Consider the following 57,671-nt stretch of genomic DNA (forward strand, 5'->3'; position numbering starts at 1 on the left):
CTTGCCGGCGATGGCGTCAGCTCAGTCACTGATAGGTCGCTTCAGAAAAACATCGCCGGCAAGCCGCCTCCCACAGTCCGTTGGTTGCAGCAAGAATTGTGTATACCGCTGAACGCGGAGCGATGGGCTCGAGCAGTGTCGAGCCAGGCATAACAACGGTAGGGAAAGCGATCAGGTTTCACCGCACTGCTGTTCCCGCAAGCGCTTGTACAGCGTGTTGCGGCTCACCCCGAGTCGCTTCGCCAATTGCGAGATATTCCCTCCGGCGGCCTGAAGCAGATTGTTCAGGTCATCGGTGGGTTGCAACGGCTCCTGCTGGTTTGATGGCATCTGCCGATCGCAACGTTCACTCATGCCCGCATCCAGAAAAAAATCCTCCGGCAAATGCTCGGTGCCAATCGGCTGATCGTCAGCCAGCGCCAGCGCTACCTGAATCACGCTGTTGAGCTGGCGAATGTTGCCTGGCCACGGGTGATGTTCGAACAGCTCAAGCACTTCCCGTGAAAATCCTGCGCGCTGGTGCGGATCCCGATGCCGCTCCCAGATGCGCTGGACCAGCACGTGTTTGTCGGTTCGCTCGCGCAGCGGCGGCAACTCGATGTTCAGACCGCTGATTCTGTAATACAGGTCCTGACGAAAATGCCCGGCCTGCACCTGATCACGCAGTGTGAGGTTGGTAGCCGACACCAGGCGGATATCCACCGGATACAACTCGCCGCCGCCCAGCGGCTGGACGCAACGCTCCTGCAAGACCCTAAGCAGACGCGCTTGTACGGACATTGGCATGTCGCCAATTTCGTCCAGAAACAGCGTGCCTTTGTCGGCCTTGCGTATCAGCCCGATACTGCCTTTCTGGCTTGCGCCGGTAAATGCACCTTTGGTGTAGCCGAACAGCTCTGCTTCAACCAGATCGGCCGGGATCGCTGCGCAGTTTACGGCGATCAACGGTTGACTCGCCCGCGAACTGGCCTGATGCAGCGCCTTGACGAACACCTCCTTGCCAACCCCGGTCTCTCCGTGGATCAGCAGCGGGATGTCCTTTTCCAGCAAGCGCTGAGCCTGAAGCACGGCTTTCTCGACCCGTGCATCGCCCAGGCTGATAGCGTGCAGGTCCAGGTTGCGAGCGGCAACCGGCGCAGGCGTGGTCGTCACAGCATGCAGTTTTAGTGGCTTGCGCCTTGGGCGTTTGATCAGGCATTGAAAGCGGTTGTTGCCGAACGCGTGCAAGGCGAACGGCCGGGCTTCGGTTTCGCTGAGCAATTGCAGAATCGGGCATTTGAACAATGTCTCGATGCTCACACCCGAAAGCCTGACACCCAGCAGGTTGTCGGCTCGGCGATTGGCACAGAGGATCTGGCCACTTTCGTCGAAAATCAGCAGGCCGGCCCATTGGCTGTCCAGGTTGTTCAGGCCGGTATTGAAGATCAGTTGAAAATGGGTGTCGCGAAACTGGTCGAGGATCAGCCGGTTTTCCACCGACTGGCTCATCATTTTGACCATGCCCAGGGTGTGCGAGGGCGGCAGGAAGCTGTCGCTGGACACATCCAGGACCGCAATGATGCGCCGGTCAGCGTCGAAGATCGGCGAGGCAGAGCCGGTCATGAAGCGATTGGCCTTGAGAAAGTGCTCGTCCGGTTCGATATGGATGGCCTGTTCACAGGCCAGTGCCGTGCCGATGGCATTGGTGCCGGTGCCTCGCTCGCTCCAGCTGGCCCCCGCCAGAAAACCCTGGTGTGACGAGTCGCCAAACCGCTGAGTGCCCCATGACTTGAGCAATTGGCCTTGAGGGTCGGCCAGCAGGATCAGGCAGTTCGAGTTACTCAGAATGTTCTCGTAGACCGGCAGCACTTCCTGATGGGTGGTCTGCACCAGCGCGTTGTGGCGCTCCAGCAATTGTGAGACCTCTGATCCGGGCAACTGGCCGAACGATGGACGTGTCTGGTGGCTGAGACCGAAGTCCCGGCAACGTGTCCATGAATCGCGAATGATGATGTCGTGAGCGAGCGAGGTGCTGGATTGAGCCATGGCAAGGCCTGCAAGGATGACGTGTTGTTTTTATTTTCAGGTCTCGTCGCGTGTCCATCCTGGCGTGCAACGTCCTTCCAGTGTCGTTCAGATGTGTTCAAAGTCAACGTTCATTTTGTTCAGTTGTTCAGCGTTTACTGTTCATTTTTGTTCAGCTGCGAAGCCGCTTTTAGCCAGTGAATGCGGGGGAACGCTCTGGAACGGGCATTGGCGAGGTAGTGACAGAATTGGCACGAATGTCGCTATCTGCACTTCCATCACGCATTACCCTTAAAAAAACAACAAAGGGCACGCCATGTCTCTCACGCTGGAGCACGTCAGCCGCGCAGTCGATGGCCAAATATGGATCGACGACGCATCCCTGAGCTTTGAGCCGGGGTCCTTCAACGTTCTGCTGGGGCGCACCCTGTCAGGCAAAACCAGTCTCATGCGCCTGATCGCCGGGCTGGACAAACCCGACAGCGGGCGAGTGCTGATGAACGGGGTCGATGTCACGCAGCGGCCGGTTCGTCTGCGCAATGTCTCGATGGTCTATCAGCAGTTCATCAATTACCCGAGCATGACGGTATTCGAGAATATCGCCTCACCGCTGCGTCAGGCGGGCATGTCGAAGGACATGATCCACAGCCGCGTCAACGACACGGCCAAGATGCTGCGCATCGAGAAGTTTCTGCAACGCTACCCGCTTGAGCTGTCCGGCGGTCAGCAGCAACGCACTGCCATGGCCAGGGCGCTGGTCAAGGACGCGGAGCTGATCCTGTTCGACGAGCCGCTGGTCAACCTGGACTACAAGTTGCGCGAGGAGCTGCGCCAGGAAATGCGCGAGCTGTTCGCCGCTCGCCACACGATCGCCATCTACGCCACCACTGAACCGAACGAGGCGCTGGCCCTGGGCGGTACGACCACCATCCTGCATGAAGGCCGGGTGGTACAGAGTGGCAAGACACCTGAGGTCTATCACAAGCCCGCGACCGTTCTGGCCGCCGAGCTGTTCTCGGAACCGCCCATCAATCTCATGGACGGACGTATCGACGGCAACGAGGTGAGCTTTGCCAATTTCGTGCACTTCCCGCTCAACGCGGATCTGCGAGCCATCGGTGACGGCGAATACCGTTTTGGGGTGCGGCCAAGTCATCTGAGCCTGGTGCCTTCCAACGATGACGATCTGGAGCTGGCGGTCACGGTGGAACTGGCCGAGATCAGCGGCTCGGAAACCTTTCTGCATGTGCGTAACGAGCTGTTTTCGCTGGTTTTGCACTTGCCGGGCGTGCATGCCTACGACGTTGACGCGTCGATCCGGGTGTACATCCCGACCCACAAACTATTCGTGTTCGATCAGCAGGGCGGCCTTATTCAGGCGCCGGGCCTGCGTCTGTCGAGGGTTGCCTGATGGCTGAGATACGCTTGCAGAACCTGGCTCACAGCTACAGTGCCAACCCCGGGCCGGACGATTACGCCATTCGCGAGATGAGCCATATATGGGAGCAGGGCGGCGCTTATGCATTGCTGGGGCCTTCGGGCTGCGGCAAGTCGACCCTGCTCAATATCATCTCCGGCCTGTTGAGTCCTTCGCAGGGGCAGGTCCTGTTTGATTCCAAAGTGGTCAACGATCTGCCACCCGAGCGCCGCAACATCGCCCAGGTTTTTCAGTTTCCGGTGATTTACGACACCATGACGGTGTTCGATAACCTGGCGTTTCCTCTGCGCAACCAAGGCATGGACGAGGCGCGCATTCTCACCAAGGTCCACGAAATCGCTGATGTACTGGATCTGCAACTGCTGCTGAAAAAGAAGGCCCGCAACCTGACAGCCGATGAAAAGCAGAAGGTGTCCATGGGCCGTGGCCTGGTGCGTGATGATGTTTCGGCGATTCTGTTCGACGAGCCGCTGACGGTTATCGACCCTCACCTGAAGTGGAAACTGCGTCGCAAGCTCAAGCAGATTCACGAGCAGTTCAACATCACCATGGTCTACGTCACTCATGACCAGCTTGAGGCGTCGACCTTTGCCGACAAGATCGCAGTGATGTATGGCGGTCAGATCGTGCAGTTCGGCACGCCTCGCGAGCTGTTCGAAAAACCGCGTCACACCTTCGTCGGCTACTTCATCGGCAGCCCAGGCATGAACCTCATCGAGGTGAAGCCGCAAGGCGATGGCGTCGGTTTCGGTGACGTTCATGTGCCGTTGTCCAGCCTGTTGCAGCAGCTGATCGCGCGGACCTCGTTCAGCAGCCTGAAGATCGGTATTCGTCCCGAGTTCGTCCACGTCTGGGATGGGCCCTACGAAGAGGCGATGTGCGCCGATGTGGTGTACGTCGAAGACCTGGGCACCTACAAGATTTTGACGCTGTCGCTGGCCGGGCAGAAGCTCAAGGTGCGCATGCCCGAAGACAAACCGGTGCCCCAGGGCCAGGCGTGGATCAGTTTTCCTGCGCAATGGCTGATGGTCTATGCCGATGACTTCCTGCTTGAGTCCACTCCTGAGCGAGACATGCCATGAACAAGGTCCAGAACAACAAGGCCTGGTGGCTGGTGCTGCCGGTGTTTCTGCTGGTGGCATTCAGCGCCATCGTGCCGATGATGACCGTGGTCAACTATTCGGTGCAGGACATTTTCGACCAGTCCAGCCGCTATTTCGTGGGTGCCGACTGGTTCAGGCAGGTCCTGCAGGACCCGCGTCTGCATGACTCGCTGCTGCGCCAGTTCATTTACTCGGCTTGCGTGCTGCTGATTGAAATTCCGCTGGGCATCGCCGTGGCGCTGTGCATGCCGACCAAAGGGCGCTGGTCGACGGTCTGTCTGATCCTGATGACCATCCCGCTGCTGATTCCCTGGAACGTGGTGGGCACCATCTGGCAGATCTTCGGCCGTGGTGACATCGGCCTGCTGGGCTGGAGCCTCAATGCCATGGGCATCAGTTACAACTATGCCGGCAATACCATGGACGCCTGGGTCACGGTGCTGGTGATGGATGTGTGGCACTGGACGTCGCTGGTCGCGCTGCTGAGTTATTCAGGTTTGCGTGCGATTCCGGATGTGTATTACCAGGCGGCGCGTATCGACCGAGCCTCTGGCTGGGCAATCTTCCGCCATATCCAGTTGCCGAAAATGAAGAGTGTGTTGCTGATCGCAGTGATGCTGCGCTTCATGGACAGCTTCATGATCTACACCGAGCCCTTCGTGCTCACAGGCGGCGGGCCGGGCAATGCGACCACATTCCTGAGCCAGACCCTGACGCAAATGGCGATCGGTCAGTTCGACCTGGGGCCGGCGGCGGCATTCTCGCTGGTGTATTTCCTGATCATCCTGCTTGTGTCCTGGCTGTTTTACACCGCCATGACCCATAGCGACAAGAACTGAGGAACGGCCATGAACGCACGCAAGATGGTGCCGTTGTTGCTGTACATCCTGTTTCTGCTGGTGCCGATCTACTGGCTGTTGAACATGTCGTTCAAGAGCAATACCGAGATTCTCGGCGGTCTGACGCTCTGGCCACAGGATTTCACCCTGGCCAACTACAAGGTGATCTTTACCGATCCAAGCTGGTACAGCGGCTACATCAACTCGCTGTATTACGTCTGCCTGAACATGGTGATTTCCCTGACGGTGGCCTTGCCGGCAGCCTACGCGTTCTCGCGCTACCGGTTTCTGGGTGACAAGCATCTGTTCTTCTGGTTGCTCACCAACCGCATGGCGCCGCCCGCCGTGTTCCTGCTGCCATTTTTCCAGCTGTACTCGTCGATCGGTCTGTTTGACACCCACATTGCTGTGGCGCTGGCGCACTGCCTGTTCAACGTGCCGCTGGCAGTGTGGATTCTGGAAGGCTTCATGTCAGGCGTTCCGAAGGAAATTGACGAAACGGCCTACATTGATGGCTACAGTTTTCCGCGTTTCTTCGTGAAGATCTTCATCCCGTTGATCGGCTCGGGTATCGGGGTGACCGCGTTTTTCTGCTTCATGTTTTCCTGGGTCGAGCTGTTGCTGGCGCGCACCCTGACCTCTGTCAATGCCAAGCCTATCGCGGCAGTCATGACGCGAACGGTGTCGGCATCGGGTATTGATTGGGGGGTACTGGCGGCGGCGGGAGTTCTGACTATTCTGCCTGGCATGCTGGTGATCTGGTTCGTTCGCAATCACGTGGTCAAGGGCTTTGCCCTTGGCCGTGTCTGAGGAGTCGGGATATGGATTGGATGGCCTGGACACCCTTGACGGCGTCCTTCTTCGGCGGCATCGCACTGCTGCTCGCTGGCATGACAGTCTGGGAACTGCGTTCCCCTGGCGTCGAACAACGCGGCTTTCTGCCGATCGCTACCAGTCGCGGCGATCGTCTTTTCATCGGGCTGCTGGGAAGTGCTTACCTGCATCTGCTGGTCATCGGCTTGACGGACTGGAGCGTCTGGATCGCCTCGCTGATATCGCTGGTGTGGTTGTTGGTCGTAATGCGGTGGGGTTAGCGGTCGGTCGGGTGCAGATATCCGGGCGATCCGGCTGGCGGTATTCGAAAAGCGGGACTACATAAGAAGCAACTCTGGAGGTGTCTATGTTCAATAAGAAAAACAAGCTACGACATAGCGTGACGTTGGCGACCATGGTAATGCTCAGCGGGTTGAGTGTTTCAGCCTGGGCGGATCAGTACGAAGAAGCGGCGAAGAAGTGGGCGGCCAGCGAGTTCAAGCCGACCACGCTGTCCGATGCCGAGCAGTTGAAGGAGCTTGAGTGGTTCATCAAGGCTGCCGAACCATTCCGTGGCATGGACATCAAGGTGGTTTCCGAAACCTTGACGACCCATGAATACGAATCCAAGACACTGGCCAAGGCGTTTACTGAAATCACCGGGATCAAGGTCACTCACGACCTGCTTCAGGAAGGTGACGTCATCGAGAAACTGCAGACGGCCATGCAGTCGGACAAAAGTATCTATGACGGCTGGGTCAACGACTCGGACCTGATCGGTACTCACATGCGCTACGGCAAAGCGATGTCGCTGACTGACCTGATGGCCAGTGCCGAGGGTGCGAAGGTCACGTCTCCTACGCTGGACCTGAAGGATTTCATCGGCACCTCCTTCACGACTTCGCCTGAAGTCAAAGATGCATCCGGCAAGGTCATTGTCGAATCCAAACTCTATCAGTTGCCTGATCAGCAATTCGCCAACCTGTACTGGTTTCGTGCCGACTGGTTCGAGCGCGCTGACCTGAAAAAGCAATTCAAGGACAAGTACGGCTATGAGCTGGGCGTGCCGGTCAACTGGTCGGCCTATGAAGACATCGCCAAGTTCTTCAGCGAAGACGTCAAGACCATCGACGGCAAGAAAGTCTTTGGTCACATGGACTACGGCAAAAAGGATCCCTCGCTGGGTTGGCGTTTCACCGACGCCTGGTTCTCCATGGCAGGCAGTGGTGACAAGGGCCTGCCCAATGGCTTGCCTGTGGATGAGTGGGGCATCCGTGTGGAGGCCTGCCATCCGGTGGGTTCCAGCATCACCCGTGGCGGCGACACCAATGGCCCGGCGGCCGTCTTCGCGACCCAGAAATACATCGACTGGCTGAAAGCCTACGCACCGCCGGAAGCGGCGGGCATGACCTTCTCCGAATCGGGGCCGGTGCCGTCGCAGGGTAACGTTGCGCAGCAAATTTTCTGGTACACCGCGTTTACCGCTGACATGACCAAGCCTGGCCTGCCCGTGATGAATGCCGATGGCACGCCGAAATGGCGCATGGCACCGTCGCCTAAAGGTCCGTACTGGAAAGAAGGCATGAAGCTGGGCTATCAGGACGTGGGTTCATGGACGTTCCTCAAATCTTCCGACGAGAAAAAGCGTCTGGCAGCCTGGCTGTATGCGCAATTCGTGACGTCCAAATCGGTATCGCTGAAGAAAACCATCGTGGGGCTGACTCCGATTCGTGAGTCGGACATCAACTCCAAGGAAATGACTGCGCTGGCGCCGAAGCTTGGCGGTCTGGTCGAGTTCTATCGCAGCCCGGCCCGAGTGCAATGGTCGCCAACCGGCACCAACGTGCCGGATTATCCGAAGCTGGCGCAGTTGTGGTGGAGTCATGTGGCTGAAGCAGTCACTGGCGAGAAAACCGCTCAGGCCGCACTGGACGGGCTGGCCAAGGATCAGGATGCGATCATGACGCGCATCGAGCGCTCCAAGGTCCAGGACGCCAGCGGTTGTGCACCCAGGATGAACCCGGAAACCTCGGCTGAAGAGTGGTACTCCAAGGCCGAGAACAGTGGTGGCAAGTTCCTCGCACCACAGCGCAAGCTGGCCAATGAAAAGCCAAAAGGCGAAACCATTGCCTATGCCGACCTGCTGAAAAGCTGGGAAGCGGCCAAGAAATAAGCCTGAGTGAAATGCAAAAACGGCACCCTCGGGTGCCGTTTTTTGTTGAGCGCCGACAGGCTTTATTCGCTGTGCAGCGTCTCTGCCGCGTACAAGGTGTTCTCCAGCAGGCAGGCGCGCGTCATGGGGCCAACGCCGCCAGGTACAGGCGTGATCCAGCCTGCGCGGGGCAGGGCGGTCTCATAGACAACGTCACCCACCAGCTTGCCATCGTCCTGACGGTTGATGCCGACATCGATCACGATGGCGCCGGGCTTGATCCATTCGCCTTTCACAAGGCCGGGCTTGCCAGCGGCAACCACCACCAGATCGGCGCGGCCCACATGGCCTGCCAGATCCTTGGTGAAACGATGGGTGACGGTCACAGTGCAGCCGGCCAGCAGCAGTTCCATGGCCATCGGACGACCGACGATGTTGGACGCACCGACGACCACGGCATCCATTCCATACAGGTCCACGCCAGTGCTTTCCAACAGGGTCATGATCCCTTTTGGCGTGCAGGGGCGCAGCAGCGGAATGCGCTGGGCAAGGCGGCCGACGTTATAAGGGTGGAAACCGTCCACGTCCTTGTCGGGGCGTATGCGCTCCAGCAGCAGCGAGGCGTCGAGATGCTCCGGCAAAGGCAATTGCAGAAGAATGCCGTCGACAGCGGCATCTTCATTGAGGCGGTCGATCAGCTCGGTCAATGCAGCCTGAGTGGTGTCCGCAGGCAAGTCGTAGGCCCGGGAAACAAAGCCGACTTCCTCGCAGTCCTTGCGCTTGTGAGAGACATACACCTGGGAGGCGGGGTCGCTGCCCACCAGAATCACCGCGAGGCCCGGCGTGCGCAGGCCTTGCTGGCTACGTTCGGCGACACGTTTGGCGATCTGCTGGCGCAGGCTGGCGGCGATCGCTTTGCCGTCGATTAGTTTTGCAGTCATGACGCGTGATTAACCATCGAGAGGAAATAAAATGAGCGCGCATTCTCGCATGACATGACGCGAGGGCAAAGGCGCTTGGTCAGCATATTCCGCTAACTCCTTTATCTAACTGAATTTTTTTCAAAAAAGAGTTGACGACCTCAGGGGGCGTCTATAAGATTCGTCGCACTTGCCGGGCAGAGCCCAGCACTGGTTAAGCTAGCACTGGTTGATTAGGTCAGGCAGAGTTGCAAATCGGCTCGGTGTGATTGAAAGCCTTTTAATTTGTGATCGTCAAAGAATACAGATTATATAAGTGCCCGTAGCTCAGCTGGATAGAGCATCCGCCTTCTAAGCGGATGGTCGCAGGTTCGAGTCCTGCCGGGTGCGCCATTCAAGGCAGCTTTGGCACAGCAAGTAAAGTTGTACTGGTCACACGCAATATGGTGGGCGTAGCTCAGTTGGTAGAGCACAGGATTGTGACTCCTGTTGTCGAGGGTTCGATCCCCTTCGTCCACCCCATATTAAGAAAGGCGCCAGATTCATAGTCTGGCGCCTTTGCTTTAAAAGCTTGCAGCGCGGATGTGGTGGAATTGGTAGACACACTGGATTTAGGTTCCAGCGCCGAAAGGTGTGAGAGTTCGAGTCTCTCCGTCCGCACCAAGATACAAATAGCCTGAGTGATGACACTTTGGTTATAAGAAAAAAGCCGCCTCGTGCGGCTTTTTTTGTTTCAACGTATTGGTTTTACCGCTTCGCTGGTCCGAAAGCTGCTGCCGTCGGTCCAGTGAGGCGTGCTACGTGGAAGGAGTCGGCAGTGGTCGGGTATGGATGCTTCCTTATAGAGAGGCCGTGCCAGACGCATCGCTGGCGGCGCGAGGCGCTTGTTGTCCGCGTTCGGCAGGGGGCCGGTTCCTTCCTCTTAATCTGCCCTTTTTCAGTAGGGTGACTTCTTGAGTTTGACCCACTAGAATGCATGCCCTTGATTCTGGGGTCGGAAACGGCCGGCTAACGTCTGTGCAACGAGGAATATCCATGCAAGTTTCTGTTGAAAATACTTCCGCTCTTGAGCGCCGCATGACCATCGGCGTGCCTGCCGAACGCATCGAGACCGAAGTCAACAAGCGTCTGCAACAGACCGCACGTAAAGCCAAGATCCCGGGCTTCCGCCCTGGCAAGGTGCCTATGAGCGTGATCCGTCAGCGTTACGAAGACGGCGCGCGTCAGGAAGCGCTGGGCGATCTGATTCAGGCTACTTTCTACGAAGCCGTTGTCGAGCAGAAGCTCAACCCGGCTGGCGCACCTGCTGTAGAGCCGAAATCCTTCGAAAAAGGCAAGGATCTGGAATACGTGGCGACTTTCGAAGTCTTCCCGGAATTCACCGTTGCCGGTTTCGATACCATCGCTGTAGAGCGTCTGTCTGCCGATGTGGCTGACAGCGATCTGGACAACATGCTGGAAGTGCTGCGCAAGCAGAACGTTCGTTTTGAAGAGACCGATCGTGCCGCTCAGAACGAAGACCAGCTGAACATCGATTTCGTCGGCAAGGTCGACGGCGAAGCATTCGCGGGTGGCTCTGCCAGCGGTACTCAGCTGGTTCTGGGTTCAGGCCGCATGATTCCTGGCTTTGAAGACGGCCTGGTCGGCGCCAAGGCTGGCGAAGAGCGCGTTCTGAACGTGACCTTCCCTGAGGACTATCAGAACCTGGAGCTGGCCGGCAAGGCAGCCGAGTTCACCGTGACTGTCAACGGCGTTTCCGAGCCAAAACTGCCTGAGCTGAACGAAGAGTTCTTCAAGCAGTTCGGCATCAAGGAAACCGGTATCGACGGTTTCCGCGCCGAAGTTCGCAAGAACATGGAGCGCGAGCTGCGTCAGGCCATCAAGTCCAAGGTGAAGAACCAGGTGATGGACGGTCTGCTGGCTGCCAACCCGATCGAAGTGCCTAAGGCGCTGCTGGAAAACGAAGTCAACCGTCTGCGCGTGCAGGCCGTTCAGCAATTCGGCGGCAACATCAAGCCGGATCAGCTGCCTGCAGAGCTGTTCGAAGAGCAGGCCAAGCGCCGCGTCGAGCTGGGTCTGATCGTTGCTGAAGTCGTGAAGCAGTTCGACCTCAAGCCTGACGACGCTCGCGTCCGTGACCTGATCCAGGAAATGGCGTCGGCTTATCAGGAGCCTGAGCAGGTTGTGGCCTGGTACTACAAGAACGAGCAGCAGATGAACGAAGTACGTTCTGTTGTGCTTGAAGAGCAAGTTGTAGATACTGTTTTGCAGAAAGCTAGCGTGACCGACAAATCGGTCTCCTACGAAGAAGCTGTCAAGCCGGTGGAAGCTCCAAAAGCCGACTGATTTCTCTTTTCGTTCGAAAACACCCACAAGCCAGCCTTCGCGCTGGCTTGTGCGTATTCAAGACTCGACTATTTGGGAGTGAATGCAGGACATGTCCCGCAATTCTTATATTCAGCAGAACTCTGACATCCAGGCCGCTGGCGGCCTGGTCCCGATGGTTATCGAGCAGTCCGCCCGTGGCGAGCGTGCCTATGACATCTATTCGCGCCTTCTCAAGGAGCGAGTGATCTTTATGGTTGGTCCGGTAGAGGACTACATGGCCAACCTTATCGCGGCGCAACTGCTCTTCCTTGAAGCGGAAAACCCGGACAAGGATATCCATCTCTACATCAACTCACCGGGCGGTTCGGTGACTGCGGGCATGTCGATCTACGACACCATGCAGTTCATCAAGCCGGACGTGTCGACTATCTGCATCGGTCAGGCCTGCAGCATGGGTGCATTCCTGCTGGCTGGCGGTGCCGAGGGCAAGCGTCACTGCCTGCCGAACTCGCGCATGATGATTCACCAGCCGTTGGGCGGTTTTCAGGGGCAGGCGTCGGACATCGACATTCATGCCAAGGAAATCCTGCATATTCGTCACCGTCTGAACTCGTTGCTGGCGCATCACACCGGCCAGAGCCTCGAAACCATCGAGCGCGACACCGAGCGTGACAATTTCATGAGCGCAGAGCGTGCGGCTGAATATGGCCTGATCGACTCGGTGATCAACAAGCGTCAAATGCCTGCCTAAGCAGCTCAAAATGTAGGGGGTCGGCGCAACCGACCGCCTGCGGACTTGAAAAAGCCCGCAATAGCCTTCATCTTGTGTTGCAAGCCTACCGGATTGGATCGATCGAATGACTGACACCCGCAACGGCGAGGACAACGGCAAACTGCTCTATTGCTCCTTCTGTGGCAAAAGCCAGCATGAAGTGCGCAAATTGATTGCCGGCCCCTCGGTCTTTATCTGCGACGAGTGCGTCGACCTGTGCAACGACATCATCCGCGAGGAGGTGCAGGAAGCACAGGCCGAAAGCAGCGCGCATAAATTGCCTTCGCCTAAAGAAATCAGCGGCATCCTTGATCAGTATGTGATAGGTCAGGAGCGTGCCAAAAAGGTTCTCGCAGTAGCGGTTTATAACCACTACAAGCGACTGAACCAGCGCGACAAGAAAAATGACGACGTTGAACTTGGCAAGAGCAACATCCTGCTGATCGGCCCTACGGGCTCCGGCAAGACGCTGCTGGCCGAAACACTGGCCCGCCTGCTCAATGTGCCGTTCACCATTGCCGACGCCACCACCCTGACCGAAGCCGGTTATGTCGGTGAGGACGTGGAAAACATTATTCAGAAGCTGTTGCAGAAATGTGATTACGACGTAGAGAAGGCCCAGATGGGCATTGTCTACATCGACGAAATCGACAAGATTTCGCGCAAATCCGACAACCCTTCGATTACACGTGACGTTTCCGGCGAGGGCGTGCAACAAGCCCTTCTGAAGCTGATCGAGGGAACCGTGGCTTCCGTTCCGCCTCAGGGTGGCCGCAAGCACCCACAGCAGGAATTCCTGCAAGTGGACACGCGCAACATCCTGTTCATCTGCGGTGGCGCCTTCTCGGGCCTGGAAAAGGTCATTCAGAACCGCTCCACGCGTGGCGGCATCGGCTTCAATGCCGAAGTTCGCAGCAAGGAAGAGGGCAAGAAGGTTGGCGAATCCCTGCGTGAAGTCGAGCCTGACGATCTGGTCAAGTTCGGTCTGATCCCGGAATTCGTGGGTCGTCTGCCGGTTCTGGCAACGCTTGACGAGCTGGATGAGGCTGCACTGATGCAGATCCTTACCGAGCCGAAGAATGCGCTGACCAAGCAGTATGCCAAGCTGTTCGAAATGGAAGGTGTGGACCTCGAGTTCCGTACCGATGCGTTGAAATCGGTTGCCCGTCGCGCGCTGGAGCGCAAGACCGGTGCCCGTGGCCTGCGCTCCATTCTTGAGGGCGTGCTGCTCGACACCATGTACGAAATCCCGTCGCAGAGTGACGTGAGCAAGGTGGTGATCGACGAAAGCGTGATCGATGGCTCGTCCAAGCCGTTGTTGATCTATGAGAACAGCGAGCCGCCTGCCAAGGTTGCTCCAGACGCGTAACACCTCGTGTGATCGCGTAGAAAGACACGGAAGGGGGCCCTCAGGGTCCCCTTTTGCATTTTTGTCCCGCTCATTCGTCCTTTAGATGATGTGAAGCAGGTCGGCCGTGCAACCCTCGGGGCTTGTTTTTTTCGAGTACTACCCCCATCTTGGCTTCAAGCTAATTCCATCTGTCCCGGCCGTTTGGCCGCTGTAGAGGCGAAATCATGAAGACCACCATCGAATTGCCTCTTTTGCCATTGCGTGATGTCGTGGTTTATCCGCACATGGTTATCCCGCTGTTCGTGGGGCGCGAGAAGTCTATCGAAGCCCTTGAGGCGGCGATGACGGGTGACAAGCAAATCCTGTTGCTCGCGCAAAGAAATCCCGCTGACGACGATCCTGATGAGCAGGCTCTTTATAACGTCGGCACCATTGCAACCGTATTGCAGCTGCTGAAACTGCCTGATGGTACCGTCAAGGTGCTGGTCGAAGGCGAGCAGCGCGGGTCGGTCGAGCGTTTCATCGAGGCTGACGGTCATTACCGCGCCGACGTTGCGCTGATCGATGAAGTGGATGCGCCTGACCGCGAGTCTGAAGTGTTCGTGCGCAGCCTTTTGGCTCAGTTCGAGCAATATGTACAGCTGGGCAAGAAAGTCCCGGCAGAGGTCCTGTCTTCGCTCAACAGCATCGATGAGCCTGGCCGCCTGGTCGACACCATGGCAGCGCACATGGCGCTCAAGATCGAGCAGAAGCAGGAGATCCTCGAGATTATCGATCTGTCCGCGCGTGTGGAGCATGTGCTTGCCCTGCTGGACGGTGAAATCGACCTGTTGCAGGTCGAGAAGCGCATTCGCGGTCGCGTCAAGAAACAAATGGAGCGCAGCCAGCGCGAGTACTACCTGAATGAGCAGATGAAGGCCATTCAGAAAGAGCTGGGCGATGGCGACGAAGGCCATAACGAAATCGAAGAGCTGAAGAAGCGCATCGATGCCGCGGGTCTGCCCAAGGATGCATTGGCCAAGGCGACTGCCGAGTTGAACAAGCTCAAGCAGATGTCGCCGATGTCGGCCGAGGCCACTGTGGTGCGTTCCTACATCGACTGGCTGGTTCAGGTGCCATGGAAAGCGCAGAGCAAGGTGCGTCTGGACCTGGCGCGTGCTGAAGCCATTCTGGACGCCGATCACTACGGGCTGGACGAGGTCAAGGAGCGCATCCTTGAGTACCTCGCCGTGCAGAAGCGTGTGAAAAAGATCCGCGGTCCTGTGCTGTGCCTGGTAGGTCCTCCTGGCGTGGGTAAAACCTCGCTTGCGGAGTCGATTGCGAATGCGACAAATCGCAAATTCGTGCGCATGGCCCTGGGCGGTGTGCGTGACGAGGCGGAAATTCGTGGCCATCGCCGGACATACATCGGTTCGATGCCAGGAAGATTGATACAAAAGATGACGAAGGTGGGTGTGCGCAACCCGTTGTTCCTGCTCGATGAAATCGACAAGATGGGCAGCGACATGCGTGGCGATCCGGCCTCGGCATTGCTTGAGGTGCTGGACCCCGAGCAGAACCACAATTTCAACGATCACTACCTCGAAGTCGACTACGACCTGTCCGACGTCATGTTCCTGTGCACCTCGAACTCGATGAACATTCCGCCAGCCTTGCTGGACCGGATGGAAGTCATTCGCCTGCCGGGCTACACCGAAGACGAGAAAATCAACATTGCCGTCAAATACCTTTCGCCCAAGCAGATTCAGGCCAACGGTCTGAAGAAGGGCGAAATCGAGTTCGACGCCGATGCGATCCGCGACATCATTCGTTACTACACCCGCGAAGCGGGCGTGCGCGGGCTTGAGCGCCAGATTGCCAAGGTCTGCCGCAAGGCGGTCAAAGAGCATGCGCTGGAAAAACGCTTCGCTGTCCATGTGACTGCTGACATGCTCGAGCACTTCCTGGGCGTGCGCAAATTCCGCTATGGTCTGGCCGAGCAGCAGGACCAGATCGGGCAGGTCACGGGGCTTGCGTGGACTCAGGTGGGCGGCGAATTGCTGACCATCGAAGCCGCCGTCGTACCGGGCAAGGGCCAGTTGATCAAGACCGGTTCTCTGGGCGACGTCATGGTCGAGTCCATCACTGCCGCGCAAACCGTGGTTCGCAGCCGGGCCCGCAGCCTGGGTATTTCTGCCGACTTCCACGAGAAACATGACACGCACATCCACATGCCTGAAGGCGCTACGCCCAAAGACGGTCCGAGTGCTGGCGTAGGCATGTGCACGGCGCTGGTGTCGGCCCTGACCCAGATTCCTGTGCGGGCGGATGTCGCGATGACCGGCGAGATCACCTTGCGTGGTCAGGTGCTGGCGATTGGTGGTCTGAAGGAAAAACTTCTGGCAGCTCATCGTGGCGGAATCAAGACAGTCATCATTCCAGAAGAAAACGTACGTGATTTGAAGGAAATTCCTGACAACATCAAGCAGGATCTTCAGATAAAGCCCGTTAAATGGATTGACGAAGTCCTGCAAATTGCGCTGCAATACGCGCCGGAGCCCTTGCCGGATGTGGCTCCTGATCTGGTCGCCAAGGATGAGAAACGCGAGTCTGACTCTAAGGAAAGAATTAGCACGCATTAAGACTGAGCAGGCTTCCTTGACAGCTTTTTAGAGCCCTTGTTATAAAGCGGCTCTTTAAAGCAAGTCCGGCAAGCCTTCCAGCGCTCGTTTTGCTTAACACCTAAAACTTAGAAACATACTCAATATAGAGATAAGGGGACTTAGAGTGAACAAGTCGGAACTGATTGATGCTATCGCTGCATCTGCTGATATCCCGAAAGCTGCTGCTGGCCGTGCGCTGGACGCAGTGATCGAATCCGTCACTGGCGCTCTGAAGGCTGGCGACTCGGTTGTTTTGGTTGGCTTTGGTACGTTCTCCGTTACAGATCGTCCTGCGCGCACCGGTCGCAATCCTCAGACTGGCGAGACGCTGGAAATTGCTGCTGCTAAAAAACCAGGTTTCAAAGCCGGTAAAGCCCTGAAAGAAGCTGTTAACTAAGCCTCCTCAAGCCTTACCCGCTCGGCCGGATTCATTCGGTCCAGATGCGGAGCGGTGGTGCAATCGGTTGCAACGCCGAAGGGTTCGAGCCCTTCCGCTCCGTCAGTTACGAGAAGGCGCATCCTCGGATGCGCCTTTCTTCTATCCGCTTTCTACCCACGCTCCGCGGTTGGTTAGTCAGTTCAACCGTTTTGGGGGACGCAATGCTGCAGAACATCAGGGACAATTCACAGGGCTGGATTGCCAAGACAATCATCGGAATCATCATCGCTCTGATGGCTTTCACAGGCATCGAGGCGCTGTTTACCGCTACCAGCAACAAGCAGAACGCTGCCGAGGTCAACGGAGAGGATATCTCTCAGAACGAGTTGAGCCAGGCCGTGGACATGCAACGCCGTCAGTTGGCTCAGCAGCTCTCCCAGCAGTTGGGCAAGGATTTCGATCCTGCAATGCTCGACGAAAAGTTGCTGCGTGAGTCGGCTCTCAAAGGTCTGATCGACCGCAAGCTGCTGCTGCAGGGCGCAGCTGATTCGAAGTTCTCCTTTTCCGATGCAGCGCTGGACCAGCAACTGTTGCAGACGCCTGAGTTTCAGGTGGATGGCAAATTCAGTGCTGACCGCTTCGATCAGGTGATCCGCCAGTTGGGTTACAGCCGTATGCAGTTCCGCCAGATGCTGGGTCAGGAAATGCTTATCGGCCAGGTGCGTGCCGGTGTCGCAGGCAGTGCTTTCGTGACCGATGCTCAGGTCGAGGCGTTCGCCCGCTTGGAAAAACAGACGCGCGACTTCGCGTCGTTGACGCTGCCGGCTGACACGTCTTCGGTGAAAGTCACCGACGATGAGGTCAAAGCGCACTACGACGAGCACGCGAAGGAGTTCATGAGTCCTGAGCAGGTGGTGCTGGATTACATCGAATTGAAGAAGTCCGCCTTCTTCGACAAGGTGAAGGTCAAGGACGAGGACTTGCAGGCGGCCTACCAGAAAGAGATCGCCAACCTGTCCGAGCAGCGTCGCGCTGCGCATATCCTGATCGAAGTGAACGACAAGCTCAGCGATGAGCAGGCCAAGGCGAAGATTGAAGAGATTCAACAGCGTCTGGCCAAGGGTGAGGACTTTGCCGCGCTGGCCAAGGAGTTCTCGCAGGACCCGGGTTCGTCGAACAAGGGGGGGGATCTGGGTTACGCGGGCAAGGGTGTTTACGACCCTGCGTTCGAAGATGCGCTCTACAGCCTGAACAAGGACCAGGTTTCGCAACCTGTGCGCACCGACTTCGGCTGGCACCTTATCAAGCTGCTGGGTGTGGAAGCGCCGTCGGTTCCGACGTTTGCCAGCCTCAAGGACAAGCTGACCAGCGATCTGAAGTCGCAGCAGGTCGAGCAGAAGTTCGTTGAAGTGACCAAGCAACTGGAAGATTCGGCCTTCGAATCGTCTGACCTGGCTCAACCGGCTCAGGATCTGGGCCTCAAGGTTCAGACCACAGCGCCGTTCGGCCGTGAAGGTGGTGAAGGCCTGACAGCCAACCGTGCGGTTATCCAGGCGGCGTTCAGCCCTGAAGTGCTGGAAGAGGGTTCCAACAGCAACACGCTGGAACTGGACCCGGAAACCGTCGTGGTCGTGCGTGCCAAAGAGCACTTGAAGCCGCAACAGCTGCCGCTTGAGAGCGTTGCCGGTGCGATTCGTGCGCAACTGGTGAAGGATCACGCGAGCGCCGCAGCCAAGGCCCGTGGCGAAGCACTGCTGGCGGGTTTGCGTGATGGCAAGATTCCGCTGGCGGCCAAGCAGGACGGTCATGAGTGGAAAGTGATGGAAGCTGTCACTCGCAGTCAGGAAGGGGTCGATCCTGCTGTTCTGCAAGCGTTGTTCCGTATGCCCAAGCCAACAGGCAAGGACAAGCCGGAGTACACCAGCCAGACAGCAGCCGACGGCAGCTTTGTGATCGTGCGTCTCAACGGCGTGAATCAGGCGGCTGCACCGACTGATGCGGAAAAGGCGCAATACCGCCGCTTCCTGTCATCGCGTGCCGGTCAGCAGGATTTCGCAGCCTTCCGTGCTGAGCTGGAGAGCAAGGCGAAGATCGAGAAGTTCTAAGCCCGGCTGAATGCAAAGGTCCGGTTGGAATGACCTGACCTTTGCAGACGCCAAAAAGAAGGCCGCTCACTGAGCGGCCTTCTTTTTTGTCTCCCGGAAAGTGCCGCTCGCGATGAGCGGCACTGGCCGTATCACTCTTCGATGTTGCCCATCGCGGTGGTGTTGAAGCCGCCGTCGACGTACATGATCTCACCGCTGATGCCCGAGGCCAGGTCGGAGCACAGGAACGCGCCTGCGTTGCCGACTTCGTCGATGGTCACGTTGCGACGCAACGGGGTCTGGGCTTCGTTGGCGGCCAGCATCTTGCGGAAGTTCTTGATGCCCGAGGCTGCCAGGGTGCGGATCGGACCTGCCGATACGGCGTTGACGCGCGTGCCTTCAGGACCGAGGCTGCCTGCCAGATAACGCACGCCGGCTTCCAGGCTGGCCTTGGCCATGCCCATCACGTTGTAGTTCGGCATGGTGCGCTCGGCACCCAGGTACGACAGGGTCAGCAGGCTGCCATTGCGGCCTTTCATCATTTCGCGGCCAGCCTTGGCCAGGGCCACGAAGCTGTAGGCGCTGATGTCGTGGGCAATGCGGAAGCCTTCACGGGTGGTGGCTTCGGTGAAGTCACCATCGAGCTGGTCGCCCGGCGCGAAGCCGACCGAGTGAACGATCACGTCCAGGCCGTCCCACTTCTTGCTCAGTTCTTCGAAGACCTTGTTGATCTCTTCGTCGCTGGCCACGTCGCAAGGGAAGCACAGTTCAGGGCCCGAGCCCCAGCCTGCGGCGAACTCTTCGACACGACCCTTGAGTTTGTCGTTCTGGTAGGTGAAAGCAAGCTCTGCACCTTCACGATGCATGGCGGCAGCAATGCCGGATGCGATGGACAGTTTACTGGCGACACCGACGATCAGGACGCGCTTACCGGCGAGAAAACCCATGTGTTGTTCCTCTTCAGGTTAATCGACAGCGACTGGTGCCAAAAAGGCGGCTTCCAGAAGCTGCTGTGTATAAGGATGTTGCGGTGCGGCAAAAACAGCCTGCGCCGCACCCTGTTCGACCACTTGGCCTTGCTTGACCACCATCAACTGGTGGCTCAGCGCTTTGACGACAGCCAGGTCATGGCTGATGAACAAATACGTCAGGTTGTACTTGGTTTGCAGCGAGCGAAGCAGTTCGACCACCTGGCGCTGCACTGTCCGGTCGAGTGCCGAAGTCGGCTCGTCCAGCAGAATCAGCGCCGGTTTTAGCACCAGTGCCCTTGCAATGGCGATCCTCTGGCGTTGGCCACCGGAGAACTCGTGGGGGTAGCGGTGCCGGGTTTCCGGATCCAGACCTACCTCTCTGAGTGCTTCGATGATCGCCGTCTCCTGTTCGGCAGCTGTCCCCATCTGGTGAATGCGCAGGCCCTCGCCAACGATATCACTCACCGACATTCGCGGGCTAAGGCTGCCAAACGGGTCCTGGAACACCACCTGCATCTGCCGGCGCAGCGGACGTATCTGCTGCTGAGACAGTGAGTCTAGCGCGTTGCCCTTGAACCGTATGGTGCCCTGGCTTGCGATCAGCCGAAGAATCGCCAGGCCCAGCGTCGACTTACCCGATCCACTTTCGCCCACGATCCCAAGCGTTTGCCCTTCCGGCAGGCTGAAGCGGATACCGTCGACTGCTTTGACGTGATCGACGGTGCGCTTGAGCAGGCCTTTCTTGATCGGGAACCAGACTTTCAGGTCCTCGACTTCAAGCAGTGGAGCGCCAGCGGGATTGGTCGAAGGACCGCCGCTGGGCTCGGCGCTGAGCAAAACTTTGGTGTACGGATGCTGTGGCGAGCGGAACAGTTCTTCGCACGATGCCTGTTCGACGATGCAACCGCGCTGCATGACACATACACGATTGGCTATTTGCCGAACAACGTTCAAATCGTGACTGATCAGCAGCAGCGCCATGCCCAGACGCGCCTGTAAATGCTTGAGCAATTCAAGGATTTTCAACTGCACGGTCACGTCAAGCGCAGTGGTCGGCTCATCGGCGATCAACAGCTCCGGCTCATTGGCCAGGGCCATGGCGATCATCACACGCTGGCGCTGGCCGCCTGACAGCTCGTGTGGCAGCGCCTTGAGGCGTTTGTGCGGCTCGGGTATGCCGACGAGTTCCAGCAGCTCCAGCGTGCGCTCAGTGGCCGCCTTGCCGGTCAGCCCCTTGTGCAGGCCGAGGACTTCGTTGATCTGTTTTTCTACCGAATGCAGCGGGTTCAGCGAGGTCATCGGCTCCTGAAAGATCATGGCGATGCGGTTGCCACGGATCGCGCGCAGCTTTTTTTCTTCGACCTTCAGCAGGTCGTCGCCCGCATAGCGGATGGTACCGCTGGGGTGGCTGGCGATAGGGTAGGGCAGCAGGCGCAGTATCGAGTGCGCGGTGACGGATTTGCCCGAGCCGCTTTCACCGACCAGCGCCAGGGTTTCGCCTCGGCGGATGTCGAAGCTGATGTTCTCGACCACCCGTTGACGCGAGTCGCCCGTCACGAACTCGACCGCCAGATCGCGGATTTCGATCAGATTGTCAGTGTTCATCTTATTTCCTTGGGTCGAAAGCATCGCGGGCGGACTCGCCGATAAACACCAGCAGGCTCAACATCAGGGCCAGCACCGCAAAGGCGCTGATGCCCAGCCAGGGTGCCTGCAGGTTGGATTTGCCCTGCGCCACCAGCTCGCCCAGCGAGGGCGACCCGGCAGGCAGGCCGAAGCCCAGGAAATCCAGCGCGGTCAGGGTGCCGATCGCGCCGGTGAGAATGAACGGCATGAACGTCATGGTCGACACCATGGCGTTGGGCAGGATGTGACGGAACATGATTGCGCCGTTCTCCATGCCCAGCGCCCGGGCCGCACGTACGTATTCCAGGTTGCGGCCCCGCAGAAACTCCGCGCGCACCACGTCCACCAGGCTCATCCAGGAAAACAGCAGCATGATGCCCAGCAGCCACCAGAAGTTGGGCTGCACGAAGCTGGCCAGAATGATCAGCAGGTACAGCACCGGGAGCCCCGACCAGACTTCCAGAAACCGCTGGCCCAGCAAATCGACCCAGCCGCCGTAGAAGCCCTGCAGCGCACCGGCTACCACGCCAATGATCGAGCTGAGGATTGTCAGGGTCAGGGCGAACAGCACCGAGATCCTGAAGCCGTAAATCACCCGCGCCAGCACATCGCGGCCCTGATCGTCCGTGCCCAGAAGGTTCTCCCGCGAAGGCGGGGCAGGGGCCGGGACTTTCAGGTCGTAGTTGATGCTCTGGTAGCTGAATGGGATCGGTGCCCACAAGGTCCAGCCATCTTTGGCAGCCAGCAGCTCCTTGATGTAGGGGCTCTTGTAATTGGCTTCCAGCGGGAATTCACCGCCGAACGTGGTTTCCGGATAGCGCTCGAACACCGGGAAGTACCATTGTCCGTCGTAACGCACAGCCAGCGGTTTGTCATTGGCGATGAGCTCGGCGCCCAGGCTCAGGCCGAACAGCAGCAGAAATAGCCACAGTGACCACCAGCCGCGCTTGTTGGCCTTGAAACGTTCGAAGCGGCGGCGATTGAGAGGAGACAGCTTCATATCAATGCTTCCTGCTTTCAAAGTCGATGCGCGGGTCTACCAGCGTGTAGGTGATGTCGCCGATCAGCTTCACCACCAGACCCAGCAGGGTAAATATGAACAGCGTGCCGAACACCACGGGGTAATCGCGGTTGATGGCCGCTTCAAAGCTCATCAGGCCCAGGCCGTCCAGAGAAAAGATCACTTCCACCAACAGTGAACCGGTGAAGAAGATACCCATGAAAGCGGCCGGGAAACCGGCAATCACCAGCAGCATCGCGTTGCGGAACACATGGCCGTACAGCACCTTGTGATTGCTCAGGCCTTTGGCTTTGGCGGTGGTGACGTACTGTTTGCTGATTTCGTCGAGAAAGCTGTTTTTGGTCAGCAGGGTCATGGTCGCGAAGTTACCGATCACCAGTGCTGTGACCGGCAGGACCAGGTGCCAGAAGTAGTCGAGTATCTTGCCCGCGGTGCTCAGTTCCTCGAAGTTGTTCGAGGTCAGCCCGCGTAGCGGGAACCAGTTGAAGTAGCTGCCGCCGGAAAACACCACGATCAGCAGGATCGCGAACAGAAACGCAGGTATTGCATAGCCGACGATGATGGCCGAACTGGTCCAGACGTCGAAGTGGCTACCGTGGCGGGTGGCCTTGGCGATGCCCAGCGGGATCGACACCAGGTACATGATCAGGGTGCTCCACAGCCCGAGGGAAATGGACACCGGCATCTTTTCGACGATCAGGTCGATGACCTTGGCATCACGGAAGAAGCTGTCGCCGAAGTCCAGCGTGGCGTAATTCTTGATCATGATCCACAGGCGTTCGGGTGCTGATTTGTCGAAGCCGTACATGCGCTCGATTTCCTTGACCAGCGCAGGGTCCAGTCCTTGAGCGCCCCGGTAGTTGGAGCCTGCCACCGAGACCTCCGCACCACCGCCGGCAATGCGGCTGGTAGCACCGTCGAAGCCTTCGATCTTGGCGATCATCTGCTCCACAGGCCCACCGGGGGCCGCCTGGATGATGATGAAGTTGATGATCAGGATGCCGAACAGGGTCGGAATGATCAGCAGCAGCCGTCGCAGAATATAAGCCAGCATCTTATTGCTCCGTGCTCGCCGGGGCGGCCTGGTCAGGGGCGGGTTGGCCTGGCACCACGGGTTTGGCGTCGGGCTTTACCCACCAGGTCATCAGGCCGACATCCGACAGCGCCTTGGCTTGCGGGTGGCCGAGGTGGTTCCAGTACGCGACGCGCCAGGTCTTGATGTGCCAGTTGGGAACGACATAGAAACCCCACAGCAACACGCGGTCCAGCGCCTTGGTGTAGGTGATCAGGTTTTGCCGGGAGTCGGCGTTGATCAGGCCGCTCACCAGCGCATCGATTGCCGGATCCTTGAGGCCGATGACATTTCGGCTGCCGGGGTTGTCGGCGCTGGACGAGTCGAAGTACACACGCTGCTCGTTACCGGGCGAGCTGGACTGCGGAAAGCTGCTCACGATCATGTCGTAGTCACGCGAACGCAGGCGGTTGATGTATTGCGACACGTCGGCGCGGCGGATGACCAGCTCGATGCCCAGATCGCTCAAGTTGCGCTTGTACGGCAGCAGGATACGTTCGAACTCGGTCTGGGCGATCAGGAACTCCAGTTTGACCGGCTTGCCCTGAGTGTCGACCATCTTGTCATCGACGATTTTCCAGCCGGCCTCCTGCAACAGCTGAAACGCACGGCGCTGCTGTGGACGAATCATGCCACTGCCATCGGTGACCGGCAGCGTGAAGGCTTCGGTGAACACCCGGTCCGGAATTTTGCCGCGCAGAGGCTCCAGAATTTTCAGTTCTTCTGGCGAAGGCAGGCCGCTGGAAGCCATTTCCGAATTGTCGAAGTAACTTTTCGTGCGGCTGTAGGAGCCGTTGAACAACTGTTTGTTGGTCCACTCGAAATCCAGCAGCAGGGTCAGTGCCTCGCGTACGCGAGCGTCCTGGAACACCGGTTTGCGCAGGTTGAGGATAAAGCCCTGCATGCCGGTGGGGTTGCCGTTCGGAAGTTCTTCCTGGATGAGTCGTCCGGCCTTGACCGCAGGTGTGTTGTACGCCGTGGCCCAGTTCTTGGCGCTGGTTTCCAGCCAGTAATCGAATTGCCCGGCTTTCACAGCTTCCAGTGCCACGGTGTTGTCGCGGTAGTAATCGGTGGTCAGCACGTCGAAGTTGTAAAAGCCTTTGTTGATCGGTAGGTCCTTGGCCCAGTAGTCCTTGACCCGTTCGTAGCGCACCGAGCGTCCGGCTTTTACGTCAACGACCTTGTAGGGACCACTGCCCAGCGGGAAATCCAGATTACCCTTGTCGAATTCGCGAGTGGCCCAGAAATGCTTGGGCAATACCGGCAATTGTCCGAGGATCAGGGGCATCTCGCGGCTGCCCTTGTGTTTGAACCTGAACAGCACGCGCAACGGATCTTCGACCACAACCTGATCGACATCAGCGTAGTAGCCTTTATACATAGGCGAGCCGTACTCCATCAGCGTCTTGAAGCTGAACTCCACGTCTTCGGCGCGAATAGGGTGACCGTCGTGGAAGCGCGCCTCGGGGCGCAGGTAAAAGCGCACCCAGCTGTTATCGGGGGCTTTTTCGATCTTGCCTGCGACCAGTCCGTACTCACTGAACGGTTCGTCGAGGCTGGCACGGGCAAGGGTGTCATAGATCAGGCCGATGTCATCTGCCGGCACGCCTTTGTTGATGAACGGGTTAAGGCTGTCAAATCCACCGAAACCGGCCTGGCGCAGCGTGCCACCTTTAGGGGCGTCCGGATTCACGTAGTCGAAATGTTTGAAATCAGCCGGGTATTTGGGCGCTTCGTCGTACAGCGTCACGGCATGCTGAGGCGCAGCCTGTACCGAGCAGGCCAGGCTTGCCAACAGCAGGGCGGCTGTTCGCAGGCGCAGGGAGTGCAGAGGATTCATCGGGACTTCTCCAGAGACTTGAGCCACCACGCGCGCAGCCCCAGGGTGTAGGGCGGGGTGGTGACCATGGCGAATCGATTGCGATACGCAAGGCGATGATTGTTCAGGTACCAGTTGGGAATGCTGTAATGCTGTGACAGCAGGACGCGGTCCAGTGCCCTGGCAGTGGCAACTTGTTCGTCGCGGGTCTGGGCGGCCAGCAGTTTGTTGAGCAGGCCGTCGACCACCGGGTTGGCGACACCGGCGTAATTCTTGCTGCCGTTGATCGCGGCCTGGCTCGAATGAAAATACTGCCACTGCTCAAGACCGGGGCTGAGTGTCTGTTGCAGGGTCATGAGAATCATGTCGAAGTCGAAGCGGTCCAGACGCTGCTTGTATTGCGCCCGGTCCACGGTGCGCAGGCCTGCGTTGATGCCCAGGCGTCGCAGGTCCTCGATATAGGGCAACAGGATGCGTTCCAGACCGGGATTGACCAGCAGGATCTCGAAGCGCAGCGGCTGATTGTCGGCATTGAGCAGGCCTCTGTCGGTCAGCTTCCAGCCCGCACTGCCCAGCAGCGACAACGCCCTGCGCAGGGTTTCGCGCGGTATGCCGCCACCATCGGTCTTCGACGTGGTGAACGGCTGAGTAAACAGGCTGGGCGGCAGTTGGTCGCGGTAGGGTGCCAGCGCCAGCCATTCCCCTCCGGTCGGTAGCCCGGTCGCGGAAAATTCACTGTTCGGGTAGTAACTGGTCGAGCGTGCGTAGGCGTCGCTGAACAGCGTACGGTTGGTCCATTCAAAGTTGAACAGCAGCCCCAGTGCTTCGCGTACCCGGACGTCTGAAAAGGCCGCGCGTCGGGTGTTCATGAACAACCCCTGGGTCTGGGTCGGAATCCGGTGAGGTATCTGCGCCTTGATCACCGTGCCGTTGGCGACGGCGGGAAAGTTGTAGCCATTGGCCCAGTTCTTGGCCTGATGCTCGATGTAGATATCGAATTCACCGGCCTTGAACGCTTCGAACGCCACGTCGCTGTCGCGATAGAACTCCACGTCGACACGGTCGAAATTGTATTTGCCGCGGTTGACCGGCAGGTCCTTGCCCCAGTAATCCTTGACCCGTTCGAACACCAGTTGGCGTCCGGGCTGAACCCGGGTGATGCGATACGGACCACTGCCCAGTGGCGGTTCGAAGGTCGTGGCCTTGAAGTCGCGGTCTTTCCAGTAATGCTGCGGCAGCACGGGCAGTTCGCCCAGGCGCAAAATCAGCAGTGGATTGCCGGCCCGTTTGAACACGAAACGAATGCGGTGCCGGTCGAGAATGTCGACACGCTGCACTTCCTGCAGAGCGGTGCGGTACTGCGGGTGCCCGTCCTTGAGCAGCGTGCGATAGGAGAATGCCACGTCATAGGCAGTGATCGGCTTGCCATCATGAAAGCGTGCCTGAGGCCTGATGTTGAACACCACCCAGCTGCGGTCTTCGCTGTACTCCACCGACTGGGCGATCAGGCCGTAACTGGAGGTCGGCTCATCACCGGACGGGTCGTACTGCCCTGTTCCGACCATGAGTGGTTCGTTCAGCTCGTTGACGCCGTATTGCAGGAAATTTCCGGTCGATACCGGGCTTGTACCTTTAAAGGTGTAGGGGTTGAGCGTGTCGAACGTGCCAAACGCCATCATTCTCAAGGTGCCACCTTTCGGCGCCTCGGGATTGACCCAGTCGAAGTGAGTGAAGCTGGCCGGGTACTTGAGGACACCAAACTGCGCATAACCATGACTTTCGGTGATGGCTGCGTTGGCGTAGAAGCTCAAGGCCAGACTGACGGTTAGCAGGAAGGGACGTATCACGATCCAGGCGACTTGGGCTTTCGGGTCGCTAACAGTAACAGCTTGTCCCGACAGGAAAAAGACTGGAGAGGGATGCCTGCCAATGCAGTGCATGGGCAGGCTCAATGTGGCGTTCGCCGGGCACGCAGCCGGCTTTTGTCAATGCGGCAGATAGACCGTCAGGGTCTGGCCCGGCTTGAGTGCCTGGCCCGAGCGTGGATTCCAGCGCTTGAGATGTTGCATCTCGACGTTAAAGCGCTTGGCGACCAGATACATCGAGTCACCTTTCTGAATCTTGTACTGCATGGGCTTCTTGTCGCCATCCTTGTTGCTTGCACTGGCGACGGTCTTGCTGGCGGCTTTGCTGTTGTCCTGCATGACCAGGGTCTGGCCGATCTTGAGCTTCTTGCCGGACAGCTTGTTCCAGCGCTGCAGGTCCTCCACATCGACCTTGTTGGCCTGGGCGATGGTGGTGAGGTTATCGCCGTTTCTTACTTTATAAGTGCGGCTGCGGGCTGGCTTCTCGTTGCTGGCCAGTGATTCGAACACCGGCTGGGACGTGTTCAGCCCCGGCTTGACCGGAATGCTCAACGACTGACCGACTTTCAAGCGATTGCCAGCCAGCTTGTTGTTGCCCTTGAGCGAGCTGACGGTGACCTGGTAGCGGCTTGCGAGGCTTTCGAGGGTGTCGCCACGCCGAACACGATAAGGCTGCCAGGCGACCAGCTCTTCCTGCTTCATGGTCGACAGGCTGGCGGTCAGCAACTGAGCCTTGGATGTGGGTACCAGCAAATGCTGGGGTCCGTCGATGGTCAGGCGTTTCTTGAAGGCCGGATTGAGCTGGATCAGCTCGTCTTCGTCGATGTCGGCGGCGCTGGCCACTTTGGACAGATCGACACGCTTGTTGAGCTCGACGACTTCGAAATAGGGTTCGTTGGCGATCGGGTTCAGGTTGACGCCGTAGGCTTCCGGCGATAGAACCACCTGCGACAGCGCCAGCAGTTTAGGCACGTAGTCACGGGTTTCCTGCGGCAATGGCAGGTTCCAGTAATCGGTAGGCAGGTTGAGCTTGTCGTTGCGCTCGATGGCGCGGCTGACCGTGCCTTCACCTGCGTTGTATGCCGCCAGTGCCAGCAGCCAGTCGCCGTTGAACATGTCGTGCAGGCGTGTCAGGTAATCCAGCGCGGCCACGGTCGACGCCTGGATATCACGACGCCCGTCATAGAAATTGGTCTGGCGCAGATTGAAATAGCGGCCGGTCGAGGGAATGAACTGCCAGAGGCCAACAGCCTGGCTGCGCGAGACGGCCATCGGGTTGTAGGCGCTTTCGATCACCGGGAGCAGGGCCAGCTCCAGCGGCATGTTACGTTCTTCGAGGCGCTCGACAATGTAGTGCATGTAGAGACTGCCGCGCTCGCCAGCGTTTTCCAGAAAGGAAGGGTTGTTGGCGAACCACAGGCGCTGCTGGTCGATACGAGGGTTTTGATCATTGCCCTGTTGCAGTTGAAAGCCCTGGCGCATGCGCTCCCAGACGTCCTGCGGCGGTGCCAGCGGCGTCACGGACTTGTGAGTCAGGAAAATGGGTTTCTGCTTGATGCCGGCCGCCAGGTTTGGCGCGCGGTGACTGCTGGCCGGCTCGATCTGGGCGGAAGTCTGGCAACCTGCCAGTATCGCGCTCGCGGCTACGGCGATGGCTTGGGCCAACCGAGTCAATGCGTCCGAATTTACAGGCTTGCTTATAGATGACGACATTGTTCGGGGGGTACATCCAGGCGAAAATGTCGGGCGATTCTAGAAAGCAGCCTGCCGCTGGTCAACCTTTCAGAATTTTATTGCGATTTGATGGTCGCCTCAGAACCTGTCTTTCCACGCCCTCAGGCTGGCAAAAACCTCACTCTGCGAGGTGTTTTGCTGTTCGCTCCGTTCGTCCGCTTTTTCTTTAACGGATGTTTCATGGGTGCGAAGGAACGGGTTGGTGCGTTTTTCCAGCGCCAGATTGGAAGGCAAGGTGATGCGATTTTCGTCTCGCAGTTGAATCACTTGAGCCAGTCGTTCGGCAATGTCCTGATTGTCCGGCTCGACGGCCTGGGCAAACCGCAGATTGCTCAGGGTGTATTCATGGGCGCAATAGACCAGCGTACTGTCCGGCAGCGCCGCCAGGCGACTGAGAGAGGCGTACATCTGGTCAGGTGTACCTTCGAACAGTCTGCCGCAGCCCGCCGCGAACAGGGTGTCGCCACTGAACAGCAATGGAGCGCGGGCGTCATCATGGTAGAAGGCGATATGGCCCAGCGTGTGGCCGGGAACTTCGTGAACCGAAAAATCCAGTCCCAGAACCGTTAACCGGTCGTGATCGACCAGTGCTACGTCGCGGGCAGGGATGTTTTCCGCTTTCGGGCCCAGAACCCGTGCTCCGCTGACCTGCTTGAGTTCGACGACACCGCCCACATGATCATTGTGATGGTGAGTGATCAAAATGTCGGTGAGGCGATAATCGGGGTGACGGGCCAGCCAGCCCAGCACGGGCGCTGCGTCTCCCGGATCGACCACGGCGCAGCATTGGGTCGAAAGGTCTTGTAACAACCAGATGTAGTTGTCATTGAAAGCGGGCAGGGCGTGGATCTGTATCATGGCGCAGTTCGCATCGCGGAGAACAATGGTGCATCTTAGAGTCTGTTGCCGTGGTATGCGAGCACCTCTGGAGGAGAACTCATGACCGATGAAGCGTTCGCTCAGGCCGATCCTGAGTGGCTTGCGTTGATCCGCGCCGCTCGCCAATGGCTGTCCGGCCCGCTGGGCCAGCTTCTGCTCGATGAGGAACGCCGTGTTCTGGAAGACGAGCTCGGCCGGTATTTTGGTGGCTATCTGGTGCATTACGGGCCGTCGGCAGAAAGCCCTCCCGTGGCTCAGCAGGTGCAGCGCAACGTCCGGTTGGGGGCGCCATTGCCCGGTGTGGAAATCGTCTGTGAAGAACAGGCCTGGCCATTGAGTGAACACGCCGCTGACGTGGTGGTACTGCAACATGGCCTGGATTTCTGCCTTTCGCCCCATGGCCTGCTGCGTGAAGCGGCCAGCAGCGTGCGGCCGGGCGGGCACTTGCTGATCATCGGCATCAATCCCTGGAGCGCCTGGGGCGTGCGCCACGTCTTCGCCCGCGATGCCTTGCGCAAGGCGCGCTGTATCTCGCCTTCGCGGGTCGCCGACTGGCTCAACCTGCTGGGCTTCGCGCTGGAGAAACGCCGCTTCGGGTGCTATCGTCCGCCCCTTGCTTCGGCGGCATGGCAGTCACGGCTGATAGGGCTGGAAAGCCTGGGTGAGGGGCGTCAGAGTCCCGGTGGCGGCTTTTATCTTCTGGTGGCGCGCAAGCTGGTGGTTGGCCTCAGGCCATTGCGCCAGGTGCGTCGCGAACCGATGGGCAAGCTGATTCCGCTGCCCATGGCCAAGGTCAGTCGTACCTCTCAGGACACCTGACGTGTGCTCATGCCAAACAAGCCCATCATTCTGGAAAGGTTGTAATGAGCGATAGCGTTGAACTCTTCACTGACGGCGCCTGCAAGGGCAACCCGGGCCCCGGCGGCTGGGGCGCGTTGCTGGTCTGCAAGGGCGTCGAAAAAGAGCTGTGGGGCGGCGAAGCCAATACCACCAATAACCGTATGGAGCTGACCGGCGCCATACGCGGCCTGGAAGAACTCAAGCGCCCGTGTGAAGTGACATTGGTCACCGACTCGCAATATGTGATGAAAGGCATCACCGAGTGGATGGTCAACTGGAAAAAGCGCGGCTGGAAGACGGCGGCCAAGGAACCGGTCAAAAATGCCGACCTCTGGCAGCAACTGGACGAGCAGGTCAGCCGACACACCGTAAAGTGGCAGTGGGTACGCGGTCATATCGGCCATCCCGGCAACGAGCGTGCCGACCAGTTGGCCAATCGGGGCGTCGATGAGGTTCGCGGTATCAAGCACGGCTAGCCTGTCGGCAGGCTGGCAGCGGCCGCGACATGGTAGTATCGCGGCCTGTAAATGAGGCAGCAGTTCATGGCATTGCAAAACACAGACAACAGATCGATCGTACTCGATACCGAAACCACGGGCATGCCGGTGACCGACGGGCACCGCATCATCGAGATCGGTTGTGTCGAGCTGATCGGTCGTCGCCTGACCGGGCGGCATTTTCACGTTTACCTGCAACCCGACCGCGAGAGCGACGAAGGCGCGATCGGCGTGCACGGTATCACCAACGAGTTTCTGGTCGGCAAACCGCGCTTTGCCGAAGTCGCCGATGAATTTTTCGAGTTCATCAAGGGTGCTCAGCTGATCATCCATAACGCGGCGTTCGACGTTGGTTTCATCAACAACGAATTTGCCTTGATGGGTGCCCAGGACAAGGCCGACATCACGCAGCACTGTTCGGTGCTCGACACCCTGATGATGGCCCGCGAGCGGCATCCGGGGCAGCGCAACAGCCTTGATGCACTCTGCAAGCGCTATGGCGTAGACAACTCAGGTCGTGAGTTGCACGGTGCCTTGCTCGACTCCGAGATTCTGGCTGACGTCTATCTGGCGATGACCGGCGGGCAGACCAGTCTGTCGCTGGCGGGCAATGCCTCCGACGGCAACGGTTCGGAGGGCGGTTCGAACAATCGTGGCAGTGAAATTCGCCGTCTGCCTGCTGATCGCACCCCTTGCCGCGTCATTCATGCCAGTGAAAGTGAACTGGCCGAGCACGAAGTACGTATGTCTACAATCGCCAAGGCATCCGGCGCGCCTGCGCTGTGGGTGCAATTGCTGGAGGCTCAGGCCCAGGCTTCTTCCTGACAGAAACCCGCAAAGTGGTGACATGACTGTGGCAAATCCGGCTGTGAGCATCCGCGTCGCGGACGAGTGCTTCGAAGACTACATCCTCAATAGCGAATTCACATTTACCGTTCGTGGTTACGCAACGCCGAAGGTGGGTGAGAGTGTGGAGTCGTGGCAGGTTGATCCGGTCGAACCCTACCGCAAGAATTACGGTATCGATTCACAGGAGTTCAGTCATTACCGCGATTCCCCCGGCAGCTCGGTGCTGGTCGCCTGGCTGGACGGGCGTGCAGTCGGTCATATGGTGCTCAGTACCCACTGGAGCGGCTATGCCTATGTGGACGAACTGGCGGTGGATGAGTCTGCACGCCGCCACGGCGTCGCGCGTTCGCTGCTCGACGTTGCCGGGTTCTGGAGTCGCAAGCGCAACCTGCCCGGCATCATGCTGGAAACCCAGAACAACAATCTTGCGGCCTGCAGGTTGTATGAGCGCTGTGGGTTCGTGGTGGGCGGGGTGGATCACATGCGTTATCGAGGCATTGACCCGCAGACCCGCGAATCGGCGATCTTCTGGTACCTGATCTTTCCCAAGCCCTGATTCAGGGCCAGGAACCAGGCATGGGGCTATCGGTTACTTACTTCGCCAGGCGGGTCATCTTCACGCCGGACTGCACCAGCTCGAAATCGTCTCCGCCCAAATGCTTGACCCGGTCGCCGATAGCCAGTCGATAAGTGACCACAGGCTGATTGCCCTGCGCCTCATCGGGCTGTGATTCATGGAATTCATGCACTGGGTAGATACGACCTTCCGCATCTCTGGCATGAAATTGTCCGACGAGAACTGAAGCCATTTGCTTTGAAACCTCTGAAGCTGAAGATAACCGCTGGTTTACGAATTCATCGAGGGGTGTAGACCACTGATTTATAGGGGAGTTTACCGGGCGCAAAAAAATAGTCAGCACATGTGTCCGGGTGCAATGGAATAAAAGCGTATTCGGTTCGTCTAAGACCGGTACGTGATCTATACCTAACCCTTCCTTGAATCAGATAACGGATATTTTCATGAGCCAGGTCCACTCCATCGCCGTATTGGTTGGCAGTCTGCGAAAAGAGTCCATCAACCGCAAAATCGCGCTGGCCCTCGCAGGGCTCGCTCCCGATACGTTGAAGTTGAATATCGTCGAGATCGGCAATCTGCCGTTGTACAACGAAGACATTGATGGCGAGTCGCCCCCGCCAGCGTACACCGCGTTTCGCGAGCAGCTCGCTGCGGCCGATGGCTTTCTCTTCGTGACACCGGAGTATAACCGTTCGGTGCCGGGTGCCTTGAAGAACGCAATCGATGTGGGCTCGCGTCCCTATGGCAAGAGCGCTTTCAGTGGCAAGCCCGGCGCGGTCATCAGCGCATCGCCCGGTGCGATCGGCGGGTTCGCTGCGAACCATCACCTGCGTCAGTCACTGGTCTTTCTGGACGTACCGTGCCTGCAACAGCCCGAGGCTTATCTGGGCAACGCGGCCACCTTTTTTGACGACGCCGGTGTGCTCTCCGAGAAGCCCCGCCCGTTCTTGCAGACGTTCATCGACCAATTTGCCGCGTGGGTTGATAAGAACAGAAAGGTTTCGGCGGGCTGAGCCGAGCGCCGCTGGCTTTCAGGTGCTGGACTCTACGTGGTGTACACGAGTATTCCGATCGGACTTGCGCACGAGCAGGTTTTAAACGCAGCCCTACCGAGCACCGCCACTTTTCGTACAGGACCTGACATTTCGCAATAGATTGTTTTATGTAACGCAGCTGTTTTTTGCCCGATCAATAAGCTGTTTCCTTTTGTCCTCGCCCACGCTCGGCAACGCAGCGTGAGCGAGGATCGACCCAAGGAAATGGTTCATGTCCACATTACATCCCTATTTTTTCAGTGAGTCTCTGAAGTCGCAGTTTGCCCAGGACATCCGGGACGCGATCGGCGAGGCGCGGATCAGCAGTCTTCAGGGAGCGTGGCTGCAACGGCTGGTACCTGCCGTTGCAGCCGACGAAACGCCTGATGATTCATCCCGTCCCAGAGTCGACCGGCTTGTCAGGGACGACGGTGTTGATCTGGGTGCCGAGCTGACTGGAGCACTGCTCATCAGCGATCCGGATGACGATCACGCCCCTGTATTTCTCAATACCTTGTTGTCAGGTCTGGAGCGCTTCGACAGCCGGAGCTCGCTGTTCGATGCGCTGAAACAGCGATTTGAAGAGATTCGTCCCGATTCGATCGAAGTGGACGCAGAGCATGTGGAAACCCTCGTGTTCGAGACCCGTGCGCGGCTGATCATGCGTCAGCAGGCCGATCATCTCGAAAACCTGACCAGGCAACTGCACCGACTTCCCGGCTTGCAGAGCGCACTCGGCAAGGCATTGAGCGCCAGCCTGCTGGAAAAGATTCCTGAAACTCAAATCGACGTCTTCAGCCATCCGGTGCAATTGATCAATGCAGAATCTCCTGCGAATGTGATCGGAACCGAGCGTTTCGTTGACGTTGCGTTGGACGAGTATGTCTCCCAAGCGCTTCCCACCGGATTGAAGCGGCAGTATCTGGACCTCCAGGGGAATATTCTGTCAGGGCCACAGCTGTTGTCCTGCACGCAGGCACTGTCGCAGGCAAAGGCGGCGACAGGCGCATGGTACGAACAACTGCTGACGGACTATTGGGCATCCACGCGACGTGACGGGCGAACCGTTCATGCTTTCTTCGTTCAGGCGCTGGAAGAGTCCTTTCGTCAGCACTTGCTGTCGGGCCGCAGCGATGGGTCTCTGACCGAGGGTGAGTTCGCTCGTTTGCGCCGTCTGCTGCCTTGGGCCGGCGACGGGGCCGAATCAGAACCGATCAGGGTCAGGCGTTTGTCGGTGTCTGGCGCCGGGCAGGGCCCTGTCAAATTGATCGGCCTGTTCCTGATCGAGTTCGATACGGCCGCCCCCTCCGGTGTCTACCTCTATTCCTCGCTTGGAGGATTCAGCCGTTTCGTTGACTCAAGTCGGATAGCCACGCATTTTTCCACCCACCAGGGTCGATCCGATTTGCGATTTTTTTCATCCTTGAACGATCACACCTTGCTTGATGTACAAGGACCACTCGAACTGCACACCGAGACGATCACCGAACCGTTTTTTTGCGTGTACCTTGACTCGATCATCGCCTTGCAAAAACGCAGTCTGCGCCACGTTGCAGGGCTGCAACCGATCGGTCGTGAACAAACCCCTGTCCGGTTCGACGACTCGATAGACATCCGGCTTCTCGTGGACGCCCGCCTGCTGGGCTTGCATGACCTCGGGCGCTGGCACCTCGGTGAGACCACGTTCGAACAGATCTGGGGAACCCCTGTTGCTGTGCCCGCTGTCACGTTTGACTCATCAGGCACATGGGCCGGGAAACTTGAACAACTGGAAAAGCTGTTTAAGCGCATGTCGTTGTTGCGCCCTGGGGTGGACGGCTGCATGAGAAATGCGCTGAACCGCTATTTTGTGCTTATCAGCGGCCCTCGTCTGGATGCGCGTACGCTGTGGCTGACACCGGGCTCTGGCAACAAGACATCGATTGCGCTGCTTTCCTGGGCTCTCGGTCGGGTGTGCGGGCATGCTCAGGCGGGATATGCCGATGCACTTGTCATGCATGGAGACAGGGCACCCAGTGCGTACTCGTTCGAGCCCCGCCTGCCGAGGGCGCTGCTCGAAGAAATACTGACATGCGTGCTGCCTGATTTTGCCGAGCGTTTCGAACGTCAGATCGTCGAGTTCTATACGCGCCAGGCACGCTACCTGAACACGTGCCTGCAGCCTGGGATGGGCATGGTACTTGTTCGAGAGTATGCCCTGCGCCTTGAGCTCACGATGGAACAGCATCAAGGTAATCTCCCCGGCCCGGTAATCGAAAGCATCAAACAGGTTCTGGACAGGCCGTTTCCAGGCTTGAGAGAACCGCTGGGCGACAAATGCATGGATGCCCAGGCTGTTTCGATCCGGTATGAGGGACTTGAAAGAGGCATCGTGCTTCCCAATACCTTCGTGTTGTGCAAACCGCAGAAGATCGAAAAGCCTGTCATGTGGCGGCTAGGCAACGGGTTCAAATGCTTTGATTCCGTTCAGGAACTGGAGAGCTGGGTATCTCTTGAGTTCATCGGCGAAGATTCTGCTCATATGTTGAACCTTATGTCAGAGCCTGACAGCCAACTGGTGAGCGAGTACCTGAGCCGGGAGGCCAAGCCTGATATCAAGGTAACGCTGAACAGGATTGAAGGGCATTTCATCGAGGCGCTTCAGGTCCTCGAGATCGAGCGTCAGCAGCTGACATCGGCGAGCTTTTACAAACGGGCAGTCGAGCGGCGTTCCGATGCCGAGCTTTTTCGCCACCTGATGAGCAACGTAGAGCGTGACGACAGTAACCGCCATGTCCTGAACCATCTAGGAACCGTGATTCAGCGCGTTATCTACAAGACAACTGTGCCTGAATGGATAAACGAGGCTTCTGCGTCAGAGCAAATCGCACTCGTTGATGTACTGCAGCGTTTCTACGTGACCTGCGTCATGCAGAAGGATTTCCTGTTCGACATTCCCAGTCTTTATGAATATGCCCAGGAACAACTGGACAAGAAGCTCGCGCGTGATTTCCCCCACCACCCGGTCGACCCAGACCGGGTCGTTGTCACGTTGACGCATTACACCGTTCCGCTCATCCCTGTCGGTGAGGTGCCTCAGGTGCTGCCCGCCGCTACAGAGCTGGTGTCTCAAAACCTGGTCGAGTTCTCGGCGAATCGTTTCATGGCGAGACAGGACGGGAGCATCAGCCTGACGACCAATAACGGTGAGCCGTTGCCTGCGTCTTTCACGGCGGCGTACGTTCGGGAGATGGTGAGCACACTGGATGTGGCGGCAGGCTACCGTCAGTTGCTGGCATCGACCCTGGTCAAGACTGATCCCGCCTATGCCGAGCGACAAAAGCTGTTTGCTGAACAGGTGCCAGCGCTGGATCTGTTCAGGGCCATGTCCTTCAAGCTCAGGAAGGAGCTGTCCGAGGATGCCTACCTGTTCGTGGAGGCTGTGCTGAACATGCCCGATGGTATTGCCCGATTGCCGGTCGGAAACCGCAAGGTTGAGCTGAGCCCATTACGTCTGTTGCCTGCCAGCGAAGGCTGGGACCCGACCACCGTCATCAATACGTATTTGATTTTTCCAGATCAGGCTGACGCTGGGCCGTGGGTGCTTTACGCACCTTTACATGGCGATTTTGTCTTGAAGGAATACCCTGACCGCAAGGCACTGCTGACCGACATCCGAACGTCCGACAGCTTGCAGGAATTTATCCTTGATCGCATTGATCCGCAGATGCGCAAGGTCTATGACAATGGCGGCTTCATGGAGCCGCACCTGCCGTTCAGCGTAGAGTCTTCTTTTGATCTGCCTGTTGAACGTCCGCAGCCGGTCATGCTGGATATTCATGCTTACGAAGGCAACGCGCTGCAGTTTATGTTTGAAGGTACGCAGCAATCTCTGACACTGCAGGTACGGCAGCAGAGCGTGACCAATACCGAGTTGCGACATACCGCGACACGCTATGTGATCGGGCTTCTTGTCGAGCAAACAATGGCGCTGCTGCCGGGCCGTCTTGGAGCGCTGGTGGGTATCTGGCAGAGCCGGGACTTGCTCAAGCAGTCTGCGATTTCGGCAGGCGAGCAACACTGGGGTGAGGCATTCGCGCAATTACTGGCTGGCGTGAGCATGTTGATCACCTCAGGAATGGGCTTGCAGAGCAACGGTGCGCAGCCAGGTGAAGGTAGCCAGGAGACGTCGACCGTCGCGACGGCGGATGAAACCCTGGACGATAAGCTTGCCAAGGTTGATGACAGGATCGAAGACCCTCAAGACGTACCGCCCTTTCCCGAGTTCTCCTGGGCCAACAACTCAATGACGCAAGAGGTTCGGGAGCGCCTGCGTCGCTTCGAGGTCCGCGGCATAGCCCTCAATTCATTGCACAAGGACGAGCAGTTCAATACCTACAACGACCCGGTAAGCGGCAGGAAATACGCTGCCATTGACGGCAAGGCCTATGAGCTGAGGTCCGATCAGGACGGTTGGTACATTGCCAGCAACGAGATGGCCGGGCCCCCCGTTGTGATGGACAGTACCCAGCACTGGAAGCTGGATCTGCAGACCGGGCTCAAGGGCGGCGGCGGTGTGCTGACCCGTATCAAGAGCAGCCAGGTGGACAGGGCCGTTGACGGTTTCATTGCCGTCGATTCGAGTGGCATGCCAGATATCCGCCGAAATTTTCGTGGCATGGCAATGGAGATCGAGCAAGGACACAATCAGGCACAGCGTTATCTGGAGAACTGCCTGGACAACCTTCGTCTGCGCTTGCCCGATGAATCCATGGATCCGCGCGTGCAAAAAATCCTGGCTGATTATTTTGCGACACCAGTGTCTGATGTGCGGTCCCATGAGCCTGTTCGATATGCCGTGACAAAGCTCTACGACGCATTGATGGACCCGTCTCTGTCACCCGTGGACTCGCCGCGCTACGTGGTCGGGGTCAATCGACAAGGGCAGGAGACATGTGCGTTCATCTTCGATTGGGACCCCCAGAAAAGAATCTTCCTGACCGAGCAATTCTTTCGTACACCGCATTACCGGTTGAAGCTCAGGGCCCAGCGCGCGGCAAATTTTGATTTTGGTGCTCATTATCGTGCATGCATCCTGATCCACGAGCTGTCCCATCTGGTGCTGAAGACTGAAGATGTCGCGTACATTGATGCTCAGGCGCCCTATGTCGATCTGCTGGAAGAAACGCCAGGGTATCGGCTGCGCCTTCGCAATCAGCAGATTGCGTTGCAGCAGAAAGCCCTGTCGTACAACACCGACCGCAGCAAGCTGTTCAAGCAGATGGAAAACGGGATGTGGCGTGATCTGAAGCGGTCTGATGGCGATGGCAAGAAGGTCATTCTGCGTATTACAGGCAAGAAGACCCTGGATGAAGCGCGCGATGTGTTCTATTCCGACATCGAGAAGCGCATCAGCATCATGCTCAGTAATGCGGATTCGGTGGCATTACTGGCGACGTTGCTGGGAAGAGAGCGGTTCAGGCCCGCTGGAAAAACCCCGGCATCTTCAAATGTCGGGGCCAGTGGCTCAAACCAGGTAGTGCCGTAGTTCCCGAGCGATGAGCAGGCGCTGGATCTCGCTGGAACCTTCATAGATCTGGGTGATGCGGGCATCCCGGTAGTAACGTTCTACCGGGTAGTCTTCCAGATAGCCGTAGCCACCATGAATCTGTATCGCCTTGGAGCAGACCCACTCGGCCATTTCCGAAGCGAATAGCTTGGCTTGTGACGCCTCTGACAGACACGGCTGCCCAGCACTGCGCAGACGGGCAGCGTGCAGGATCAGCAAGCGGGTGGCGTTGATGCGCGTGTGCATGTCGGCCAGCAGGTTGGCAATGCTCTGGTGTTCGATGATCGGCTTGTCGAACTGCACGCGCTCTCGGGCATACGCCAGCGCTGCTTCGAACGCTGCACGGGCGATGCCCAACGCCTGAGCGGCGATACCGATACGGCCACCTTCCAGGTTGGACAGCGCAATGGCGAGGCCTTTGCCGCGCTCACCGAGCAGGTTGGCAGCCGGAATGCGGCAGTTGTTGAGTGTGACTGCGCAGGTGTCCGAGGCGCGGATGCCCATCTTGTGTTCACTGCGGTCCACCACGAAGCCCGGGTTTTCGGTAGGCACCAGAAACGCCGACAGGCCTTTCTTGCCCAGTTCTGGATCGGTTACGGCAAACACGATCGCCAGTTTTGCCCGCTTGCCATTGCTGACGAACTGCTTGGCGCCATTGATGACCCATTCATCGCCTTGCAACTCGGCGCGGGTGCGCAGGTTATGCGCCTCGGAGCCTGCGTGGGGTTCTGTCAGGCAGAAACAGCCGATGGCCTGGCCGGTGGCGAGTTTTTCCAGCCAGGTGTGTTTCTGTTCATCGCTGCCATAGTTGAGAATCGGTCCGCAGCCCACCGAGCTGTGGACGCTCATCAGCGTGCCGGTGGCGGCATCGGCTGCTGATATTTCTTCGACCGCGAGGGCATAGGCGACGTAATCAATGTAAGTGCCGCCCCATTGCTCGGGTACCACCATGCCCAGCAGGCCCAGCTCACCTAGCTTGCCGACCAGTGCGTCGTCAATCCAGCCGGCCTTTTCCCAGGTCTGTGCGTGCGGAGCGATTTCGTTGCGGGCAAAGTCGCGTGCCATGTCGCGAATCATGATCTGTTCTTCGCTCAATTCCAGGTCGTGCATGACTCAGGTCTCCTGGCCGCTGAAAAAACCTTCGACGTGCGCTGCGCTGACATCCTCTGCGCTGTCGTGTTTCCATCGCGGCTTCTTGTCTTTATCGATGATAAGGGCGCGTATGCCTTCAATCAGATCACCGCGCTCGAACCACTGACGGTCCAGGTGCAGTTCCATCGCGAAGCAGGCGTGCAGTGAAAGGTGTCGACCCCGGCGCAGCATCTCCAGTGTCACGGCCATCGCCAGTGGCGAGTGACCTTGCATGCGTTTTACGGTGTCCAGCGCCCATTGACGGGTATCGCCGATGGTCACTTCCTGCAGTTGCTCAAGGATGCTCGGGATATCGGGCAGGCCGAAAAAATGGTCGATGGCGGGGCGCAGCAGTTCCAGAGGCGGGCTGGGCAGGCGCTGGGTGCCGAGCTTGGCCATCGCACCTTGCAGGTCCTTGAGCGGCGTCGATTTCCATTTCAGGTGATCGAGCATGTGATCGAGACGCGGCAGCATGTCGCTGTTCATCGACCAGTCGGCCAGCCCGCAATACAACGCATCGGCCGCGCCTATCTGGCTGCCGGTCACACCGAGCCATGTGCCCAGCTCGCCCGGCAGGCGTGACAGAAAGTAGCTGCCGCCGACATCTGGGAAATACCCGATGGCCACTTCCGGCATGCCCAGTCGAGTGCGTTCGGTGACCACGCGCAGGTCAGCCCCTTGAATCAGGCCCATGCCGCCGCCCAGCGCAAGGCCATCGGCCAGCGCCATCACCGGCTTGCGGTAACCATGAATTGTCAGGTCCAGGGCGTATTCTTCGACAAAGAAAGCCTCATGCAGGTCCAGCCCGTTCTGGTGGCTTTCATAAAGCGCGCGGATGTCACCGCCTGCGCAAAAGGCCTTGGTACCTGCGCCGCGCAGCACAACGGCGTAAACGTTCTCGTCGTCAGCCCAGGCGTCCAGCTGGTGTTTGAGCGTGCGCACCATCTCCAGATCGAGGGCGTTGAGCCCTGCGGGACGATTGAGCGTCAGGTGACCGATGTGATTGCGTACTTCGACCAGAATCGCGCCCCGGTTTGCAGGTCGTTGGACCGAAAGGACGGATGAAGCCTGTGAACTCATTCTGAACTCCTTGTTCGTTTTCGCTTTCTTCTTGTCTGTACCTGGCCCCGCAGCAGATCCTAGCAGTGCAAATGTGCAAAGCAAAACTGCGTTTAAGCATAGGTTAAGGTTTCAAATGGCCATCATTTAGGCCTGTCGTGCCCGCAATGAGCTTTAATGGCTCATGCTTCAGCGCGAATCATCAGGCCGTTCATGAGTATTCTGACTGCCGTTAATGTCACACAAGGGAATTGCTCAAGCCCTTTGAAAATGAGCCCTATGAACTGCCTTTTATGACTGACTTTTAATGAGCGACAAATACGCCCCGCGCGAATGGGCGCCTCACGAGCGTCCCACCATGCCGGGCTCGCCTTCGACGCCTTTGCATTCCAACGCCCGGCGCTGGGCTTTCGCGCTGGTCGGTGTGATTGTGGCGCTCACGGGCGGGCTGGGTAATGCCTTGGTGATTGCCAACCTGCCGTACTTGCAGGGCGCATTGGGCGCGACATCACAGGACATCGCCTGGCTACCGGCCGCGTACATCATGACCAATGTGTCGATGAACCTGCTGTTGGTGAAGTTTCGCCAGCAGTTCGGCCTGCGGGCGTTTACCGAGCTGTTTCTGGTGTTGTACGCACTGGTGACGCTGGCGCATCTGTTCGTCAATGATATTGATTCGGCCATCGCCGTGCGGGCAGCCCACGGCATGGTCGGCGCTGCCCTCAGCACGCTGGGCCTGTACTACATGATTCAGGCGTTTCCGCAGAAATGGCGAATGAAGGCACTGGTGCTCGGCCTGGGCACTGCGCAGTTGGCTACACCGCTGGCGCGTCTGGTTTCCGAGGACCTGCTGCAGATTGCCCAGTGGCGCGGCCTTTACCTGTTCGAACTGGGCATGGCGCTGCTGTCGCTGGGTTGCGTACTGATGCTCAAGCTGCCGCCGGGCGATCGTTTCAAAGCGTTCGAAAAACTCGACTTCCTGACCTTCGGCCTGCTTGCGACAGGGTTCGCATTACTGTGCGCCGTGCTGTCGCTGGGACGCATAGAGTGGTGGCTTGAAGCGCCGTGGATCGGTATTGCTTCGGCGGCGTCCATTGCGCTGATCTGCGCAGGGTTAGCCATCGAACACAACCGTAGCAACCCGTTGCTGATCACCCGCTGGCTAGGCAGTGGTTCGATATTGCGATTGGCGCTGGCGGTGATTCTGTTTCGTATTGTCTTGTCCGAACAGTCGGTGGGCGCTGTCGGTTTTCTTCAGGCCCTGAACATGGGCAGTCAGCAACTGCACACCCTTTATCTGGTGATGCTGTTGGGCAGCGTCGCCGGGCTTGCAGTCAGCGCCTTGACGATCAACCCTGCGCACTTGATCAAACCTTTGCTGATCTCACTGGCCATGATGGCGGTCGGTGCGTGGATGGACAGTCATTCGACCAACCTGACCCGCCAGTCGAACATGTATGTGAGCCAGTTTCTGCTGGCCTTCGGCGGCACCTTTTTCCTGGGGCCAACGCTGGTGCTGGGCATCAGTGGTGTCCTGGCCAACCCGCGCAACATGGTGAGCTTTTCGGTTCTGTTCGGGATCACCCAGAACATTGGCGGCCTGATCGGGTCTGCTGCTCTGGGTACGTTTCAGATCGTGCGCGAGAAGTTTCACTCCAGCCACATCGTCGAACACCTGACCCTGATCAATCCGTTGGTGCAGTCGCGCCTGCAAAGCTACAGCGCCAGTTACGCTTCGGTGATCGCCGATCCGGCCCAACGCAATGCGCAGGGTATTCGTGCCATGGCCACGGCGGCCACGCGAGAGGCGAACGTGCTGGCTTACAACGATGTATTCATGTTGATCGCGCTGATTGCCGTACTGACCATGGTCTGGATCTCGTTCCGGGTCATCTGGCTGAAAATGACTACTCAACCTCAGGCGCTGGCCCCTGTTGCACCTGCTGCTGCGCCTTCCGTATCACCGACCGGCGTTCAACCTTCATGACCGAATCGAGCACTCCAACTCCAACCCCTGATGCCGAGCGCAACTCAACTGCGAGCAGCGAAACCGTGAAGCGCACTGACGGGCCGGCTCCCGCACCGCTGAAGTCCCCGGTCACCACCCGCCCCAGTTCAAGGCGCAAGCGTGTTATCTCCTCGGTACTGTTTGGTGCGGTGGCGCTGGCCGGTGTGCTGGTGGTGCTGTATGCATGGCAGTTGCCTCCCTTCACCAGCCCGATTCAGAGTACCGAAAACGCGCAGGTCCGTGGCCAGACCACGTTGATCGGCCCGCAACTGAGCGGCTATGTGTACGAGGTGCCGGTGCAGGACTTCCAGTTCGTCAAGGCAGGTGACCTGCTGGTGCGGCTGGATGATCGTATCTATCGACAGCGCCTGGATCAGGCACTGGCCCAACTGGACGTGCAAAAGGCTTCTCTGGCCAACAACCTGCAACAGCGCCATAGCGCCGAGGCGACCATCGCCCAGCGTGAGGCGCAGTTGCAGAACACCATTGCGCAGAGTCGCAAAAGTGCTGCTGACCTTCGGCGCAATCAGGCGCTGGTTACCGATGGGTCAGTGTCCAAAAGTGAGCTGGATGTGACGCGTGCTGCGGACGCGCAGGCGAACGCTGCGGTTGCCGAAGCCAAAGCAACCTTGCAGATCGCCCGCGAAGACCTGCAAACGGTGATCGTCAACCGGGGTTCACTGCAGGCTTCGGTCGCCAACGCCGAGGCTGCCATTCAATTGGCACGGATCGACCTGGATAACACGCGCATCGTGGCTCCCCGTGACGGGCAGTTGGGGCAGATCGGCGTGCGTCTGGGGGCGTACGTCAATTCCGGGGCGCAGTTGATGGCGCTGGTGCCGGAGCGGCGCTGGATTATTGCCAACCTGAAGGAGACCCAGATGGCCGATGTGCGCCTGGGGCAATCAGTCAGCTTTACCGTCGATGCGCTGGACAATTACAGAATGCACGGCCGGGTACAGCGCATCTCGCCTGCTACAGGCTCGGAGTTCAGCCTGCTGCCTGCCGACAACGCCACGGGCAACTTCGTGAAGATTTCCCAACGTATTCCTGTGCGGATCGTGGTCGACGATGACCAGCCGATGCTGGAGCGACTGAGGCCGGGAATGTCGGTGGTGGTGAGCATCGACACCCGCACCGATGGCGACGTGCCGCCGGATCCGACGGTGCCTTAGTTGTTATCAGGCGGACCGGTGGGTACGGTCTGCCTGATCTGCTGACTCAAACCAAGTGACTGAACAACCAGTACAACGACCCCGACAACAGAATCGCCGCCGGCAGTGTCAGCACCCATGCCGTGGCCAGATTACGCAACGTGCGCATCTGTAATCCCGAGCCGTTGGCGACCATTGAGCCAGCCACGCCGGAAGACAAAACATGGGTGGTTGAAACCGGCAGGCCGTACATGTCGGCGGCACCGATGGTGAGCATTGCCACGACTTCAGCCGAAGCACCCTGGGCATAGGTCAGATGCGTCTTGCCTATCCGTTCGCCGACCGTCACCACAATGCGTTTCCAGCCGACCATGGTGCCCAGGCCGAGCGCAATCGCGACCACGATCTTGACCCAGGTCGGAATGAAGCGGGTGGCGTCATCGATCTGTTTCTTGAAGGCTTCCAGCTTGGACAAGGTGTCGGCATCGAACTGACCGACCTTGTTCTTCTCCATCACCCGGATGGTTTCCGAAGTCAGGTACATGTCGTTACGTACGTTGGTGACTGCCTCGGCCGGCACTTTGGACAGCGAGCCGTAGCTGCGCACTTCGTTACCGATCTTGCCCGTCATCACCGCCAGCGCAGGGATCAGTTCAGGCGTCGCCTGTTTGCTGACCAGATACTCCGAAAGAGTCTGGCGGGAGTCTGTCGGAGCAGGCAGGGGCGAGCTGCGAATCAGCGCCTGCTGCGTAACCTCTGCCACGGCGGCGAACTGCGTGGCCTGATCGGCAGGCATGGTGCGGTTCAGCGCGTAGGCCATGGGCAGGGTGCCGACCAGAATCAGCATGATCAGGCCCATGCCTTTTTGCCCGTCGTTGGAGCCGTGGGCGAATGACACCCCGGTGCAGGTGACGATCAGCATGCCGCGAATCCACCAGGGTGGCGGGGTATTGCCCTTGGGTGCCTTGTACAGCGCGCGGTTCTTGATGAACATGCGCATGGCCAGCAACAGCAGTGCGGCACAGCCGAAACCTACCAGCGGGGAGAGCAGCAGCGAATAGCCAATCTTGGTGGCCTGCGACCAGTCCACGCCACTGGTGCCGTCACGCCCGTGCATCAGCGCGTTGGCAATGCCGACGCCGATGATCGAGCCGATCAACGTATGCGAAGACGACGCAGGCAGTCCCAGCCACCAAGTGCCCAGGTTCCAGATAATCGCCGCAATCAGCAGCGCGAAGATCATGGCAAAGCCTGCCGATGAGCCGGTTTGCAGGATCAGTTCCACCGGCAGCAGGGCAATGATGCCGAACGCCACCGCGCCGCTGGAAAACATTACGCCCAGAAAGTTGAAAAACCCTGACCAGACGACCGCAAAGCCTGGCGGCAGCGAGTGGGTGTAGATCACAGTGGCCACTGCGTTGGCGGTGTCGTGGAAACCGTTGACGAACTCGAAGCCCAGCGCGATCAACAGCGCCACACCGAGCAGAATGAAAGGCGTCCAGGTGGTCACCACCGTGCCCATGTCATCCACGTCCTGTTTGAGGCTGTAACCGGTGAACGCCAGTCCGGCGATGAGAATGGCGAAGAAGATCGTCATGGTCAGTCGGCCGGGTTTACGTCCGAACTGGGTTGCCGACAGGCTCGGCCCGCCGGTAGCGTCGGGTGATAGTGCGTTGCTGGCCATGTGTGCAATACCTGGATTGAAAGATTACTGCCATGGTCATTGCAAAATGTGACAAGGATGCGACACAGGTCAACTCATCCGGCTTCAGGGCCATATTCCTGATCACCGGCAGCTTTAGTCGTGGATGACAGGCGTCAGATCAGTAATCGCCGCGTTTGCGAAAGGCCCAGCGCCCGGCCACTAGGGTGAAGGTCGCCACCAGTGCGACCAGAATCCAGAAGCCTTCAGGGTCGGTGGCTAGCGGAACGCCGCCCACGTTCATGCCGAAGAAACCGGCGACGATATTGATCGGCAAGGCCAGTACCGTGACAACGGTCAGGGTGAAGAGGGTGCGACTGCTTTGCTCGTTGAGGTTGGCAGCAATCTCTTCCTGCAGCAGCTTGATGCGTTCGCCCAGCGCCGTCAGGTCGTTGATGACCAGCGATGATTCCTCGATGGATTGCCGCAGGGCTTGAATATCCTGCTCGCGCAGCCATTGCGGCGGACGATGCAGCATGCGCATCAGCGAGCCCGGTTCCAGCGCCAGCAGGCGTTGCAAGCGAACCAGCACGCGGCGCATGGCACCCAGTTCCGAGCGGTTGTTACTCAGGCGCTGGGACAGCAACTGGTCTTCGATGCGGTCGACGTTCACGCTGGTCTTGCGCAGAAATTGGGTCAGCACTTCGCCCTGGTCGCTCAGCAGATGAGCCAGAAGCTCCAGCGGAGAGTCGAACTGCTCGCCTCGTTTGACCGACGAGCGCAGCTTGTCCACCGAGCGCAAGGGTTGCAGCCGGGCCGTGATCAACAGGCGCTGACGGGCACAGACCCACAGCGTGGAAATATCGGTGGAAAGCCGGTTGAAATCGAACACCACGTCGTTGACGACCGCAAGCAGGGTGGCATCGACATGTTCGATTCGCGTGGAGCGTGAGCCTTCATGCAGCGCTTCGAAAAACTCTTCGGGCAGCTCCAGATTGGCTTTCATCCAGCGTTCGCAGGCCGCATGCGACAGATTGAGGTGCAGCCAGATGAAGTCATTGCTGTCAGGTGGATGTTGCAGATAATCCAGTGCAGCAGCCGAGCCGATCTCCTGGCCGCTTTCACCCGGCTGGAAGCGGAAGCCGTAGAGCAGGCCAAAAAGGTCGGAATCCTGATGATGGTGCGCGATGCTGTGGTTCATGGCAGTCCACGTGCGGCCTGGCCCGGAAGGGGAGGCGAAGGCCGCATGATGACAAGCCTTTATTTCAGATTTGTGACTGAATGTTGCTGGTTGTGTCTCAGACCATCGCCAGTGGCATTTTGCGGGTCGGAGCAGGCCATGCACGGTCAATATCGGCCAGGTCCTGTTCGGTCAGCCGGATCTGCTCTGCGGCGATGTTCAGGCGAATGTGCTCAGGGTTGGTCGCTTTGGGGATAGCGATCATGTTGTCCTGACGCAGTACCCATGCCAGTGAGATCTGCGCTGGCGTGGCGCTATGGCGATTGGCGATTTCATGCAGCGCAGGGTGGTACAACAGGTCGCCCGCCTGACCGATCGGGCAGTACGCCATCAGCGGCAGATGACGGTTGGCGCTCCATAGCATCAGGTCGAACTCGATGCCACGTTGCTCCGGGTTGTACAACACCTGATTGGTTGCGCAATGCGGGTTGTCCAGCTCGATCATGTCCGGGACATCGAAATTGGACACGCCCCAGGCCCCGATCTTGCCTTCCTCACACAGGCGCTCGAAAGCGTCGACGGTTTCGGTCAGCGGGTACTGGCCGGGCCAGTGAAGGAGGTAAAGGTCGATGTAGTCGGTATTCATCCTGCGCAGGCTGGCCTCGCAGGCTTTCGGGATTCCCGTGCGGCTGGCGTTGTGCGGATAAACCTTGCTGACAATGAAGACCTTGTCGCGCTGCCCGGCAATGGCTTGTCCGACGATTTCCTCGGCAGCGCCGTCGGCATACATTTCAGCCGTGTCGATCAGGGTCAGGCCCTGTTCGATGCCAAGGCACAGTCCTGCGATCTCAGCCGAGCGCAGATGTGCCTTCTCGCCCATGTGCCAGGTGCCTTGACCCAGCACTGGTACAGTGTTGCCTGCCAATTCCAGTGTGCGCATACGACCCCCCTGCGATTAAGTGAACAGGTCTCAGGCAACAAGGCCTGCACGAGGTTCCCGTACAGACCTTTGAAGCGATCAATTACACGCGGAATTGTTTCAGCAGGGCGTTCAACTGCTCGCTCAATCCTCTCAAGTGCTGGCTGGCGCTGGTCGACTGTTCGGCGGCCAATGCCGTGCTTTGGGACAGTTGCGCGGCCTGGGTCACGTTCTGGTTGATGTCATCGACCACGTGCGACTGCTGCAGGGTGGCGCTGGCGATGGACGCGTTGAGACCATTTAGATTGCGCAAGGCCTGGCTGATCGAGGTCAGGCTCTGACCCGCCTGATTGGCCTGCTCGATGGTCAACTGCGAGGAGCGACTGCTGTCGCCGATGACCTTGACCGCAGCATCGGAATGGCGCTGCAGGCGTTCGATCATTGCCTGGATTTCGGCGGTGGACTTCTGGGTGCGTTGCGCAAGCAAACGTACCTCGTCGGCCACTACCGCAAAGCCACGGCCTTGTTCGCCGGCACGGGCCGCTTCGATGGCTGCGTTGAGGGCCAGCAGGTTGGTCTGTTCGGCAATCGAGCTGATTACCTCGAGCACACCCCCGATCTGGGTGCTTTCGCTGGACAGGGTGTGCATCACATCCACCGCCTGGCTGATGGTGCCCGAGAGGTGTTCGATCTGGCGCAGGCTATTGTCGATATTGACCTGGCCTTGCTGCGCCTGCGATTCGGCATTACGCATTTCGCTGGCGGCGTGCTCGGCATTCTTGGCCACGTCCTGCACGCCATAAGTCACCTCATTGACCGCGGTGGCGACCAGGTCCATTTGTTGCGATTGCTGCTGGCTGCGGTTCTGTGCCTGCTCGGCGTTGCTGCCAAGGTCCGTCGACGCCTGCCCGAGTGCCACGGCCGAACTCTGCAACTGACCCACCACGTTGCGCAATTTGGCGATGAAGGCGTTGAAGTGCTTGCCCAGTTCGGTGATTTCATCGCTGCCATGGGTTTCGAGTGTGCGGGTCAGGTCACTCTCGCCGCTGGCGATGTTGCTCATGGCGCTGACGGCTGCTCTCAGGGGGCTGACAATGCTGCGCACGATCAAGGTCAGCAGCAGAATCATGACCAGCACGATGCCGACAATGAACATACCGGCATTCCACATCTGAGCCTTGAACTCCGCGGCCACATCGTCCACATAAACGCCGGAACCCAGAATCCAGCCCCAGGGCTGGAACAGTTGGACGTAGGAGGTCTTTTTCACCGGCTCCGTTGCACCGGGCTTGGGCCAGCGATAGTTGACCAGACCCGCGCCCTTGCTTTTGACCACCGCGACCATTTCGTTGAACACCGCGAAACCGTCCGGGTCCTTGATGGCCGACAGGTTCTGGCCTTCGAGCTTGGGATTGGTAGGGTGCATGATCATCACGGGCTGCAGGTCGTTGATCCAGAAATAGTCATTCTGGCTGTAACGCAAGCCTTTGATCTCTTTCAACGCCTGCTGCTGTGCAGCCTCGCGGGGCATGGTGCCGGCGGCCTCCAGACCCTGATAGAAAGTGAGAATGCCGCTGGCGGTCTGAACCACGTGCATGGTCTTTTCGGCCTTGGCCTGATACAGGTCGTCGTGAATCTGCTTGAGCAAAGTCGCTGCCAGGACAAAGAGCATCAGCACAGAAACGATAAGGATCAGCCATAACCGGCGGCTGATGGACAAACTGCGCATATTCATGATCTCTACCCCATACGTTATTTTTCTTTTTCTTCTTTGAAGCTGACAGACGCTGACCAGCGCGAACGCTTCAGGACGTGGCCTCTCCAGCTTCTCGGCGCATCATGACCAAACATGAGATCGCAGTCACATTTTTTTGCAGGGCAGGGAACTTTTCCTCAGCTATAGCGAAAGGCTTACGCCAGCAGGCGTCATTGGCTCTTTTCGCTGACCCTGAGTGAATGTAGGATCCAATTCAACAGCTGCAGCGAAGGAACGATGCAGTGATCAGGGAGGATCGACCATTGCCAGGAGGCTACTGACAGGATGTCGGGATGGTCATGTTTGCAGGAACGACCCGCTTCGGCGGGTTTTTTGCGTTCTGGCGAAAGGTTTTCGGCGCGCAGCGATCAGTCAGGCGCGCAGCCTTTGAGCACCAGGCGCAGGATCGTTCGGGTTGCAGCCTCGTAATCGCCCTCATCAAGACGGGCCTTGCCGGTGACAGTCGCAATCTGCCAGTCGAAGTCGGCGTAGGTCTGGGTTGCGGCCCAGATCGTGAACATCAGATGATGCGGATCGAGCGGCGCGATCTGTCCGCTGTCGATCCACGCCTGAATACATTCGATGTTATGCCGGGCCTGGCTGTTGAGCTGTTCGATTTGTTGCGGTGTGAGGTGGGGCGCGCCATGCATGATCTCGCTGGCGAACACTTTCGACGCAAACGGCAGATCGCGGGAGATCTGGATCTTGGCGCGAATGTAGCCGCTCAACACGTCGGCAGGCACGCCCTCGGGATTGAACGGTGTCGAGGCGCGCAGGATCGGTTCGATGATGCTTTCCAGCACCTCGCGATACAGGTTTTCCTTGGACTTGAAGTAGTAGTAGACGTTGGGCTTGGGGACACCGGCTCTGGCGGCGATGTCGCTGGTCTTGCTGGCAGCGAAGCCCTTGTCGGCAAATTCCTCGCTGGCAGCGCGCAGGATGAGTTCTTTATTGCGCTCGCGAATGCTGCTCATGACCCGGATATTCCCTTGCCTGCACGGCGGTCGCGCATGGTAGCACCGGGTTTGCGAGGGGCTCAATGCTGGTGGGTGTCGGGCCCGGCGTCTGCGTCAAACGCCCGGTAAACAGGCTTGGGCCGGACCCTGGCGTTTACTCAACGGTGTCCGGCCGCAGAAACAGTGTTGCAGGTATAGCAAAAGGCTTACACCGTCAGACGTCATTGGCTCTGTTCCCTGACTCGCCTGCAACGTAGGATCCAATTCAACAGCTGCAGCGAAGGAACGATGCAGCGATCAGGGAGGATCGACCATTGCCAGGAGGCTACTGACAGGATGTCGGGATGGTCATGTTCGCAAAACGACCCGCTTCGGCGGGTTTTTTGCGTTTCCGGGACACTGATCATGTGTTCCTGCCGATCTCGCCTTGCGCGCCTGCAACCCCATTGCAGAAAAATTTGCTGGGATATCCCGGATTTTTCAGGGAAGGTAGCCGCCTGCCTTTAATTCTCGAACTCAGTGAGGACGGCCTATGGATTTCTTCAAAAAACTGTTTGGTTCGTTGAACAAACCTGCGCCTGAAAGCGCCGAGAGTACGTCAGAGCTCGAAGACCCGACGTCCATGCCTCGCGCAGATGAGGCCGATTCGGCCAATCAGGCTGCGCGTCTGGCCAGCGGTGAGTGCCTGGACCGGCACTGGAATACCGTGGGTACTTCAGAGCGTGATGTGATCACTTACCTCATCAGTCCAGGGCTCAGCGGCGGTCCATTCTGGCCGTCTACACGTCAGGCCTATCGGGTGGTGCGTCGCGTAAATACGATAGTGCTCGCCACCGATGGGCTGTCTGATCCGTTCGATGACGCTGAAGGCATGGGCAACGGATTTGAAATGGAGCTGTTTGTGGAAACAGCCGACATTCCCGATCACGCTCGCGGGCCGGTTGGGGAGGTCGATCCGTTCAAGAACAGTTGGGCCTTTGAGTTGATCGAGCACGTCGCCAAAACAGTGGCCGATGCCGGTGGCATCACCCATCAGCTTGAGCAATACGGCGTGCTGTCGCTGGAACTGCCCGGCGTGAGCCAGTCACGCTGCATAGGCGACCAGTTGCCTGACCTGTTCGTGACCGGGGATGACTGCGCGGGCATCCTGCTCGGCGGTCCCGCGCCCGATTTCCCGGTGTTGCTTGAAGACATGCCTCTGTCGCCTGTCACGCTGGTACCTGTGGTACTGATCACGGCCTCCGAGCTTGAGTACGTTCGCGCGGGTGGACGCGCCGCGCGCGAAGATCTGGTCAGCCGTCTGGCGCACGCAGGTGTCGGTCATAAGAGCAGCCTGCGGCGCGCCAGTGTGGTGTGACGGTTTTTTCGATACGGCGGCGGTCACTTCGCTGCCAGGGAAAACAGGATGTGATCATTCCATATGTGTTGCTTGAGGCCGTACCAGCGGTCCTGATGTCAGGAAGGTGTGGCGTTACTGACGTCGGCGTTCAACAGCTCTTTGTCGAGCCGATTGAGTACAGCGATGCACTCCATCAATGTGGAGTGACGGTGAAGTTCAACGACGATGCTGTTTGACGCCGACACGTCAGTGAGTTGATCCAGTGTCACGCGGATCGAAGCTCTGGCGCTGTGAATCACCACCCTGAGATTGAGTCTGACCTGCTCCTTCAATGCTTCCAGAGCGGTCAGGAAGCCCTTCAACTCACGCCTCGCAATCAGCGCAGGCAAGTCCTGACTGTGTTCACTCAAGGTTTCCATGGTTTTGGTAATGGCCACACTGATCAGAGAAAACCTGTTCTCCAGTGTTTGCACTGAGCACAGTATGGCGCTGACTTCATTAATGATCTGATCAGTGAATTGTCTATACCGAATGGCAGACTCATCGTGATAACTCTTGGATTTCAGCATGGTGTTCGCTCCAGAAAACCGGCCAATGGCCTTCTGCTATCTACGCTATTCCTCGACCCTCTCCGCTGCTATCCCTGCACACAATTAAACCCGCGCTTTTCTTGAATGCGTGCGTTTTTTTTGAGGTCGAACCATTGGTCTTCTCCCTCATCGTGTCAATCGCTTTGTATGTTAGGTTTTCCAGGCATGCTTTGAATGCGCGGTTTGAATCGGGGTGGTCGTATGGACAGGTATTGTTTTGCTGAGCTTAAAATCAACGACGTCGACAAGGCCTCCGAGCATTTTCAACTTCATGATAATTTCATGACCATCAACCCCGGCGAGGAAGGGCGATTCGATTATTCAAAGCGCGTCTGCCTGCTGGGGCATTCTTTTATTGGTACTTCGCTGAGCGAGTCGGGCTGGGGGTATCACACCACCAATGTCATGGATGGTTTTTTAATGACCATTCCACATACGGGTTCGCTCAACTGGCAGACGAGGGCAGGCCGTTACAAGGTAGCGCCGGGCGCTGCCGCTCTGGTTGACCAACGGGAGGTGTTCAAGGCCGCCTATGCATCAGGGGTGCGCTACACCACGCTGTATATAGACAATCTGGACATGCTCAAATATTTAACGCTGCTCACGGGTGTGCCGCCGAAAACACGTATTTACTTCAATCGTCTGTCTGCAGGCGCGACGCCAATACCCGTGGTATTGAAGTTGGTGGAAACTATTTTCGACGTCATGTCCGGTTCCAGAGTCCCTGTGGTCAATGTGGCGACCAGCCTGAAAGAAAGTTTGATAGGGTTCATATTGTTCAATTGTGACAATAACTATACCCGGGCGATTTCAGACACCTCAGGGCACGCCGCGCCCACCCCGCATTCGATAAAGCTGGCCATGGATTTCATGGCCGAGAACACCGATCCCCATTTGACGGTCGGGGAAGTTGCCGTGCATGCCGGGTTGAGTGTGCGTTCACTGCAATCCGGTTTCAAACGGTACAAAAATACGACGCCTATCGCTTTTTTGAGAACAGTTCGAATAAACAGATCACGCCATCTGTTATCCCGTTCTGACGGCGAGGACAGCCCGAAGGAGATTGCCCAACGGTGCGGTTTCACCAACTATCACGTGTTCTGCAAATACTACCTGGAGGCGTTTTACGAACACCCCAGTGTCACATACGGTAGAACAGGCAGGGACGTGTAACGTCCGGCGAAGCGTCAGGCTTTTATCTGCATTGTCTCCGGCAACCTGGATGCAAGCGCCTCGACGATATGGGTTAGCCGTTTCGGCAGCAGACGCGTGGAGGGCCAGACGGCGTGGCATTGCATTTGTGCTGGCGCGCAGTGGCTCAGGACCCGCACGATCGCACCCGTTTTCAGGCGTTCGTGTACCAGCCATGAGGGTAACCAGCCAATGCCCATCCCGGCCTCGACCGCATCAGCAATGGTCGCCAGATCATTGAGCTTGAGTCGCGACGCCAGCGTCAGGGTGTGCAACTGACCCTTCCCATCGGGCAGGGTCCAGGGTTGTACGTAGTCGCGACGGTAGTAAAGCAGCGCATCGTGGCCCTGCAAGGCAGCAACGTTTTCCGGATATCCGCGGCTGTTCAGGTACTGAGGAGAGGCGCACAGCAGCTTGTGCTGGACGCCGACAGGTCGGGCGGACAATCCCTGTGGCTGGCTCCAGGGACCGAACCGCACCGCCAGATCGAAACCCTCGGCAATGAGGTCCACCGACTGGTCACTGAACTGCATTTCCAGCTCAAGGCCAGGATGCTGTCTGGCGATGTCCAGCAGGATTGGCGCGACGCAGTAACGGCCGAACAAGACCGGCACTGTCACCTTCAGTCGACCGCTGATTTCATGCTGGCCGGAGTCGAGCAGGGACTGCGCCTTGCGAATCTCGTCCATCGCTCTCATGCAATGCTCGTAATACACCTGGCCGTCTTCAGTCAGGCTTTGTGTGCGCGTCGTTCGATGAAAGAGTCGTACGCCCAGTCGCTCTTCAACTCTGGCGATGCCTTTGCCGACTGCTGAGCGCGTCAGCGAGAGTTGCTCGGCCGCACGGGCGAAGCCACCGGCGTTTACCACCTCGATAAACAGCGCAACGCCATCCAGGGGATCCCGCATGGTACGAACTCCTATTGTCTCTTTTATTTCTACAGGAAAAGGAAAATATATCCTCAATGCTGATTTAAATTCTACTATACAGTTTGCACATCCGGGTAATGGTTCCCGGATGGAGACAGTTCTGCGCGTTAGCGCTGCGAGTGTCTTCCTTCTCTGGAGTGTCAGAAGGAAAAATCATGCGGGTTTCTATTGTCTATGACAGCGGATGGGGCCATACCGCCAGGCAAGCATCGAGCGTGGCTGAAGGCGTGCGGCGGGTTGAAGGCGTCGAAGCGCGGCTGGTTTCAGTTTCCGAGCAACCGATGCCTTGGGATGTGCTGGAAGCAAGCGATGCCATCATCTTTGGTTCACCCACCTACAACGGTGCGCCCAGCGCGCGTTTCAAGCAATTTTGTGAGGACTCCACCGGACGCGTCTGGAACGACTTCAAGTGGCGTAACAAGGTGGCTGCGGGGTTTACCAACTCTGGGGCGCAGAGCGGCGACAAACTCCACTCCTTGATATCGATGGCGCTTTTCGCTGCGCAGCACGGCATGTTGTGGGTCGGCCTCGACCTGAAGCCTGGCAACGACAACAGTCATGGCAGCGAACAGGACTTGAACCGCCTGGGCAGCTGGCTGGGCGCAATGGCTCAGTCCAACGGCGACCAGGGACCAGACGAAACCCCCCTCGAAAGTGATCTGCAAACCGCGGCCTATCTCGGGCAGCGCGTGGCTGAAACCGTGGGTCGGTTGAAGATCGCCTGATCTCACCCTCTTTGAACAGTGAGTCTCTCGACATGAAACTGCTTTGTCTCGATATCCCCCAACCCGGCGCTACCCTGGAAAAATACGAGCCGCACATGCTCGACGAAGCCCGTCATGCCTGGCAGCTCTACAAGAATGGTGTCGTGCGCGATTTTTATTTTCGCCAGGATCGTCCTGGCGTCGCCCTGATTGCCGAGTGCGAATCGGTGGAGGCGGCCAGAGCAGCGCTGCGCGAATTTCCGCTGGCCCAGGCCGGACTCATCGATTGGGAGATCATCCCGCTGGGTCCGTTTGCGAACTGGGAAATGCTGTTCGCGCCTGGCAACGCCTGACGATCACATCGCGCCATCACTCCCTGCGCTGTGAGCGCCAATCCTTTCTCGAATCAAGGGCATCAGACCATGACCAAGCAAGCTTCCGAGCTCAAGCCGGTGCTTTTCGTCGTTACCAGTAATGCTGTCAAAGGTGAGACCGGCCTTCCCACAGGCTTCAACCTGGCAGAAGTCACGCATCCGTGGGAGAAACTGCAGGCCGCTGGCATTCGCGTGGAACTGGCCTCTATCAAAGGTGGTGCGGCACCGCTGGACGGCCTGGAGGACATGAGCGATCCAGTGATTGCCCGCTTCTGGGCCGATGCCGACTTTCGACATGCATTGGCGAACACGTTGGCTATGGACCAGGTAGACCCTTCGCGCTACTCGGCGATTTTCTTCGCCGGTGGTCACGGCACGATGTGGGATTTTCCGGACAATGCGGCTGTGCAGAAGGCCATCCGCGAGATCGATGCGGCAGGCGGAATTGTCTCGGCGGTGTGCCACGGCCCGGCCGCACTGGTCAACGCGTGCGCCGCTGATGGGCGTCTATTGGTTGCGGGCAAGCGCCTGGCTGCCTTCACGGACGATGAGGAAGAGGCGGTGCAGTCCGTTGACGTCATGCCGTTTCTGCTCGCGACGACGCTCAACGCGCGCGGCGCGTTGCATCAGCCTGCTGCCAACTGGGCCGATAATGTCGTGGTGGACGGTCGGCTCATTACCGGCCAGAACCCTCAATCGGCGTCGAGCCTGGGTGAGGCGCTGCGTGACGCGTTGCTGGCATGAGTGCAGGTCTGTAACGGGAGAAGTCGCATGAAACTGATTTGTGTCGAAGAGCATGTGCTCGACCCGGCCATCGGCAAGGCTGCGCAGGCATTGGCGCTGAGCACTGCGCCTTATCTGGCTGACTGGGGAAGTCGCGTTATCGACGGCAGCCAGCGTGTGGACCCGGGCCGACCACACGTCATTGCGCCTCAGGACTCTGCACGCAAGGCACTGGACATGGGCGCAGCGCGCCTGAGCGATATGGACGGCGCGGGCATCAGCATGCAGGTGCTGTCCTATGGCGGGTTTCCTCAGCTGTTGCGTTCTGCGCAAGCCATTGAGCTGTGCCGGGCTGCCAACGACAGGCTTGCCGAAGCCGCGCATGCGCATCCCCAGCGTTTTGCCGGGTTCGCTACGCTGCCCTGGCAGGCACCGGAGGCCGCAGCGCGCGAGCTGGAGAGGGCGGTCAGGGAGCTAGGCTTCAAGGGCGCGCTGATCAACGGTCGGCCCGGCGATACGTTTCTGGACAACCTTCGCTACGCGTCGATTCTCGCTGCGCTCAACGAGCTGCGGGTGCCGCTGTATGTTCATCCCGGTCTGCCGTTGCCTGGGGTGCAGGCCCCTTACTACGGTGGGTTGGAGCGTGAACTTGGCGCCCGGCTGTCCATGTTCGCCTGGGGATGGCACAACGAAGCGGGTATTCAGGTGGTACGCATGCTGCTCTCCGGTGTGTTTGATCGCTACCCGGCCTTGCAGGTCATCAGCGGGCATTGGGGCGAGATGGTGCCGTTCTTTCTGCAGCGCCTGGAAGACTCGATCCCTCAGGAGGCTTCGGGGCTTGAGCGGCCCATCGTTCAGA

Annotated in this window: 46 protein-coding genes, 3 tRNA genes and 1 pseudogene (1 of these 50 running past the window's edge); 29 read left to right on the plus strand and 21 right to left on the minus strand. The window is 58.4% G+C overall.

From position 1 onward, the window contains the following. Window positions 1-171 precede the first annotated feature (171 nt). Window positions 172-2,025, minus strand: coding sequence for a sigma-54-dependent Fis family transcriptional regulator (locus BUB69_RS08380; protein ID WP_073164548.1), 1,854 nt, complete (start codon window positions 2,023-2,025; stop codon window positions 172-174). Between the two features lie 295 nt (window positions 2,026-2,320). On the opposite strand from BUB69_RS08380, the gene BUB69_RS08385 reads away from it, so the two are divergent. The 6 genes from BUB69_RS08385 (at window position 2,321) to BUB69_RS08410 (ending at window position 8,370) form a co-directional block, all read left to right on the plus strand. Beyond that, window positions 2,321-3,415, plus strand: a complete 1,095-nt coding sequence (locus tag BUB69_RS08385; protein WP_073164552.1) for an ABC transporter ATP-binding protein — start codon at window positions 2,321-2,323, stop codon at window positions 3,413-3,415. After that, window positions 3,415-4,524: an ABC transporter ATP-binding protein gene (locus tag BUB69_RS08390; RefSeq protein ID WP_073164555.1), complete on the plus strand. Its 1,110-nt coding sequence runs from the start codon at window positions 3,415-3,417 to the stop codon at window positions 4,522-4,524. The genes BUB69_RS08385 and BUB69_RS08390 overlap by 1 nt, the downstream gene beginning before the upstream one ends. Beyond that, window positions 4,521-5,384, plus strand: coding sequence for a carbohydrate ABC transporter permease (locus BUB69_RS08395; protein ID WP_073164558.1), 864 nt, complete (start codon window positions 4,521-4,523; stop codon window positions 5,382-5,384). The genes BUB69_RS08390 and BUB69_RS08395 overlap by 4 nt, the downstream gene beginning before the upstream one ends. A 9-nt stretch (window positions 5,385-5,393) precedes the next feature. Next, window positions 5,394-6,194: a carbohydrate ABC transporter permease gene (locus BUB69_RS08400; RefSeq protein ID WP_073164561.1), complete on the plus strand. Its 801-nt coding sequence runs from the start codon at window positions 5,394-5,396 to the stop codon at window positions 6,192-6,194. A gap of 11 nt (window positions 6,195-6,205) precedes the next feature. Continuing rightward, window positions 6,206-6,478 carry a DUF2160 domain-containing protein gene (locus BUB69_RS08405; RefSeq protein ID WP_024687892.1) on the plus strand — a complete coding sequence of 91 codons (273 nt, stop codon included), beginning with the start codon at window positions 6,206-6,208 and terminating at the stop codon, window positions 6,476-6,478. A gap of 86 nt (window positions 6,479-6,564) precedes the next feature. Then, entirely contained in the window at window positions 6,565-8,370 is a 1,806-nt protein-coding gene (locus BUB69_RS08410) for an ABC transporter substrate-binding protein (RefSeq protein ID WP_073164564.1), read from the plus strand. Between the two features lie 62 nt (window positions 8,371-8,432). Here BUB69_RS08410 and folD read toward each other — a convergent pair whose 3' ends face one another. After that, complete coding sequence (gene folD / locus BUB69_RS08415) at window positions 8,433-9,290, minus strand: bifunctional methylenetetrahydrofolate dehydrogenase/methenyltetrahydrofolate cyclohydrolase FolD (protein WP_073164567.1); 858 nt, start codon at window positions 9,288-9,290, stop codon at window positions 8,433-8,435. Between the two features lie 295 nt (window positions 9,291-9,585). On the opposite strand from folD, the gene BUB69_RS08420 reads away from it, so the two are divergent. The 9 genes from BUB69_RS08420 (at window position 9,586) to BUB69_RS08460 (ending at window position 18,846) form a co-directional block, all read left to right on the plus strand. Continuing rightward, a tRNA-Arg gene (locus tag BUB69_RS08420) sits at window positions 9,586-9,662 on the plus strand. A 53-nt stretch (window positions 9,663-9,715) separates the two neighbouring features. After that, window positions 9,716-9,791: transfer RNA gene (locus BUB69_RS08425), tRNA-His, on the plus strand. A 56-nt stretch (window positions 9,792-9,847) separates the two neighbouring features. Further along, window positions 9,848-9,932 (plus strand) — tRNA-Leu (locus BUB69_RS08430). Between the two features lie 372 nt (window positions 9,933-10,304). Beyond that, complete coding sequence (gene tig / locus BUB69_RS08435; RefSeq protein ID WP_073164570.1) at window positions 10,305-11,615, plus strand: trigger factor; 1,311 nt, start codon at window positions 10,305-10,307, stop codon at window positions 11,613-11,615. Window positions 11,616-11,706: 91 nt separating this feature from the next. Continuing rightward, window positions 11,707-12,348, plus strand: coding sequence for an ATP-dependent Clp endopeptidase proteolytic subunit ClpP (gene clpP / locus BUB69_RS08440; RefSeq protein ID WP_002552734.1), 642 nt, complete (start codon window positions 11,707-11,709; stop codon window positions 12,346-12,348). Window positions 12,349-12,454: 106 nt separating this feature from the next. Beyond that, window positions 12,455-13,738 carry an ATP-dependent Clp protease ATP-binding subunit ClpX gene (clpX, locus tag BUB69_RS08445; RefSeq protein WP_024687896.1) on the plus strand — a complete coding sequence of 428 codons (1,284 nt, stop codon included), beginning with the start codon at window positions 12,455-12,457 and terminating at the stop codon, window positions 13,736-13,738. A gap of 206 nt (window positions 13,739-13,944) precedes the next feature. Further along, complete coding sequence (lon, locus tag BUB69_RS08450; protein ID WP_073164574.1) at window positions 13,945-16,341, plus strand: endopeptidase La; 2,397 nt, start codon at window positions 13,945-13,947, stop codon at window positions 16,339-16,341. 145 nt (window positions 16,342-16,486) lie between these two features. Further along, on the plus strand, window positions 16,487-16,759 hold the full coding sequence (locus tag BUB69_RS08455; RefSeq protein WP_024687898.1) for an HU family DNA-binding protein: 273 nt from the start codon (window positions 16,487-16,489) through the stop codon (window positions 16,757-16,759). A gap of 203 nt (window positions 16,760-16,962) precedes the next feature. After that, the gene (locus BUB69_RS08460) at window positions 16,963-18,846 is read left to right on the plus strand and encodes a SurA N-terminal domain-containing protein (RefSeq protein WP_073164577.1); all 1,884 of its coding nucleotides are present in this window, start codon (window positions 16,963-16,965) and stop codon (window positions 18,844-18,846) included. A 131-nt stretch (window positions 18,847-18,977) separates the two neighbouring features. On the opposite strand, the gene fabI is transcribed toward BUB69_RS08460, so the two are convergent. The 8 genes from fabI to gloB all read right to left on the minus strand — a co-directional run bounded on the left by fabI (window position 18,978) and on the right by gloB (window position 29,791). Then, window positions 18,978-19,772, minus strand: coding sequence for an enoyl-ACP reductase FabI (fabI, locus tag BUB69_RS08465; protein ID WP_024687900.1), 795 nt, complete (start codon window positions 19,770-19,772; stop codon window positions 18,978-18,980). An 18-nt stretch (window positions 19,773-19,790) separates the two neighbouring features. Continuing rightward, window positions 19,791-21,401, minus strand: a complete 1,611-nt coding sequence (locus BUB69_RS08470; RefSeq protein WP_073164580.1) for an ABC transporter ATP-binding protein — start codon at window positions 21,399-21,401, stop codon at window positions 19,791-19,793. A gap of 1 nt (window position 21,402) precedes the next feature. After that, entirely contained in the window at window positions 21,403-22,422 is a 1,020-nt protein-coding gene (locus tag BUB69_RS08475; protein WP_024694813.1) for an ABC transporter permease, read from the minus strand. Window position 22,423: 1 nt separating this feature from the next. Next, window positions 22,424-23,497 (minus strand): microcin C ABC transporter permease YejB, encoded by a 1,074-nt coding sequence (locus BUB69_RS08480; RefSeq protein ID WP_073164583.1) that lies wholly within the window; start codon window positions 23,495-23,497, stop codon window positions 22,424-22,426. A gap of 1 nt (window position 23,498) precedes the next feature. Further along, complete coding sequence (locus tag BUB69_RS08485; RefSeq protein WP_073164586.1) at window positions 23,499-25,355, minus strand: extracellular solute-binding protein; 1,857 nt, start codon at window positions 25,353-25,355, stop codon at window positions 23,499-23,501. Further along, window positions 25,352-27,181 carry an extracellular solute-binding protein gene (locus BUB69_RS08490; protein WP_073164589.1) on the minus strand — a complete coding sequence of 610 codons (1,830 nt, stop codon included), beginning with the start codon at window positions 27,179-27,181 and terminating at the stop codon, window positions 25,352-25,354. The genes BUB69_RS08485 and BUB69_RS08490 overlap by 4 nt, the downstream gene beginning before the upstream one ends. 138 nt (window positions 27,182-27,319) lie before the next feature. Further along, entirely contained in the window at window positions 27,320-28,912 is a 1,593-nt protein-coding gene (locus BUB69_RS08495; protein WP_073164593.1) for a LysM peptidoglycan-binding domain-containing protein, read from the minus strand. A 99-nt stretch (window positions 28,913-29,011) separates the two neighbouring features. Then, entirely contained in the window at window positions 29,012-29,791 is a 780-nt protein-coding gene (gene gloB / locus BUB69_RS08500; RefSeq protein ID WP_073164597.1) for a hydroxyacylglutathione hydrolase, read from the minus strand. An 81-nt stretch (window positions 29,792-29,872) separates the two neighbouring features. On the opposite strand from gloB, the gene BUB69_RS08505 reads away from it, so the two are divergent. The 4 genes from BUB69_RS08505 (at window position 29,873) to BUB69_RS08520 (ending at window position 32,554) form a co-directional block, all read left to right on the plus strand. After that, complete coding sequence (locus BUB69_RS08505; RefSeq protein WP_073164600.1) at window positions 29,873-30,631, plus strand: methyltransferase domain-containing protein; 759 nt, start codon at window positions 29,873-29,875, stop codon at window positions 30,629-30,631. Between the two features lie 44 nt (window positions 30,632-30,675). Then, complete coding sequence (gene rnhA, locus BUB69_RS08510) at window positions 30,676-31,128, plus strand: ribonuclease HI (RefSeq protein WP_004883928.1); 453 nt, start codon at window positions 30,676-30,678, stop codon at window positions 31,126-31,128. Window positions 31,129-31,194: 66 nt separating this feature from the next. Beyond that, the gene (gene dnaQ, locus BUB69_RS08515; protein WP_073164603.1) at window positions 31,195-31,974 is read left to right on the plus strand and encodes a DNA polymerase III subunit epsilon; all 780 of its coding nucleotides are present in this window, start codon (window positions 31,195-31,197) and stop codon (window positions 31,972-31,974) included. Between the two features lie 22 nt (window positions 31,975-31,996). Next, complete coding sequence (locus tag BUB69_RS08520; protein WP_073164606.1) at window positions 31,997-32,554, plus strand: GNAT family N-acetyltransferase; 558 nt, start codon at window positions 31,997-31,999, stop codon at window positions 32,552-32,554. 37 nt (window positions 32,555-32,591) lie between these two features. Here the strand turns inward: BUB69_RS08520 and BUB69_RS08525 are convergent, their stop codons facing one another. Further along, window positions 32,592-32,807, minus strand: coding sequence for a hypothetical protein (locus BUB69_RS08525; protein ID WP_073164609.1), 216 nt, complete (start codon window positions 32,805-32,807; stop codon window positions 32,592-32,594). 211 nt (window positions 32,808-33,018) lie between these two features. On the opposite strand from BUB69_RS08525, the gene BUB69_RS08530 reads away from it, so the two are divergent. Beyond that, window positions 33,019-33,588 carry an NADPH-dependent FMN reductase gene (locus tag BUB69_RS08530; RefSeq protein ID WP_073164614.1) on the plus strand — a complete coding sequence of 190 codons (570 nt, stop codon included), beginning with the start codon at window positions 33,019-33,021 and terminating at the stop codon, window positions 33,586-33,588. Window positions 33,589-33,841: 253 nt separating this feature from the next. Continuing rightward, window positions 33,842-39,136: a dermonecrotic toxin domain-containing protein gene (locus BUB69_RS08535; protein WP_073164617.1), complete on the plus strand. Its 5,295-nt coding sequence runs from the start codon at window positions 33,842-33,844 to the stop codon at window positions 39,134-39,136. Here BUB69_RS08535 and BUB69_RS08540 read toward each other — a convergent pair. Both BUB69_RS08540 and BUB69_RS08545 read right to left on the minus strand, forming a co-directional pair. Further along, window positions 39,116-40,267, minus strand: coding sequence for an acyl-CoA dehydrogenase family protein (locus tag BUB69_RS08540; protein WP_073164621.1), 1,152 nt, complete (start codon window positions 40,265-40,267; stop codon window positions 39,116-39,118). The genes BUB69_RS08535 and BUB69_RS08540 overlap by 21 nt on opposite strands. A gap of 3 nt (window positions 40,268-40,270) precedes the next feature. After that, window positions 40,271-41,368, minus strand: coding sequence for an enoyl-CoA hydratase/isomerase family protein (locus BUB69_RS08545; RefSeq protein WP_073164625.1), 1,098 nt, complete (start codon window positions 41,366-41,368; stop codon window positions 40,271-40,273). A 286-nt stretch (window positions 41,369-41,654) separates the two neighbouring features. Here BUB69_RS08545 and BUB69_RS08550 point away from each other — a divergent pair, with 286 nt between their 5' ends. After that, entirely contained in the window at window positions 41,655-43,334 is a 1,680-nt protein-coding gene (locus BUB69_RS08550) for an MFS transporter (protein ID WP_073164630.1), read from the plus strand. After that, window positions 43,331-44,530, plus strand: coding sequence for an HlyD family secretion protein (locus tag BUB69_RS08555; RefSeq protein WP_073164633.1), 1,200 nt, complete (start codon window positions 43,331-43,333; stop codon window positions 44,528-44,530). The genes BUB69_RS08550 and BUB69_RS08555 overlap by 4 nt, the downstream gene beginning before the upstream one ends. A 46-nt stretch (window positions 44,531-44,576) precedes the next feature. On the opposite strand, the gene BUB69_RS08560 is transcribed toward BUB69_RS08555, so the two are convergent. The 6 genes and pseudogenes from BUB69_RS08560 to BUB69_RS08580 all read right to left on the minus strand — a co-directional run bounded on the left by BUB69_RS08560 (window position 44,577) and on the right by BUB69_RS08580 (window position 50,980). Then, window positions 44,577-46,193 carry an inorganic phosphate transporter gene (locus tag BUB69_RS08560; protein WP_084537067.1) on the minus strand — a complete coding sequence of 539 codons (1,617 nt, stop codon included), beginning with the start codon at window positions 46,191-46,193 and terminating at the stop codon, window positions 44,577-44,579. A gap of 139 nt (window positions 46,194-46,332) precedes the next feature. Continuing rightward, window positions 46,333-47,352, minus strand: a complete 1,020-nt coding sequence (locus tag BUB69_RS08565; RefSeq protein WP_073164636.1) for a transporter — start codon at window positions 47,350-47,352, stop codon at window positions 46,333-46,335. A gap of 97 nt (window positions 47,353-47,449) precedes the next feature. Further along, window positions 47,450-48,271, minus strand: coding sequence for an aldo/keto reductase (locus tag BUB69_RS08570; protein ID WP_073164639.1), 822 nt, complete (start codon window positions 48,269-48,271; stop codon window positions 47,450-47,452). Between the two features lie 82 nt (window positions 48,272-48,353). After that, complete coding sequence (locus BUB69_RS29545) at window positions 48,354-49,088, minus strand: methyl-accepting chemotaxis protein (RefSeq protein WP_425439358.1); 735 nt, start codon at window positions 49,086-49,088, stop codon at window positions 48,354-48,356. A gap of 123 nt (window positions 49,089-49,211) precedes the next feature. Further along, window positions 49,212-49,985 (minus strand): annotated as a pseudogene (locus BUB69_RS29550) (cache domain-containing protein); the annotation flags it as partial. 389 nt (window positions 49,986-50,374) lie between these two features. Next, on the minus strand, window positions 50,375-50,980 hold the full coding sequence (locus BUB69_RS08580; RefSeq protein WP_073164648.1) for a TetR/AcrR family transcriptional regulator: 606 nt from the start codon (window positions 50,978-50,980) through the stop codon (window positions 50,375-50,377). Between the two features lie 514 nt (window positions 50,981-51,494). Between BUB69_RS08580 and BUB69_RS08585 the strand changes: the two genes are divergently transcribed. Further along, complete coding sequence (locus tag BUB69_RS08585; protein ID WP_073164652.1) at window positions 51,495-52,319, plus strand: suppressor of fused domain protein; 825 nt, start codon at window positions 51,495-51,497, stop codon at window positions 52,317-52,319. Window positions 52,320-52,417: 98 nt separating this feature from the next. Here BUB69_RS08585 and BUB69_RS08590 read toward each other — a convergent pair whose 3' ends face one another. Continuing rightward, entirely contained in the window at window positions 52,418-52,870 is a 453-nt protein-coding gene (locus tag BUB69_RS08590; protein WP_073164655.1) for a hypothetical protein, read from the minus strand. 195 nt (window positions 52,871-53,065) lie between these two features. On the opposite strand from BUB69_RS08590, the gene BUB69_RS08595 reads away from it, so the two are divergent. Continuing rightward, window positions 53,066-54,064 (plus strand): helix-turn-helix transcriptional regulator, encoded by a 999-nt coding sequence (locus tag BUB69_RS08595; RefSeq protein ID WP_175561672.1) that lies wholly within the window; start codon window positions 53,066-53,068, stop codon window positions 54,062-54,064. Between the two features lie 14 nt (window positions 54,065-54,078). Here the strand turns inward: BUB69_RS08595 and BUB69_RS08600 are convergent, their stop codons facing one another. After that, window positions 54,079-54,990, minus strand: coding sequence for a LysR family transcriptional regulator (locus BUB69_RS08600; protein ID WP_073164659.1), 912 nt, complete (start codon window positions 54,988-54,990; stop codon window positions 54,079-54,081). Window positions 54,991-55,163: 173 nt separating this feature from the next. Here BUB69_RS08600 and BUB69_RS08605 point away from each other — a divergent pair, with 173 nt between their 5' ends. From BUB69_RS08605 to BUB69_RS08620, 4 genes are all read left to right on the plus strand, one after another. Further along, window positions 55,164-55,736: a flavodoxin family protein gene (locus tag BUB69_RS08605; protein ID WP_217654462.1), complete on the plus strand. Its 573-nt coding sequence runs from the start codon at window positions 55,164-55,166 to the stop codon at window positions 55,734-55,736. 32 nt (window positions 55,737-55,768) lie between these two features. Further along, a complete protein-coding gene (locus BUB69_RS08610) occupies window positions 55,769-56,068 on the plus strand; it encodes a superoxide dismutase (RefSeq protein ID WP_073164664.1) in 300 nt (99 codons plus the stop codon). A gap of 69 nt (window positions 56,069-56,137) precedes the next feature. Further along, window positions 56,138-56,833, plus strand: coding sequence for a type 1 glutamine amidotransferase domain-containing protein (locus BUB69_RS08615; RefSeq protein WP_073164666.1), 696 nt, complete (start codon window positions 56,138-56,140; stop codon window positions 56,831-56,833). Window positions 56,834-56,860: 27 nt separating this feature from the next. Further along, a protein-coding gene (locus tag BUB69_RS08620) for an amidohydrolase family protein (RefSeq protein ID WP_073164669.1) crosses the window boundary here: on the plus strand, window positions 56,861-57,671 show its 5' portion. 221 nt of this gene lie beyond the right edge of the window; the window shows 811 of its 1,032 coding nt (coding positions 1-811); its start codon is at window positions 56,861-56,863; its stop codon lies off the right edge, out of view.

Source organism: Pseudomonas asturiensis (assembly GCF_900143095.1).
In the GTDB taxonomy this organism is placed as follows: Bacteria; Pseudomonadota; Gammaproteobacteria; order Pseudomonadales; family Pseudomonadaceae; genus Aquipseudomonas; species Aquipseudomonas asturiensis.

Bases quoted from the DNA above. Each gene is read 5' to 3' on its own strand.
- BUB69_RS08570 (WP_073164639.1), bottom strand. From the start codon at position 48,271: ATGCGCACACTGGAATTGGCAGGCAACACTGTACCAGTGCTGGGTCAA.
- BUB69_RS08485 (WP_073164586.1), bottom strand. From the start codon at position 25,355: ATGAATCCTCTGCACTCCCTGCGCCTGCGAACAGCCGCCCTGCTGTTG.
- BUB69_RS08560 (WP_084537067.1), bottom strand. From the start codon at position 46,193: ATGGCCAGCAACGCACTATCACCCGACGCTACCGGCGGGCCGAGCCTG.
- clpX (WP_024687896.1), top strand. From the start codon at position 12,455: ATGACTGACACCCGCAACGGCGAGGACAACGGCAAACTGCTCTATTGC.
- BUB69_RS08550 (WP_073164630.1), top strand. From the start codon at position 41,655: ATGAGCGACAAATACGCCCCGCGCGAATGGGCGCCTCACGAGCGTCCC.
- BUB69_RS08580 (WP_073164648.1), bottom strand. From the start codon at position 50,980: ATGAGCAGCATTCGCGAGCGCAATAAAGAACTCATCCTGCGCGCTGCC.
- BUB69_RS08400 (WP_073164561.1), top strand. From the start codon at position 5,394: ATGAACGCACGCAAGATGGTGCCGTTGTTGCTGTACATCCTGTTTCTG.
- BUB69_RS08405 (WP_024687892.1), top strand. From the start codon at position 6,206: ATGGATTGGATGGCCTGGACACCCTTGACGGCGTCCTTCTTCGGCGGC.
- BUB69_RS08525 (WP_073164609.1), bottom strand. From the start codon at position 32,807: ATGGCTTCAGTTCTCGTCGGACAATTTCATGCCAGAGATGCGGAAGGT.
- BUB69_RS08535 (WP_073164617.1), top strand. From the start codon at position 33,842: ATGTCCACATTACATCCCTATTTTTTCAGTGAGTCTCTGAAGTCGCAG.
- BUB69_RS08520 (WP_073164606.1), top strand. From the start codon at position 31,997: ATGACTGTGGCAAATCCGGCTGTGAGCATCCGCGTCGCGGACGAGTGC.
- BUB69_RS08385 (WP_073164552.1), top strand. From the start codon at position 2,321: ATGTCTCTCACGCTGGAGCACGTCAGCCGCGCAGTCGATGGCCAAATA.
- BUB69_RS08495 (WP_073164593.1), bottom strand. From the start codon at position 28,912: ATGTCGTCATCTATAAGCAAGCCTGTAAATTCGGACGCATTGACTCGG.
- gloB (WP_073164597.1), bottom strand. From the start codon at position 29,791: ATGATACAGATCCACGCCCTGCCCGCTTTCAATGACAACTACATCTGG.
- BUB69_RS08480 (WP_073164583.1), bottom strand. From the start codon at position 23,497: ATGCTGGCTTATATTCTGCGACGGCTGCTGCTGATCATTCCGACCCTG.
- tig (WP_073164570.1), top strand. From the start codon at position 10,305: ATGCAAGTTTCTGTTGAAAATACTTCCGCTCTTGAGCGCCGCATGACC.
- BUB69_RS08390 (WP_073164555.1), top strand. From the start codon at position 3,415: ATGGCTGAGATACGCTTGCAGAACCTGGCTCACAGCTACAGTGCCAAC.
- BUB69_RS08595 (WP_175561672.1), top strand. From the start codon at position 53,066: ATGCGCGGTTTGAATCGGGGTGGTCGTATGGACAGGTATTGTTTTGCT.
- BUB69_RS29545 (WP_425439358.1), bottom strand. From the start codon at position 49,088: ATGGACCTGGTCGCCACCGCGGTCAATGAGGTGACTTATGGCGTGCAG.
- BUB69_RS08610 (WP_073164664.1), top strand. From the start codon at position 55,769: ATGAAACTGCTTTGTCTCGATATCCCCCAACCCGGCGCTACCCTGGAA.
- BUB69_RS08410 (WP_073164564.1), top strand. From the start codon at position 6,565: ATGTTCAATAAGAAAAACAAGCTACGACATAGCGTGACGTTGGCGACC.
- BUB69_RS08600 (WP_073164659.1), bottom strand. From the start codon at position 54,990: ATGCGGGATCCCCTGGATGGCGTTGCGCTGTTTATCGAGGTGGTAAAC.
- BUB69_RS08460 (WP_073164577.1), top strand. From the start codon at position 16,963: ATGCTGCAGAACATCAGGGACAATTCACAGGGCTGGATTGCCAAGACA.
- BUB69_RS08395 (WP_073164558.1), top strand. From the start codon at position 4,521: ATGAACAAGGTCCAGAACAACAAGGCCTGGTGGCTGGTGCTGCCGGTG.
- BUB69_RS08530 (WP_073164614.1), top strand. From the start codon at position 33,019: ATGAGCCAGGTCCACTCCATCGCCGTATTGGTTGGCAGTCTGCGAAAA.
- BUB69_RS08585 (WP_073164652.1), top strand. From the start codon at position 51,495: ATGGATTTCTTCAAAAAACTGTTTGGTTCGTTGAACAAACCTGCGCCT.
- BUB69_RS08540 (WP_073164621.1), bottom strand. From the start codon at position 40,267: ATGCACGACCTGGAATTGAGCGAAGAACAGATCATGATTCGCGACATG.
- fabI (WP_024687900.1), bottom strand. From the start codon at position 19,772: ATGGGTTTTCTCGCCGGTAAGCGCGTCCTGATCGTCGGTGTCGCCAGT.
- lon (WP_073164574.1), top strand. From the start codon at position 13,945: ATGAAGACCACCATCGAATTGCCTCTTTTGCCATTGCGTGATGTCGTG.
- BUB69_RS08505 (WP_073164600.1), top strand. From the start codon at position 29,873: ATGACCGATGAAGCGTTCGCTCAGGCCGATCCTGAGTGGCTTGCGTTG.
- rnhA (WP_004883928.1), top strand. From the start codon at position 30,676: ATGAGCGATAGCGTTGAACTCTTCACTGACGGCGCCTGCAAGGGCAAC.
- BUB69_RS08565 (WP_073164636.1), bottom strand. From the start codon at position 47,352: ATGAACCACAGCATCGCGCACCATCATCAGGATTCCGACCTTTTTGGC.
- BUB69_RS08545 (WP_073164625.1), bottom strand. From the start codon at position 41,368: ATGAGTTCACAGGCTTCATCCGTCCTTTCGGTCCAACGACCTGCAAAC.
- BUB69_RS08615 (WP_073164666.1), top strand. From the start codon at position 56,138: ATGACCAAGCAAGCTTCCGAGCTCAAGCCGGTGCTTTTCGTCGTTACC.
- folD (WP_073164567.1), bottom strand. From the start codon at position 9,290: ATGACTGCAAAACTAATCGACGGCAAAGCGATCGCCGCCAGCCTGCGC.
- clpP (WP_002552734.1), top strand. From the start codon at position 11,707: ATGTCCCGCAATTCTTATATTCAGCAGAACTCTGACATCCAGGCCGCT.
- BUB69_RS08475 (WP_024694813.1), bottom strand. From the start codon at position 22,422: ATGAAGCTGTCTCCTCTCAATCGCCGCCGCTTCGAACGTTTCAAGGCC.
- dnaQ (WP_073164603.1), top strand. From the start codon at position 31,195: ATGGCATTGCAAAACACAGACAACAGATCGATCGTACTCGATACCGAA.
- BUB69_RS08590 (WP_073164655.1), bottom strand. From the start codon at position 52,870: ATGCTGAAATCCAAGAGTTATCACGATGAGTCTGCCATTCGGTATAGA.
- BUB69_RS08555 (WP_073164633.1), top strand. From the start codon at position 43,331: ATGACCGAATCGAGCACTCCAACTCCAACCCCTGATGCCGAGCGCAAC.
- BUB69_RS08380 (WP_073164548.1), bottom strand. From the start codon at position 2,025: ATGGCTCAATCCAGCACCTCGCTCGCTCACGACATCATCATTCGCGAT.
- BUB69_RS08470 (WP_073164580.1), bottom strand. From the start codon at position 21,401: ATGAACACTGACAATCTGATCGAAATCCGCGATCTGGCGGTCGAGTTC.